At 68.6% G+C, this 57,671-nt stretch carries 52 protein-coding genes and 1 pseudogene (2 of these 53 cut by a window edge); 25 read left to right on the plus strand and 28 right to left on the minus strand.

Annotated elements, in window-relative coordinates:
- The 4 genes from OG407_RS34200 to OG407_RS34215 form a co-directional block, all read right to left on the minus strand.
- A protein-coding gene (locus OG407_RS34200; protein ID WP_405863331.1) for a multifunctional oxoglutarate decarboxylase/oxoglutarate dehydrogenase thiamine pyrophosphate-binding subunit/dihydrolipoyllysine-residue succinyltransferase subunit crosses the window boundary here: on the minus strand, window positions 1–604 show its 5' portion. The gene continues 3,230 nt to the left of window position 1, outside the view; only the first 604 of its 3,834 coding nucleotides appear in the window; its start codon is at window positions 602–604; the stop codon falls past the left edge of the window.
- Window positions 605–885: 281 nt separating this feature from the next.
- A complete protein-coding gene (locus OG407_RS34205) occupies window positions 886–1,992 on the minus strand; it encodes a sensor histidine kinase (RefSeq protein ID WP_403590968.1) in 1,107 nt (368 codons plus the stop codon).
- A complete protein-coding gene (locus tag OG407_RS34210; RefSeq protein WP_033282112.1) occupies window positions 1,989–2,729 on the minus strand; it encodes a response regulator transcription factor in 741 nt (246 codons plus the stop codon). Before OG407_RS34210 ends, OG407_RS34205 begins: the two co-directional genes overlap by 4 nt.
- Before the next feature lie 113 nt (window positions 2,730–2,842).
- A complete protein-coding gene (locus OG407_RS34215; RefSeq protein ID WP_405863332.1) occupies window positions 2,843–3,565 on the minus strand; it encodes a spermidine synthase in 723 nt (240 codons plus the stop codon).
- 171 nt (window positions 3,566–3,736) lie between these two features.
- Between OG407_RS34215 and OG407_RS34220 the strand changes: the two genes are divergently transcribed.
- Window positions 3,737–4,675, plus strand: a complete 939-nt coding sequence (locus tag OG407_RS34220) for a rhomboid-like protein (RefSeq protein WP_405863333.1) — start codon at window positions 3,737–3,739, stop codon at window positions 4,673–4,675.
- A gap of 22 nt (window positions 4,676–4,697) precedes the next feature.
- Here the strand turns inward: OG407_RS34220 and OG407_RS34225 are convergent, their stop codons facing one another.
- The 3 genes from OG407_RS34225 to OG407_RS34235 are packed head-to-tail and all read right to left on the minus strand — an operon-like array spanning window position 4,698 to window position 6,613.
- Complete coding sequence (locus tag OG407_RS34225) at window positions 4,698–5,495, minus strand: GNAT family N-acetyltransferase (RefSeq protein WP_405868764.1); 798 nt, start codon at window positions 5,493–5,495, stop codon at window positions 4,698–4,700.
- 50 nt (window positions 5,496–5,545) lie between these two features.
- Complete coding sequence (locus OG407_RS34230) at window positions 5,546–5,746, minus strand: DUF397 domain-containing protein (RefSeq protein ID WP_405863334.1); 201 nt, start codon at window positions 5,744–5,746, stop codon at window positions 5,546–5,548.
- A gap of 15 nt (window positions 5,747–5,761) precedes the next feature.
- Complete coding sequence (locus OG407_RS34235; RefSeq protein WP_405863335.1) at window positions 5,762–6,613, minus strand: helix-turn-helix domain-containing protein; 852 nt, start codon at window positions 6,611–6,613, stop codon at window positions 5,762–5,764.
- 163 nt (window positions 6,614–6,776) lie between these two features.
- On the opposite strand from OG407_RS34235, the gene OG407_RS34240 reads away from it, so the two are divergent.
- The 3 genes from OG407_RS34240 (at window position 6,777) to OG407_RS34250 (ending at window position 10,602) form a co-directional block, all read left to right on the plus strand.
- Window positions 6,777–7,208 carry an ATP-binding protein gene (locus OG407_RS34240; protein ID WP_405863336.1) on the plus strand — a complete coding sequence of 144 codons (432 nt, stop codon included), beginning with the start codon at window positions 6,777–6,779 and terminating at the stop codon, window positions 7,206–7,208.
- A gap of 247 nt (window positions 7,209–7,455) precedes the next feature.
- Window positions 7,456–9,873, plus strand: coding sequence for an endopeptidase La (gene lon, locus OG407_RS34245; RefSeq protein WP_405863337.1), 2,418 nt, complete (start codon window positions 7,456–7,458; stop codon window positions 9,871–9,873).
- A 183-nt stretch (window positions 9,874–10,056) separates the two neighbouring features.
- Entirely contained in the window at window positions 10,057–10,602 is a 546-nt protein-coding gene (locus OG407_RS34250) for a MarR family winged helix-turn-helix transcriptional regulator (protein ID WP_403590948.1), read from the plus strand.
- A gap of 65 nt (window positions 10,603–10,667) precedes the next feature.
- On the opposite strand, the gene OG407_RS34255 is transcribed toward OG407_RS34250, so the two are convergent.
- Window positions 10,668–11,456 (minus strand): protein phosphatase 2C domain-containing protein, encoded by a 789-nt coding sequence (locus OG407_RS34255; protein WP_405863338.1) that lies wholly within the window; start codon window positions 11,454–11,456, stop codon window positions 10,668–10,670.
- Between the two features lie 341 nt (window positions 11,457–11,797).
- Here OG407_RS34255 and OG407_RS34260 point away from each other — a divergent pair, with 341 nt between their 5' ends.
- From OG407_RS34260 to OG407_RS34280, 5 genes are all read left to right on the plus strand, one after another.
- On the plus strand, window positions 11,798–14,569 hold the full coding sequence (locus tag OG407_RS34260; RefSeq protein WP_405863339.1) for a nitrate- and nitrite sensing domain-containing protein: 2,772 nt from the start codon (window positions 11,798–11,800) through the stop codon (window positions 14,567–14,569).
- Window positions 14,566–15,069, plus strand: a complete 504-nt coding sequence (locus OG407_RS34265; RefSeq protein WP_328679099.1) for a roadblock/LC7 domain-containing protein — start codon at window positions 14,566–14,568, stop codon at window positions 15,067–15,069. Before OG407_RS34260 ends, OG407_RS34265 begins: the two co-directional genes overlap by 4 nt.
- Window positions 15,066–15,476 carry a DUF742 domain-containing protein gene (locus OG407_RS34270; RefSeq protein WP_405863340.1) on the plus strand — a complete coding sequence of 137 codons (411 nt, stop codon included), beginning with the start codon at window positions 15,066–15,068 and terminating at the stop codon, window positions 15,474–15,476. The genes OG407_RS34265 and OG407_RS34270 overlap by 4 nt, the downstream gene beginning before the upstream one ends.
- Window positions 15,457–16,119 (plus strand): GTP-binding protein, encoded by a 663-nt coding sequence (locus OG407_RS34275; RefSeq protein WP_405863341.1) that lies wholly within the window; start codon window positions 15,457–15,459, stop codon window positions 16,117–16,119. The genes OG407_RS34270 and OG407_RS34275 overlap by 20 nt, the downstream gene beginning before the upstream one ends.
- Window positions 16,120–16,186: 67 nt before the next feature.
- On the plus strand, window positions 16,187–17,440 hold the full coding sequence (locus OG407_RS34280; RefSeq protein WP_405863342.1) for a styrene monooxygenase/indole monooxygenase family protein: 1,254 nt from the start codon (window positions 16,187–16,189) through the stop codon (window positions 17,438–17,440).
- Window positions 17,441–17,521: 81 nt separating this feature from the next.
- Here the strand turns inward: OG407_RS34280 and OG407_RS34285 are convergent, their stop codons facing one another.
- The 11 genes from OG407_RS34285 to OG407_RS34335 all read right to left on the minus strand — a co-directional run bounded on the left by OG407_RS34285 (window position 17,522) and on the right by OG407_RS34335 (window position 27,586).
- A complete protein-coding gene (locus OG407_RS34285; protein ID WP_405863343.1) occupies window positions 17,522–18,586 on the minus strand; it encodes a C40 family peptidase in 1,065 nt (354 codons plus the stop codon).
- A gap of 101 nt (window positions 18,587–18,687) precedes the next feature.
- On the minus strand, window positions 18,688–19,008 hold the full coding sequence (locus OG407_RS34290) for a hypothetical protein (protein WP_405863344.1): 321 nt from the start codon (window positions 19,006–19,008) through the stop codon (window positions 18,688–18,690).
- Entirely contained in the window at window positions 19,001–19,648 is a 648-nt protein-coding gene (locus OG407_RS34295) for a TetR/AcrR family transcriptional regulator (RefSeq protein ID WP_405863345.1), read from the minus strand. Before OG407_RS34295 ends, OG407_RS34290 begins: the two co-directional genes overlap by 8 nt.
- Before the next feature lie 164 nt (window positions 19,649–19,812).
- Complete coding sequence (locus tag OG407_RS34300) at window positions 19,813–20,751, minus strand: diiron oxygenase (RefSeq protein WP_405863346.1); 939 nt, start codon at window positions 20,749–20,751, stop codon at window positions 19,813–19,815.
- A gap of 111 nt (window positions 20,752–20,862) precedes the next feature.
- A complete protein-coding gene (locus tag OG407_RS34305) occupies window positions 20,863–21,390 on the minus strand; it encodes a DUF3291 domain-containing protein (RefSeq protein ID WP_405863347.1) in 528 nt (175 codons plus the stop codon).
- Window positions 21,391–21,435: 45 nt separating this feature from the next.
- Entirely contained in the window at window positions 21,436–22,893 is a 1,458-nt protein-coding gene (locus OG407_RS34310) for a penicillin-binding transpeptidase domain-containing protein (protein WP_405868766.1), read from the minus strand.
- A gap of 8 nt (window positions 22,894–22,901) precedes the next feature.
- The gene (locus OG407_RS34315) at window positions 22,902–24,260 is read right to left on the minus strand and encodes an FtsW/RodA/SpoVE family cell cycle protein (protein WP_405863348.1); all 1,359 of its coding nucleotides are present in this window, start codon (window positions 24,258–24,260) and stop codon (window positions 22,902–22,904) included.
- A gap of 61 nt (window positions 24,261–24,321) precedes the next feature.
- Entirely contained in the window at window positions 24,322–24,780 is a 459-nt protein-coding gene (locus OG407_RS34320) for an SH3 domain-containing protein (RefSeq protein WP_405863349.1), read from the minus strand.
- A gap of 159 nt (window positions 24,781–24,939) precedes the next feature.
- Complete coding sequence (locus tag OG407_RS34325; RefSeq protein WP_405863350.1) at window positions 24,940–26,184, minus strand: ATP-binding protein; 1,245 nt, start codon at window positions 26,182–26,184, stop codon at window positions 24,940–24,942.
- On the minus strand, window positions 26,184–26,963 hold the full coding sequence (locus OG407_RS34330; RefSeq protein WP_405863351.1) for a hypothetical protein: 780 nt from the start codon (window positions 26,961–26,963) through the stop codon (window positions 26,184–26,186). Before OG407_RS34330 ends, OG407_RS34325 begins: the two co-directional genes overlap by 1 nt.
- Window positions 26,964–27,079: 116 nt before the next feature.
- The gene (locus OG407_RS34335) at window positions 27,080–27,586 is read right to left on the minus strand and encodes a dual specificity protein phosphatase family protein (protein WP_327401311.1); all 507 of its coding nucleotides are present in this window, start codon (window positions 27,584–27,586) and stop codon (window positions 27,080–27,082) included.
- A 96-nt stretch (window positions 27,587–27,682) separates the two neighbouring features.
- On the opposite strand from OG407_RS34335, the gene OG407_RS34340 reads away from it, so the two are divergent.
- Window positions 27,683–28,486 (plus strand): nuclease-related domain-containing protein, encoded by an 804-nt coding sequence (locus OG407_RS34340; protein WP_405863352.1) that lies wholly within the window; start codon window positions 27,683–27,685, stop codon window positions 28,484–28,486.
- A gap of 1,436 nt (window positions 28,487–29,922) precedes the next feature.
- On the opposite strand, the gene ligD is transcribed toward OG407_RS34340, so the two are convergent.
- Entirely contained in the window at window positions 29,923–30,804 is an 882-nt protein-coding gene (gene ligD / locus OG407_RS34345) for a non-homologous end-joining DNA ligase (protein WP_405863353.1), read from the minus strand.
- Between the two features lie 84 nt (window positions 30,805–30,888).
- Between ligD and OG407_RS34350 the strand changes: the two genes are divergently transcribed.
- Entirely contained in the window at window positions 30,889–31,938 is a 1,050-nt protein-coding gene (locus OG407_RS34350) for a Ku protein (RefSeq protein WP_405863354.1), read from the plus strand.
- A gap of 170 nt (window positions 31,939–32,108) precedes the next feature.
- Here OG407_RS34350 and OG407_RS34355 read toward each other — a convergent pair whose 3' ends face one another.
- Window positions 32,109–34,130, minus strand: coding sequence for a beta-ketoacyl-[acyl-carrier-protein] synthase family protein (locus OG407_RS34355; protein WP_405863355.1), 2,022 nt, complete (start codon window positions 34,128–34,130; stop codon window positions 32,109–32,111).
- A 448-nt stretch (window positions 34,131–34,578) separates the two neighbouring features.
- Between OG407_RS34355 and OG407_RS34360 the strand changes: the two genes are divergently transcribed.
- On the plus strand, window positions 34,579–36,957 hold the full coding sequence (locus OG407_RS34360) for an endonuclease/exonuclease/phosphatase family protein (protein ID WP_405868768.1): 2,379 nt from the start codon (window positions 34,579–34,581) through the stop codon (window positions 36,955–36,957).
- 158 nt (window positions 36,958–37,115) lie between these two features.
- Here the strand turns inward: OG407_RS34360 and OG407_RS34365 are convergent, their stop codons facing one another.
- Complete coding sequence (locus tag OG407_RS34365) at window positions 37,116–38,468, minus strand: acyltransferase (RefSeq protein WP_405863356.1); 1,353 nt, start codon at window positions 38,466–38,468, stop codon at window positions 37,116–37,118.
- A 255-nt stretch (window positions 38,469–38,723) separates the two neighbouring features.
- Here OG407_RS34365 and OG407_RS34370 point away from each other — a divergent pair, with 255 nt between their 5' ends.
- The 11 genes from OG407_RS34370 (at window position 38,724) to OG407_RS34420 (ending at window position 51,163) form a co-directional block, all read left to right on the plus strand.
- Complete coding sequence (locus OG407_RS34370) at window positions 38,724–40,352, plus strand: chitinase (protein WP_405863357.1); 1,629 nt, start codon at window positions 38,724–38,726, stop codon at window positions 40,350–40,352.
- Window positions 40,353–40,470: 118 nt separating this feature from the next.
- A complete protein-coding gene (locus OG407_RS34375; protein WP_405863358.1) occupies window positions 40,471–43,152 on the plus strand; it encodes an MGH1-like glycoside hydrolase domain-containing protein in 2,682 nt (893 codons plus the stop codon).
- A 27-nt stretch (window positions 43,153–43,179) separates the two neighbouring features.
- Entirely contained in the window at window positions 43,180–44,733 is a 1,554-nt protein-coding gene (locus OG407_RS34380; RefSeq protein ID WP_405863359.1) for a glycoside hydrolase family 16 protein, read from the plus strand.
- 329 nt (window positions 44,734–45,062) lie between these two features.
- Window positions 45,063–45,617 (plus strand): lamin tail domain-containing protein, encoded by a 555-nt coding sequence (locus tag OG407_RS34385; protein ID WP_405863360.1) that lies wholly within the window; start codon window positions 45,063–45,065, stop codon window positions 45,615–45,617.
- Between the two features lie 158 nt (window positions 45,618–45,775).
- Window positions 45,776–45,940, plus strand: coding sequence for a hypothetical protein (locus tag OG407_RS34390; RefSeq protein WP_405863361.1), 165 nt, complete (start codon window positions 45,776–45,778; stop codon window positions 45,938–45,940).
- 274 nt (window positions 45,941–46,214) lie between these two features.
- Window positions 46,215–46,379, plus strand: a complete 165-nt coding sequence (locus OG407_RS34395; protein WP_405869004.1) for a hypothetical protein — start codon at window positions 46,215–46,217, stop codon at window positions 46,377–46,379.
- A gap of 166 nt (window positions 46,380–46,545) precedes the next feature.
- The gene (locus OG407_RS34400; RefSeq protein ID WP_405863362.1) at window positions 46,546–46,929 is read left to right on the plus strand and encodes a DUF6083 domain-containing protein; all 384 of its coding nucleotides are present in this window, start codon (window positions 46,546–46,548) and stop codon (window positions 46,927–46,929) included.
- A 721-nt stretch (window positions 46,930–47,650) separates the two neighbouring features.
- Entirely contained in the window at window positions 47,651–47,974 is a 324-nt protein-coding gene (locus OG407_RS34405) for a hypothetical protein (RefSeq protein WP_405863363.1), read from the plus strand.
- 236 nt (window positions 47,975–48,210) lie between these two features.
- A complete protein-coding gene (locus OG407_RS34410; protein ID WP_405863364.1) occupies window positions 48,211–48,837 on the plus strand; it encodes a hypothetical protein in 627 nt (208 codons plus the stop codon).
- 158 nt (window positions 48,838–48,995) lie between these two features.
- Window positions 48,996–50,039, plus strand: a complete 1,044-nt coding sequence (locus OG407_RS34415) for a hypothetical protein (protein WP_405863365.1) — start codon at window positions 48,996–48,998, stop codon at window positions 50,037–50,039.
- Complete coding sequence (locus OG407_RS34420) at window positions 50,036–51,163, plus strand: hypothetical protein (protein ID WP_405863366.1); 1,128 nt, start codon at window positions 50,036–50,038, stop codon at window positions 51,161–51,163. The genes OG407_RS34415 and OG407_RS34420 overlap by 4 nt, the downstream gene beginning before the upstream one ends.
- A 22-nt stretch (window positions 51,164–51,185) precedes the next feature.
- On the opposite strand, the gene OG407_RS34425 is transcribed toward OG407_RS34420, so the two are convergent.
- On the minus strand, window positions 51,186–51,671 hold the full coding sequence (locus tag OG407_RS34425; protein ID WP_405863367.1) for a hypothetical protein: 486 nt from the start codon (window positions 51,669–51,671) through the stop codon (window positions 51,186–51,188).
- Window positions 51,672–52,150: 479 nt separating this feature from the next.
- Between OG407_RS34425 and OG407_RS34430 the strand changes: the two genes are divergently transcribed.
- Window positions 52,151–53,158, plus strand: coding sequence for an LD-carboxypeptidase (locus OG407_RS34430; protein ID WP_405868770.1), 1,008 nt, complete (start codon window positions 52,151–52,153; stop codon window positions 53,156–53,158).
- A gap of 215 nt (window positions 53,159–53,373) precedes the next feature.
- On the opposite strand, the gene OG407_RS34435 is transcribed toward OG407_RS34430, so the two are convergent.
- From OG407_RS34435 to OG407_RS34450, 4 genes and pseudogenes are all read right to left on the minus strand, one after another.
- Window positions 53,374–53,784, minus strand: coding sequence for a type II toxin-antitoxin system VapC family toxin (locus OG407_RS34435; RefSeq protein WP_405863368.1), 411 nt, complete (start codon window positions 53,782–53,784; stop codon window positions 53,374–53,376).
- Window positions 53,781–54,062: a type II toxin-antitoxin system Phd/YefM family antitoxin gene (locus OG407_RS34440; protein ID WP_405863369.1), complete on the minus strand. Its 282-nt coding sequence runs from the start codon at window positions 54,060–54,062 to the stop codon at window positions 53,781–53,783. Before OG407_RS34440 ends, OG407_RS34435 begins: the two co-directional genes overlap by 4 nt.
- 68 nt (window positions 54,063–54,130) lie before the next feature.
- Window positions 54,131–54,542 (minus strand): annotated as a pseudogene (locus OG407_RS34445) (DNA-binding protein).
- Window positions 54,539–54,802 (minus strand): CopG family transcriptional regulator, encoded by a 264-nt coding sequence (locus tag OG407_RS34450; protein WP_405863370.1) that lies wholly within the window; start codon window positions 54,800–54,802, stop codon window positions 54,539–54,541. Before OG407_RS34450 ends, OG407_RS34445 begins: the two are co-directional and overlap by 4 nt.
- Window positions 54,803–55,046: 244 nt before the next feature.
- On the opposite strand from OG407_RS34450, the gene OG407_RS34455 reads away from it, so the two are divergent.
- Complete coding sequence (locus OG407_RS34455) at window positions 55,047–56,345, plus strand: tyrosine-type recombinase/integrase (RefSeq protein WP_405863371.1); 1,299 nt, start codon at window positions 55,047–55,049, stop codon at window positions 56,343–56,345.
- An 80-nt stretch (window positions 56,346–56,425) separates the two neighbouring features.
- On the opposite strand, the gene mads8 is transcribed toward OG407_RS34455, so the two are convergent.
- Window positions 56,426–57,671 carry the end of a methylation-associated defense system ATP-binding protein MAD8 gene (gene mads8, locus OG407_RS34460; protein WP_405863372.1) on the minus strand. It continues 4,355 nt past the right edge of the window, so only the last 1,246 of its 5,601 coding nucleotides appear in the window; its start codon lies beyond the right edge, outside the window; its stop codon occupies window positions 56,426–56,428.

Here is a 57,671-nt window from a genome sequence, read left to right on the forward strand (position 1 = left end):
TGTTGATGACGATGCGGTTGTCGAAGAGCAGCTTGACCGGGACCGCGCGCACCGACGTGGCGGTGGGGACCTCGATCGACGCGTTCATGTTCTTCGCGACCGCGGCGGCGGGACCGCGCAGCGTGACGAACTCCGGGCCACCGACGGCCTCGGCCGCGGGCTCCGCCTTCTTCGGCTGAGCGGCCGGGGCCGCCGCCTTCGCAGGCGCGGGCGCCGGAGCCGGGGCTACGGCCTTCGCCGGCGCCGGAGCCGCGGCTGCGGGCGCCGGCGCGGGGACCGCCGGAGCGGCGGGCGCGGCGGGCGCAGCAGGAGCGGCCGGAGCCGGAGCCTGGGCGGCGGGCGCCGCCGGGGCCGGGGTGGTTCCTACGGCCCCCGCGGCCGCAGTACCCGCCGAAGTCGAGGTCGGGGCGGCAGCCGCGCCCGGCTTGTAGTCGGCGAAGAAGTCCCACCAGGCTCGGTCTACCGAGTTCGGATCCTGGAGGTACTGCTGATAGATCTCGTCGACGAGCCACTCGTTGGGCCCGAACGCCGCCGCGGGATTCTTACCCGCGGCTTGGTCGGACTCGGTCGAGATGGTCGAGTTACTGGGGGACTGTGACGACACGGCGGCAACCGCCCTCTTCCGCTTCACAAGGTGATGGACAGCGGGAATTAAGGCTACGCCCCCATGACCGCCAAGGTCAGGTCGGGCCGGTCCATCGTCGTGTAAGTCACATCGGAAAGTGTGTTTCGAGCGCCGAAATGGCGGGAAACAAGCGTGGTTCCGCTGTGGAAGGGACGCGTCGATGCGGGCCGGACGCGCCGATGGCGCGGGCCTGTGCCTGATCACACGTGTCCGTCAGCGCGGACCGTCGTGGATCTTGGGGCTCCGGTTCGAACTTTACGTCAACTTGGCACGGAAGACAGTCCCGGGAGGGTGACGATGATCCGGCAGCCACGGTCGGATTCGGCCACACCGATCCGGCCGCCGTGCAGATCCACCGCCCAGCGGGCGATCGCCAGCCCGAGGCCCGTACCGCCGTCGCTGCCCGGTCCGTGCGGCGAGCTGACCGCTCCCCGGTTGAACCGCTCGAAGATGTGCGCCCACTGCGCCTTGGGGATGCCGGGCCCCTCGTCCAGGACCTCCAGCTCCAGCGACTCCGGCCGCGCTCCGCGCCGGGCCTTCACCGTCACCCGGCCGTGCGCGGGGCTGTGCTTGACCGCGTTGTCGATCAGGTTGGCGACGACCTGGTGGATGCGCTCCGGGTCGGCGAGCGCGGTCAGCTCCGGCGGGGACACGTCCAGGTGCAGATGGACGTCCGTCCGCGTGTGACTCCCCGAGCCCGACGCGATGCCCGCGCGCGCGGAGGCGACCATGTTGGCCTCCTTGAGCACGCCCGAGAGATACGGCCACACCTCGAACCGGCGCGTCTTCAGCGGTACGACGCCGTTGTCCAGCCGGGAGAGATCGAGCAGCGTCTCGACGAGACGTCCCAAGCGCTCCGTCTGCTTCAACGCCGTCCGCATGGTCTCCGGATCGGCGGCCGAGACGCCGTCGACGACGTTCTCCAGTACGGCGCGCAGGCCCGCGATGGGGGTGCGCAGCTCGTGCGAGACGTTCGCGACGAGTTCCTTGCGCTGGCGCTCCTGCGCCTCCAGCTCGTCGGCCATGACGTTGATCGTCCCGGCCAGGTCGCCCAGTTCGTCACGGCGGTTCTCGCGCACCCGGCGCGTGTAGTCGCCGCGCGAGATCGACCGGGCCACCGTGTTCATCTCGTCCAGCGGCGCGGTGAGCGAATGGGCCACGAACTGCGTTATCAGCAGTGTGGCGATCATCGAGAAGACCGTGATGAAGCGCAGCTCCGTCGCCGTGCGCATGGCGATCATCATCAGCCCGGTGGTGATGAGCACCGCGATGACGACCAGCGCGCCCAGCTTGGTCTTGATCGAGAACGGGCGTACGCCGCCCCAGGGCTCCCCGGGGCTCCTCCGTGACGTCGGCCCGTCGCTCATGGCGTCGGGGTCTCCAGTGCGTAACCGACGCCGTGCACCGTGCGGATCCGCTCGGCGCCGATCTTCCGGCGCAGCGCCTTGATGTGGCTGTCGACGGTCCGGGTGCCGGAGGCGTCCGCCCAGTCCCACACCTCGGCGAGCAGCTGCTCACGCGAGAGCACGGCACGCGGGGTGTTCGCCAGGCACACCAGCAGGTCGAACTCGGTGGGCGTGAGATGCACGTCCTCGCTGCGCACCCGTACCCGGCGCTGCGCGTGGTCGATCTCCAGCTCGCCGAGGCGCAGGATGCCCGAGCGCGGGGTGGACGCGGCCACCACGGCACGCTCCACCCGGCGCAGCAGGACGTGCACGCGCGCCGCCAGCTCCCGCATCGAGAACGGCTTGGTCATGTAGTCGTCGGCGCCGACCCCGAGCCCGACCAGCATGTCGGTCTCGTCGTCGCGCGCGGTGAGCATCAGCACCGGCACCGGGCGGGCGGCCTGCACACGACGGCAGACCTCCAGCCCGTCGAAGCCGGGCAGCATGATGTCGAGGATCAGCAGATCGGGCTGCCAGGCCTCGGCGGTGTCGACGGCCGAAGGCCCGTCGCCCGCGGTCTGCACGAGAAATCCCTCGGCGCGCAGACGGGCCGCGATGGCGTCGACGATCGTCGGATCGTCCTCGACCACGAGCACCCGGCGCTGCGCGCCCGGCGTGGCCGTGGCCGTACCGTTGTGGGAGGTGTGTGTCTGCTCCATCGCCCGCCCCTGAAGTGTGCTTTCCGGAACCAGTGGGGTGATCCCATGACTGCGCTTGACGCTTGAATGATCGGCGCCAGGGAAGCAGAGTACGGGGAGTGACGTCGCCTTTGCTATCCAGGTCGTACGGCGAGATGCACGACGTCGGGAACTCCTCGGGCAACCGGGATCTCTTCGGTACGCACCTGTTGGAACCCGGCATTCCATAAGGTTCGCTCAAATTCCGGAGAGGGCTGCGCCGACCATACGGCGAGTACCCCGCCAGGCCTCAACACCCTTGCGCAGCTTGCCAGTCCGGCCTGCGAGTAGAGGTTGTCGTTGCTGTCGGTGACGGTCCAGCCGGGGCCGTTGTCGATGTCGAGGCAGAGCGCGTCGAAAGTGGCGCAAGTCTCATTGACGAATGCGACTAGGTCCGTTTTCACAATTTCGGTGCGCGGGTCGGCGAGAGCGGCCGCGGAGAGCGCGGACAAGGGCCCCGATCGGTGCCATTCGACGATCGCGGGCTCCCGTTCGACGACGGTGATCCGGCCCCAGCGCGGGTCGGCGGCGGCATGCGCGAGCGAGAACCCGACACCGAGTCCGCCGATCAACACGTCCGGCAGTACGGCGGGTTCGGGGCGCGAGTCGAGGGCATCGCGTGCGGCGTCGACCAGGAGCCGCTCCGACCGCCCGTCCGAGGTGTCCATCAGGAAGCACCCGTTGGCGATGATCTGGAGCAACTCCCCGTGCCGGCGCAGCACCACCTCGCCGTAGGGGCCCTCGCGACGGTCCAGGACGACAGGGGTGTCGTACGCGGAGGTGTTGTCGTACGCGGCGGTGTCGTACGCGGTGGTCATGCGATCCATCCTGGCAGTTTCACCGGATCGTGCGGCCGAATTAACCCAGGGCGAACACGTCCGGGTGCAAGGTACCTGCGGACGCGCAGGAAGGCTTTCAGGTTGCTGTGAATCGGCCCTCGCGTGGCGTCGGTCATAGACAGGGGCAGGTGGGACGGCGAAGGGTGGGGTGTGAACCGGAAGGAGCGCCTCACCGTGGAACGGATCGCGACGGCCGACACCCAGGCCTCCGCCACGCCTCAGGGCGGGCCCCTGGCCGATGAGTCCGGGTCGTTCGCGCCCCTGGATTCCGGGCTGTTGGACGCGATGCCGAGACAGCGGGAAGTGCTGGACGGGGCTGGGGAGTTGAGGTCCGCCACTCCGACCCCGGCGGCGGTGTCCGTCTCGGCGTCCACCCCTGCCGTCCCCGGAGAATCGCGCGTCCTGCTCGCACTCCGCGGCCTCCACCCCTGGCGGCTGCTGCCCACGCCCACCGGGACGCCGTTCACCTTCTGTTACGGGTTGCTGCTCGTCGTGACGTCACTCGTGGCGCAGTACGCCGATCCGACCTTCGTGAACCAACTCCACCAGGCGTCCAGCACCGACGTCACCCACCTCCTCCGCGACCCGTTCCTCGTGCTGGTCGCCAGCGCGCTGTGGATCGTGGGCGGGATGGTGTCGCCGTACGCGTTCCTGTTCCTGCTGGTGCTGACCGCGCTGGAACGCCGGATCGGCGGGGTACGGGCGGCCGGTGTCTTCCTGTTCGGGCACATAGTGGCCACGCTGGCGACCGAAGGCACCGTGGGAATCGCGGTGTTGGTGGGCCACCTCCCCGACAGCTCCCTCCACCGCCTCGACTACGGCATCAGCTTCGGCGTGGCGACGAGCATAGGAGCGCTGGCCGGCCTCCTCCGACCGTGGCTCGGCCTCCCGCTGATCACCCTGTTCGGCTGGTCGCTGGTCACGGACCTGATCGCGTTCACCGACCCCATGACGAACTGGGGCCACCTGATCTCGCTGACGATAGGCGTCGCGACGTGGCCGTTGATACGGCGGTGGGCGCGGGCGGCACGGGTGAATCGAGCGGTAGGGGTGGCTGGGGCGGCCCGGGTTGAGGTCGCGGGGGTCTAACTCCCCGCTTGCGTGACCGCGTTCAGCTTCTTCTCCGGTCCCGGGATGCCAAGTCGGCGCTCTTACTGGTCGGTTGCTCCGGTGACCACACGTACGGCGTGGTCGTCGTGATCGCCCGGAACCCCAGTCGGCGCAGGATCGGTGCGCTGTCCTCCGAGGCGTCCACCTGCAGATACCGCACTCCCCGGGCGACGGCGAGAGCGGCTCGGGTGGCCACGAGGGCGCGGTAGATGCCCTTGCCGCGCCACTCGGCGCGGGTCGAGCCGCCCAGCATGTTGGCGAACTCCGTCCCCGGCCGGAAGGCGAGCCAGGCCGCGGAGACCATCTCGCCCTCCGCCTCGACGGCGTAGACGGCCATCTCGTCCGGAGCGGCGGCGATCCGGCCGAGCAGGTCGGTGGCCAGCCAGTTCAGGTCCATGTCCCAGACGGCCGACTGCAGGGCGCCGATCCGCCGCAGGTCCGCCACGGCGCTGACCCGGCGGATCGTGACCCCGTCCGGCAGCACGGGCTCTCCTACGGCCATCTCCTCGGCCAGCCCGATCAGCACGGTCTCCTGTTCCTCGGGCACGAACCCCGCCGCGCGCAGCCGGTCGGTGAGGTCGGCGGGTACGTCGTGGGAGCGGGTCTTCCACTCCACGCTCTCTCCGCGCGCGGCGAAGAAGTCCCGCTGCCGGACGATCAGTTCGTCCAGTTCCTGTCCCTGTACGCCCAGGTCATGCGGCCCGCTCACGAACCCCCGGAACTGGCCGACGATCCGTAGCAGCGGCCCGTCCTTCTCGTACGTCACTCCGACGGGCGGGATGGGTGGGGTGCCGCGCATCTGGTTGTCGTAGGCGGAGAGGAGGGGCTGGGTCTCGGTTTCCGGTTCTGTCACGGGGTGACGGTACGGGGGGTGGTGGTCTTGATGTGCCTTAGGAGGGCGGTGAGTTGGGGGTGGTCGGTGTGGAGTACGACGGTGGGGGCGTCGCTCTCGCGGAGGGCGAGGGTGTCTTGGTCGGTGGCGAGTTCGACGCAGTTCGTGCCGTCTCCGGACCCCGAGTAGGACGACTTCTGCCAGACGATCTCGGACATGTCCCCTCCTTGTCTTCAGTTGCTCTGCGCGAGGGTTCGGATGAACTCCCTCGACTCCTTCACCGGAAGCGCGGCCTTCGTGATGCACTCCATCAGCACACGGTAGTTCGACAGTTGAGTGTGCGCATCGAGGAATTCCGAGCTGCTCGCGGTGTCGATCTGCACCGTGTCGAGCTGCGGAACAGGTCCTGACGCGTACATCGCGGTCAGCCCCGGCAGCGGAAAGCCCCCGGCGCTGAAGGGGATGACGCGAACGGTGATGTTGCGGCGCTGCGAGGACTCGATGAGGACGTTGAGCTGCGTGCGCATGATGTCTGGAGTGCCGAACCGCAGTCGTAGAGCCGCCTCGTGGATGACGAACGTGCAGGCAGGCGGATCCTCGCGGTCCAGGATGTCGCGGCGCCTCAGGCGGTGCGAGAGCCGGCGCCGCACCTCCGCCGAGGGCCACGCGGGCACCGTCTCGGTGATGACGGCGCGGGCGTAGTCCTCGGTCTGGAGCAGGCCGGGCACATGCATGGCCACGAAGACGCGCAGGCTGGTCGCGTGGAACTCCAACTCGGCGAGGTCAAGTCCGCCGCTCGCGATGTGGCCCCGGTACTCCTCCCACCAACCGCGGTTCCTTTCCCCTGCCATCGCGGCCAGGGCTTCCACGTACGCCGTGTTGGGACAGGAGTAGTGGGCGGCAAGCGTATGCACGCGGTCCGGACTGATCCCGAAGCGCGCCAACTCGGTGTTCGTGATGTGAGAACGGTTCGTTCCCATGAGGTCGGCGGCCTCCTGGATCGACATCCCGGAGTCCTCGCGCATGCGGCGCAGTTCGGTGCCCAGTCGCCGCTGCCGTTCCGTGCTGAAGCTCCGAGTGGCCATGGCTGCCCTCCTGTTGGTCGCGGTGCGGTCCGTTCACCCGATCGAGTTAAGGGGATTCCAGTATCGCCATTGTGGTGGCACTTGTTATCTCCTGGGCTCTACGGTGAGTAGCGAACCGGTTACACCGTACCGGTCAACTTCCTCGCGCCCTGGGAGAGTTGCCATGGATGAACGCCTGCCCGAGCCGCCCGCCGAGTGGGAGTACACGCTGCATGTCCCCCACGATCCGCTCGCTCCCGGCATCGCTCGTGCCGCCGTCGGGCTCGTCCTGGACCGGCACGGACTCCCGGAACTCGTCGACACCGCCGTCCTGCTGACCTCCGAACTGCTCTCGAACTCCTGCCGCTACGCGCCGGGCCCGGCCTCCGTGTGCCTCAAGTGGGCGGACAAGCGGCTCCGCGGCAGCGTGTGGGACACCGGGCCGGTGCTGCCGCGCCCCGCCGACTGTCCCGGGCCGGAGTCCGACGGGGGCCGCGGGCTAGCCCTCGTGGAACTGTGCGCCGACGCCTGGGGGAGCTTCGGGATGGGGCCCGCCCAGGGCAAGGTCGTGTGGTTCGAGCTGCTGCGGGACTCGCTGCGCCCTGTGACGGCGTGACGGTGATCGTGCTCCCGGACGCAAGGGAACCCCTTCGCCAGAAATGTGACACGTGAGCCCCGAGTGTCACATTTCCGCGCCCCACCCTCCCCGAGTGCAGGGAAGACCGTGCTGTGAATCCGCGTTGACCTGGGGCGAGGCGGCCGGGAGATGTCTGATCGCTCACGGCGAACACGAGGTGGGGAACAATCGAAGACGCCCAAGCATTGAGTCGGCATAGCTCAACTTGACTGCCTAAGGGGAGATCATGGCTTCGACGTCCACACCGCTCACCCTGCCCGTGCTGCCGCTCGACGACGAGGTCGTGCTGCCCGGAATGGTGGTTCCGCTGGACCTGAACGACACCGATGTACGCGCCGCCGTGGAGGCCGCACAGGCCGCCGCGCGGTCCGAGCCCGGAAAGCCCAAGGTCCTGCTGGTGCCACGGATCGACGGGACCTACGCGAGCACGGGTGTGCTCGGCACCATCGAGCAGGTCGGCCGGCTGGCCGACGGCGACCCGGGTGCGCTGATCCGCGGCCGTAGCCGCGTGAAGATCGGGGCCGGGACCACCGGGCCCGGTGCCGCGCTCTGGGTCGAGGGCACCGCGCTCGACGAGAGCCTGCCCGAACCCTTGCCCGGCTCCGTTTCCGAGCTGGTGAAGGAATACAAGGCGCTGGCCACCGCCTGGCTGCGCAAGCGCGGGGCCTGGCAGGTCGTCGACCGCGTGCAGGCCATTGATGATGTGTCCACGCTTGCCGACAACTCCGGGTACTCGCCCTTCCTCACCACTGAACAGAAGATCGAGCTGCTGGAGACCGCCGATCCGGTGGCCCGGCTGAAGCTCGCCACCCAGCACCTGCGCGACCACCTCGCCGAGCAGGACGTTGCCGAGACCATCGCCAAGGACGTGCAGGAAGGCGTCGACAAGCAGCAGCGTGAGTTCCTGCTGCGGCGCCAGCTCGAAGCCGTCCGCAAGGAGCTGCGCGAGCTCAACGGTGACTCGGCCGAGGGCGAAGAGTCCGATGACTACCGGGCCCGTGTCGAGGCCGCCGATCTTCCCGAGAAGGTCCGCGAGGCCGCGCTCAAGGAGGTCGAGAAGCTGGAGCGGTCCTCCGACCAGTCGCCCGAGGGGTCGTGGATCCGCACCTGGCTGGACACCGTTCTTGAACTGCCTTGGAACGAAAGGACCCAGGACGAGTACGACATCCAGGGCGCCAAGGCGATCCTCGACGCCGAGCACGCCGGTCTGAACGACGTGAAGGAGCGCATCACCGAGTACCTGGCCGTGCGCAAGCGGCGCGCGGCGCGGGGGCTGGGTGTTGTCGGAGGCAGGCGCGGTGGTGCCGTGCTCGCGCTCGTCGGTCCGCCCGGTGTCGGCAAGACCTCGCTCGGTGAGTCCGTCGCGCACGCGATGGGGCGGAAGTTCGTCCGGGTCGCGCTGGGCGGGGTTCGGGACGAGGCCGAGATCCGCGGTCACCGGCGTACGTACGTCGGCGCGCTGCCCGGTCGTATCGTCCGGGCCATCAAGGAGGCCGGGTCCATGAACCCGGTGGTCCTGCTCGACGAGATCGACAAGGTGGGGTCCGACTACCGGGGCGACCCGGCGGCGGCGCTCCTCGAAGTGCTCGACCCCGCGCAGAACCACACCTTCCGCGACCACTACCTGGAGGTCGAACTCGACCTGAGCGATGTGGTGTTCCTCGCGACGGCCAACGTGCTCGAAGCCATCCCGGAGGCACTGCTCGACCGTATGGAACTGGTACGGCTGGACGGTTACACCGAGGACGAGAAGGTCGTCATCGCCCGTGACCACCTGCTCCCGCGCCAGCTGGAGCGGGCGGGGCTCAAGGACGACGAGGTCGTCATCGACGAGAGCGCGCTGCGCAAGCTCGCCGGTGAGTACACCCGTGAGGCGGGTGTCCGCACCCTGGAGCGGTCCGTCGCCCGGCTGCTGCGCAAGATCGCGGCCCAGCACGAACTGGGCCAGCGCGAGCTGCCGTTCACGGTGACCGACGCCGACCTGCGCGCTCTGATCGGACGGCCGCACCACGTGCCCGAGTCCGCCCAGGACCCGGCCGAGCGCCGCACGGCCGTACCCGGTGTCGCCACCGGCCTCGCGGTCACCGGCGCGGGCGGTGACGTCCTCTACGTCGAGGCGTCGCTGGCCGACCCGGAGACGGGCGCGGCGGGCCTGACCCTGACCGGTCAGCTCGGTGACGTGATGAAGGAGAGCGCGCAGATCGCCCTGTCCTTCCTCCGCTCGCACGGCGCCGAACTGGAGCTGCCGGTGGGCGACCTGAAGGACCGGGGCGTGCACATCCACTTCCCGGCGGGTTCGGTGCCGAAGGACGGCCCGAGCGCGGGTGTCACGATGACGACGGCCCTGGCGTCGCTGCTCAGCGGCCGTCTGGTCCGCACGGACGTGGCGATGACGGGTGAGGTCTCCCTGACCGGTCGGGTCCTCCCGATCGGCGGCGTGAAGCAGAAGCTGCTCGCCGCGCACCAGGCCGGGGTCACCACCGTGATCATCCCGAAGCGCAACGAGCCCGACCTGGACGACGTTCCGGCCGAGGTCCTGGACAAGCTCGACGTCCACGCGGTGACGGACGTCCGCCAGGTCCTGGAGCTGGCGCTGGCGCCGGCCACGAACGGCGCGACGTCGGAGGTTCCGGTGGCGGCGTGACGGACGCGACCGGTAGATGAAGGCCCGGGTCCCCTTTCGCGAGGGGGCCCGGGCCTTTGTCGCACGTCTGTGTCCTGGGAAGGGGGTCCGGACGACGCCGTCGGTCCGGGCCTGCGAAATACTGGCGGAGCTGCGGCGATGACGGTGTTTGGCGGAAACTTTCACGATCGGGAAAGCGGACCAATGGGTGCTGACGTGCACAAGGGCGAGGACAGGAACGGCGGCGGGCTTCCCGCGGACGGCGGCGGCCTCTCCGGAGACGGCGGCGCGCTGCCCGTGGGGCCCGACGGGCTCGCCGTCGACCACGAATACCTGTCCCTGGAGCGCGAGTTGACGTTCCTCTTCCGCCGGGCCCGGGCCAACCAGGGCGAGATGGCCCGCGAGGTCCACCCCGACCTGGAGTCCGCCGCGTACGGCCTGCTGGTCCGGCTGGACGAGTACGGGAGGCAGCGCGCCACGGAGCTGGCCGCCTACATCGGCGTCGGCAAGGCCACGATGTCCCGCCAGCTGCGCGCCCTGGAGGACCTGGGCCTGATCGCCCGCGAGCCCGACCCGGCGGACGGCCGCGCCTGGCTGGTCGACCTCACCGACGAGGGCCGCCGCCGGGTCGCCCACGTCCGCGAGGCCCGGCGGGCGCGCTACGTCAGCCAGCTCTCCCACTGGGACCGCCACGAGGTCGCCGAACTGGCCCGCCTGATCCACCAGTTGAACGGCGTCATGGAGAAGTGACACCGGCGTAGGGGCAGTTCACGGTTCGGCGTGCACGGGAGCCGTGACACCGGCGTAGCGGCCGGTCACAGCTCGACGTACACGACCGTCGCGTCGTCGTGCGTCTTGCTCCGCCGCAGATACGTCCGTTCCTCCGCGTCGGCCCGCTCCAGCGCCCGCACCCGGGTCACCAACTCCGGTGCCCCTTCCTTCCGTACGAGGGCGAAGCAGTCCGCCCAGTCGCCCTGGCCGAACTTCTCCACCCACCGCGTCGCCCCGTCCGTGAGGGCGGTGAGGGCCCGGACGTCGGTGCGGGGGAGTGACCCCGTCACCGCGCGGGCCGCGACCGAGGGATCGGCGGCGGCCGTGAAGAAGCCGCCCTCCTTGTTACGGAGCGTGGTGTCGATCATGGCGTCCGTCGCGAGGGCGCTGCGGGGAAGGCGGGAGAGGCGGTCGTCCAGTACGGCGGTCACCTCGCCGGCCGGGGATTCGGCCAGCAGAGCGGAGTCCGAGAGGACCAGGTATTCGACCTCGTGGGGGGACCAGCGGGCCAGCACCACCGTTGTCTGCGGGGTGCGTGGGTGAGAAAGGTCACAGGTGGTGGCGTGGGCCTCAGCTGTTCGGAGGATCGCCCGGGAGAGAATCTCCGAGAGGGTCAGATCCCGGTAGGAAACGGTCAGTTCGGTCAGCGCGCCGCCCAGGCGCGCGGTGTACCAGGGGACCGAATGCAGACAGCCCGTCTCCCCTCTCGGGGGCGTCACACCGTCCAGGACGATCAGCGAACCGCCCTGTCCCGAGGCCGGAAGGCCGACGCTCGCGAAGTCCTCGTTGGGGCGGTCCGGGTCGCCCGGTTCCGACACAAGTTCCGTACGCATACGGCCAGTCTGCACGACCTCTTCACAGGCTCCGCAAAAGCTTGGCACTCATGGTCGAATGGGCGCAGTCGTGCAGGTCAGGCGCCTGGTTTGGGCTGTAATGGATCACTCCGGAAATGCGTGGCGGCGAATCCTGCCAAAGCCCGCCGCTCACGTCCAACCGGCACACGCCGCGCGGGCCTTGGACCGGCCGCCGGAACTTGCCCGCCAACTCCCGTCCGGGGTTCACTCCTTCGGGTGGCGGGCCGGACGATGCGCGGCCACTGCCTACCGGCACTGGGAGGGTCGCCGTACCGGGATGACGGAGCGTCACCCGGGCCCATGGGTATCACGAGTCAGGAATGCGAGCACCGGTGCAGAAGAAGCGGCCGCGGCGCACAGGCAAGCAGACGGCCCCTCAGGGGGGCGCCACCGGTGCCGCCGTGCCCGACCCCGCGGGCAGCGGGCGCCGTACCCACGTACGCAACCGGCTCATCATCGCCGTGGCTGTCGTGGCCGCCGCCATCGCCGCGGCCGGTGTCCCCTCCCTCATCACCGCCTCGGGCCGACTGAGCGACTCCCAGGACCTGGTGACCCTCGCCGGACAGACCCAGGACGCCCTGTCGCTGGCCCACTCCCTCGCCGACGAGCGGGACGCGGTCACCTCCTACATCGCCGCCGGACGCCCCAAGTCCCAGGCGCCCGACGAGGACCACAGCGCCCGCGTCGACCGCCAGGTCGAGGAACTCCGCGCCGACACCGACATCTCCGCCACGCTCCGCTCGGACCTCGACGACGTCGCCGCCGTACGACGGGCCGCGCTCACCGGCAAGAGCAGCGCGCTGGAGGCGCATGCCGCGTACTCCGGTGCCATCACCGAACTGCACCGGCTCGCCGAGCAGTTGGCGGAGAAGATGCCGCCGCGCGCCGGTTCCGGCGCCTACGCGCTCGCCGAACTCGACGCCGCCGTCCAGCAGGCCGCCGCCACCAGGGGACTGCTCCTCGCCGCCCTGAACGTGCCGTCGACCACCGAGACGGTCACCAGCGCCATCACGGGCCTCCCGGTCACCGAGACCACCTCGACCAAGGCCCAGACGAAGGAACGCGACGCCCTCAGCGCCGCCGCCCAGCAGGCCCGGCTGCGCTCCGACGCCGCCCTCGCCGACTTCCGCGACGGTGCGACGAAGGACGCCGTCGCGGGCTACGACTCCACGGTCACCGGGTCCGAGGTCAACTCCGCCGAGAAGTACCTCAGCTCCCTCACCGCCCAACCCACGCTGTCCGACGACCAGTTGGACACCAGCACGAAGAAGCTCGACGCGGCGCTCTCCGCCCGCGTCGACCTGATGCGCGGCGAGGAGTCCGCGCTCTACGTGGACCGCGGCAAGGACCTCGCCCAGCTCCGCGACGACGACGTCAAGGCGCTGGAACTCCGCGTCGCGATCCTCGGCGCCCTCATGCTGCTCGCCGTAGGCATCGCCACCGCGATGGCCCGCACCCTCACCCGCCCCCTCTCCGTCCTGCGCCGCGGCTCGACGCGGCTGGCCGAGGCGGAGGACCCGGGCGCCGAGGAGCCCATCAAGTTCACCGGCCGCAACGACGAGTTCGCCCAGGTCGTCCGCTCGGTCAACGCCCTGCACGCGCACGCCGCCGCCCTCCACGAGCGCATCGCCACCCTGGAGGCCGACCGCAAGCACCTGGTCGGCCAGCGCCAGAAGATGGCCGACGCCCGCGAGGAACTCCGCGCCGAAGTCACCGGCTCCGCCACCCAGCTGGAGCGCCTGCGCACCAGCATCGGCGGCACCTTCGTCAACCTCGCGCTGCGCACCCTGGGCCTCGTCGAGCGCCAACTCGCCGTCATCGAGGGCCTGGAGGAGCGCGAGCAGGACCCCGAGCGCCTCGCCACCCTCTTCAAACTCGACCACTTCGCCACGGTCATGCGCCGCCACAGCGAGAACCTCCTCGTCCTCGCCGGCACCGAACACGTCCAACAGCACGCGGGACCCGTCCCGTTGGTCGACGTGGTCCGCGCGGCGGTCAGCGAGATCGAGCGCTACGAACGCGTCCGCATCTCGGCGCTCCCCCCGCACGCGCACGTGGCGGGCTTCGCGGCCGACGACCTCAGCCACCTGCTGGCCGAACTGATGGAGAACGCCAGCTCGTTCTCCCCGCCGGACGCCCCCGTCGAGATCTCCGGCTGGCTCCTGGAGAACGGCGAGGTCATGCTCTCCGTCCAGGACGAGGGCATCGGCATGACCGACGACCGCATGGCCCGCCTCAACCTCCGCCTCACCGAGTTCGACCCGGAGTCCCCCTACGACCAGGAGGGCGAGGAGGGCCTGGGCCTCGGCCTGTACGTCGTCGCCCGCCTGGCCCACCGCCACGGCGTCCGCGTCCAGCTCCGCGACCAGAAGCAGGGCGGCATCGCGGCGGTCGTGGTCATCCCGAGCGCACTGCTGGCAGGGGCCCCCACCTCGGCGGTCCCGTCCTCCGCCACCCCGGCCCTCGGCGACACCCACTCCTACTCCCTCCCCGGCGCCACCGCAGAGGCCAACTCCAACGTCCTGCACGGCCGTTCGGACCACATGGACCCGTTGGTCGCCCTGGCGGAACAGGCGGTACGCGAGACCCCGTCGGCAACCCCCGCGGAATCCCCGGCGGAGATGACGATGGAGCTTCTGCTGCCGCTGACGGCGGAGGACCGAGCGGCCCCGTCGAGGGACGAACGGCTGGCCGCCGACGGCGAGTTCGCCCCACAGGGGCCACCCGCACCCGACAACGATGCCCGCACGGGCGGTGCGGGTGGGAACAAATTCACGGCTGACGGCGAAGCCGAAGCCGTAGAACACGAACGAGCCCAGGACGAGGACCCGGTAACGGACAAGGGCCTCCCCAAACGCACCCCCAAGATCACCCAACCCGCCCAAGCCCCGCGCCAGCGGACCGGCACCGTGGACGCCGACGCCCTACGCCGCAGACTGGGCGGCTTCCGCTCAGGAGCCTCCGCCGGCTACCGCGACGTAGAAGCGGAGATCGCCGAACAGACCGGCCAGAACCCGGTCCCGGCCCCGCGCAGCGCGACCGCACGATCCGAAGAACCCACGGGGGGCACCGTCGAGGAGGCAAGCAGTTGACCGCGCCCAGTACCTTCGGACTGAGCAGTGAAGCCCGCAACCTGCACTGGCTGCTGAGCAACCTCGTCGAGGAGGTGCCCGGCATCCAGTCGGTCGCGGTCGTCTCCTCCGACGGCCTGCTGCTCCTCTCCTCCGATCCGGGGAGGAACGCCGAGGCCAAGGAAGCCCTCGAAGCCAAGCGCACCGGCCCGCGAGGCTCCGCCGCGGACCTCGCCACCATCGTCTCCGGCATCGGCAGCCTCACCGTCGGCGCCGCGAAGCTGATGGACTCGGGACCGGTGAAGCACACCATGGTCGCGATGGAGGACGGCAGCCTCTTCGTGATGTCGATCAGCGACGGTTCGCTGCTCGGCGTGCACGGCTCCGCGGACTGCGACATGAGCGTCGTGGCGTACCACATGGCACTCTTCGTCGGCCGCGCCGGCCACGTGCTGACGCCCGAACTCCGCAGCGAGCTACGGAAATCCCTCGAAGACGCGACCTCGGGGAGTGCGCGATGAGCCGTACGCCCAACAAGCTCCCGGTGCGCGGCGGCGACCGCAAACCCGCCCGGGTACGCCCCTACTCGCTCACCGGCGGCCGTACCCGATTCGGCCATGTCCTCCTCGTGGAGACCTTCGTGGCGGCGCTCGAAGCCCCGGAGGAACGCAAGGAGTTGACGAACGGTTCCCTCAACACCCGGGTCATGCCGGAGATGCTGGCCATCGTCGAACTCTGCCGCCGTATGCGCACGGTGGCCGAGATCGCCGCGCTGCTGAAGATGCCGCTCGGCGTGGTCCGCGTGCTCCTGAGCGATCTCGCGGACCAGGGAAAGATCCGTGTGTACGGAACCGGAACCGCTCACGGTACGGGCCGTCCTGACCGCGCTCTGCTGGAAAAGGTGCTGAGTGGACTCCGTCGTCTCTGACGCCGCCGCCTACGGCGTCGCCCCGCTCCTCAAGGACGAGAAGCAACTCCTCGACGACGAGGAGCAGTTGCGGCCCTGGCAGAAGGACCGCACGCGCGCGCCCGTCGCCACGAAGATCGTGGTGGCCGGCGGCTTCGGCGTCGGCAAGACCACCATGGTCGGCGCCGTCTCCGAGATCCAGCCCCTCCAGACGGAGGCGCTGATGACCGAGGCCAGCGAGGAGACCGACGACCTCACGGGCACCCCGGACAAGATGACCACGACGGTCGCCATGGACTACGGCCGTCTCACGCTCGACGACGACCTGGTGCTCTACCTGTTCGGTACGCCGGGGCAGCAGCGGTTCTGGTTCATGTGGGACGACCTGGTGCGCGGCGCGATAGGGGCGGTCGTGCTGGCCGACACCCGCCGCCTGAAGGACTGTTTCCCCGCGCTGGACTACTTCGAGAGCTGCGGGCTGCCGTACGTCGTCGCTGTCAACCACTTCGTCGGCAGCGAGCGGTTCGAACCCGACGACGTGCGGGAGGCGTTGACGATCCCCGCGCACGTACCTGTCATGATCATGGATGCGCGGCGGCGGATTTCGGCCATCGAGACCCTGCTCGCGCTCGTCGCCCACGCGCTGGACGTCACCCCCGAGTAGTCCCCGAGCAGCAGTCCCCGAGCAGTCCTCGACCACGACCGGTCGCGACAAAGGAGCCAGCACCCGTATGCGGAAGATACTCGTCGTCGGAGCCGGCCAGTCCGGGCTCCAACTCGCCCTGGGACTCCAGTCGCACGGGTACGAGGTCACCCTGATGTCCAACCGGACGGCGGACGAGATCCGCTCCGGACGCGTCATGTCGACGCAGTGCATGTTCACCACGGCACTGCGGCACGAGCGCGATCTCCAGCTGAACTTCTGGGAGTCCCAGGCCCCGAAGATCGAAGGACTCGGCGTCTCGGTCGCCGCCCCCGGCTCGCACGACCCGGGGCCGACACAGCGCGCGATCGACTGGGTGGGCAAGCTCGACGGGTACGCGCAGTCGGTCGACCAGCGGGTCAAGATGGCCGGCTGGATGGAGACGTTCGCCCAGCGCGGCGGCCAACTGGTCATCCACGGCGCGGCAGTCGGCGACCTCGACTACTTCTCCCGTACGTACGACCTCGTCCTGGTCTCGGCGGGCAAGGGCGAGCTGGTCTCCATGTTCGCCCGCGACCCGGAGCGGTCCCCGTACACGGAGCCGCAGCGCGCCCTGGCCGTCTCCTACGTCCACGGTCTCGGACCGCGCCCGGAGCACCCGGAGTTCGACGCGGTCCGCTGCAACCTGGTGCCCGGCGTGGGCGAGTTGTTCGTGATGCCGACGCTCACCACGTCGGGCCGTGCGGACATCCTGTTCTGGGAGGGCATACCCGGCGGGCCGTTGGACGTCTTCAACGGCGTCAAGGACCCGGCTCAGCACCTCTCCCTGACCCTGGAACTCATGGAGAAGTTCACGCCGTGGGAGTACGAGCGGGCGCGGGGCGTCGAACTGACGGACGCGGGTGGGACGTTGGCCGGGCGGTACGCGCCCACCGTCCGTAACCCCGTCGGCCAACTGCCGGGCGGTGGGCTGGTGTTGGGTGTCGCGGATGTCGTCGTCGCGAACGACCCGATCACCGGGCAGGGGTCCAACTCCGCGTCCAAGTGCGCCGCTTCGTATCTCGCGTCGATTCTTGAGCGCGGGGAGAAGGAGTTCGACGGGGACTGGATGACGGCCACGTTCGAGCGGTACTGGGAGACTGCGCGGCACGTCACCAAGTGGACCAACGCGATGTTGGCTCCGCCGCCGGAGCATATTCTCAACCTCATCGGGGCGGCTGGGCAGTTGCAGCCGGTGGCGGATCGGTTCGCCAACGCGTTTGATGATCCGGCCGATTTTGAGAACTTCTTCTATGAGCCGGAGAAGACCGGGGCGTACCTGGCTTCTGTTGCCGGGGCCTAGTCGCCGTTGGGGTTGTGGGGAGTTGGCGGCTGCGAGTTCGTTGTGGCTGGGCGCGCCCACGCGGCGGAGCCGCACAATGTCTCAGCCCCGCGCCCCTTTAGGTGGGGAATCTGGACGTACTGCTCCGAGGATGGGGTAGGACGCCACGGGTGACACCTGGACCTTCTCGCCTGTGCGGGGGGCTTGCACCACCTGGCCCGCGCCCAAGTACAGCGCCACGTGTGTCGCCTCGGGGAAGTAGATGACCAGGTCGCCGGGGCGGAGTTCGTCGAGCGGGACTCTGGGCAGCTCGGCCCACTGCTCTTGGCTGGTCCTCGGGATTGGCGTCCCCGCGTAGCCCCAGGCCTCGGACGTCAGGCCCGAGCAGTCGTACGTCTTCGGGCCCTCCGCTCCCCACTCGTAGGGCTTGCCCACCTGCTGTACCGCGTAGCGCAACGCCCGGTCGCCCTCTCGGGAGGGTTCGCGGGAGTCGTCGCCCAGGGCGCCTGAAGTGACCAGTTTCTGCTGGGCCTTGTCGATGTCGGTCTTCTCGAAGGCGGCCAGCGCGGTGAGTTGGTCGGGGGTGAGGGACGTGAGGAGCTTCTCGACGTCGGCGAGGCGCTTGCGGACGTCGTCCTGGTCCTTCTTCTGGCGGGCGGCCAGGGTGAGTTGGGTGTCCAGGGCCTTGCGGGCCGCCCGGGCCAGGCCGTCGCTCTTCTTCTCGCTGCCGACCAAACGGCCCACCGTCTCGGCGCGCTCCCGCGCCAACTGGCCGATGACATGGCCCTCGTCGAGCGCGTGCTGGGGATCGTGGGCGAGGAGGAGGCGGACGTACGGGGAGATGGCCGTGCTGTTCTGGTACTGCTCGCGGGCCAGGCGGCCGGCGGCGCCTCGGCTGTCGTGCAGGGTGAGGCGGGCGCGGGAGAGTGCGGAGTCGAGGCGGTCGACCTCGGTGCGCTGCTTCTTCAGCTTCTCCTCGGTGGCGTTGTACGTCTCCGTGGCCTGTTCGGCGTCGCGGTAGAGGGTCTGAAGGTCCGTCAGCAGTTCAGCTACCGGGCGCTGTCCGGGGGCCTGTGGTTCGGGTACGGCCGCGGCGGGCAGCGGGGCGAGGACGGTGCCGGCCGCCACCGTTGCCGTACAGACCAGACGCAGAAGCCTTCCTGACACGTCATCACCTCCGGTGCGCGGCGGGCCTTCCGCCCCGCACCGTGAGCATCAGTCGGGGACGGCGGGTCCGCGCGCCGGGTGTGCGGTTCGGCGTAACCGCGTCACCCGTGGGTGTCGTCCGGCTTGCCGCCCGGCGTGGCGTCTGGCTTGGACCACGGCCACTTGAGTGCACCGCTTCGCTTCCCCTCCGGGTCGTATTCGTACTTCCAGCCCTTGGGGAGGCCGAGCCGTTTGCTGTGGGCGCGGGGGACGCGGCGGTACACGAGGACCGTGGGCGGGCCGCCGGCGTCGTCGGGGACCGGGATGCGGTAGGTCTTCGGCGGGGTGCCGGTGGGGCCGAGCAGGATGGGCAGGGAGCGACCGTCCATCGGGCCGCCCTCGAACGGGGTCTCTTCGCTCTTCACGCCACCAGTGTCAGCCATCCGCCGCGAGGCCCTGGACCAGCGCGGCCGTCTGCGGGTCCCGCCGCGCCGTCACCGACAGCACCGCCCCGAACTGCTCGACCAGCCAGTCCCGCAACTCGTCCAGCGGCGGCTGCTTGTCCTCGTCGAGCCAGATGAGCGACGCGGCTTCTACGGCGGTGATCCACATCCGTACGGTCATGCGGAGGCGGGGTCCGGGGTCGGCTACGCCGAGATGGCTGAGGATGTGCGTGGCCGCGGCCCTGCGGACGCCGTCCACGATGGCCGTAGTGCGAGAGGTCTCTACGACGCTGCCGCCCTGGAGGAGTGCGCTGAAACCGGCGTCGTGCTGGTCGACGAAGCCGAGGTAGCGGTCCAGGGCGCGGGCGAGGCGGGGGAGGAGCGGGCCCTCGCGGGGCTCGTCGAAGCACTGCTGGAGTTCGTCGGCGGCGGAGCGCAGGGCGGCTTCGTAGAGCTGCTGCTTGCCGCCAGGGAAGTACCGGTACACCAGGGGGCGCGAGACTCCGGCCGCCTCCGCCACGTCGTCCAGGGAGATCTCTTCGGGGGCGCGGTGCGCGAAGAGGCTGAGGGCGGCGTCGAGAAGCTGGCTGCGCCGCTCCTCGACGTTCAGGCGACGGTAGGCGGGCGCGGCTGGGGGCATGGGTGCAGGGTAGTCGGCGGCCGCGGGTGCGTCGTGGCTGGTCGCGCCCCGCGGCGGAGCCGCCGATGTCACAGCCCCGCGCCCCTAAAAGACACCGGCCGGCCCGTGTCTTTTAGGGGCGCGGGGAACTGCGCGACCAGCCCCCACCGGCCCGCACTGTGAAATCAAGCCAGCAGCCCGGACGCCTTCCACAGCCGCCGCCCCACACCCCGCAGCACACCAATGTCGTCGAGGAAGTCCGTCAGCTTCTTGGAACCGTTCTGCATGACTTCCCGCCGATGCCCACTCGCCCGCACCTGAGCCACCGCCTCCGCCCGATCAAGCCCCACGTTCGTGTACACCTCGGGATTGACGAAGGCGATCGAGAAGATACGCGCGAACTCCCCGGAGGTGACCCGCGTGAACTCCTGCGACCACCGAGGTGCGGTCACCATCTGCCGCCTCAACTCCTCCCGCGCGTAACGGACATGACGCGCCTCCTCGACGACGTGGATCCGAGTGACCCCCCGGACCAGCGTCTGCACCCGCTCATCCGGAAACGTCAACCGCTGCATCCAGTCGAGGACTTCCTCTCCAAGCAGCGTGGCCGTGAACGAACCAGGCGTGGTGGAGATGGTCTTGAAGAGCCGCCCCAGGTTCTGATGAGCCCGGCTCACCGGATACCAGGGGGTCTCGCCCCGCGATATCAGCCGCGCGAACATCTTCGAGTGCCGGCACTCGTCCTCGATCTCGGTCAGCGCGTAGCGCACATGCGCACTGGTCGCCGCCTTGTCGTAGATGTGCCGGACAAGCAGCTGCATCAGGATCAACTCGAACCAGATACCCAGCGAGGCGAGCGCGGCGGCCTCGTGCTGGGAGAGCAGGACGCGCTGCTCCTCGCCCATCCGTTTCCACAGCGGGGTGCCGTACAGGGACACCAACTCCGGCGGCCAGAACCACTTCCCGTCCTCGAAGGGCGCGTCCCAGTCCAGCTCCTTGTCGGGATCGAAGGAGTGCTTGGCGGACGACGCGAGCAACCGCTCGGCCACCTGCTCACGGTCCTTGAGCAGCCCGAGCGCGTCACGCAGCCCGTCGACCGCGTCGGCTTCGGTCATGGTCGTCATGGTTCTCCCACCTCGCGGATCAGCGTGTTACCCGGGGTCACATCCTCCGACGTCTTATGAGACTGCTTGTCAGCAAGCTCGTCAATCCCTTGGGCGGGACTTGTTGGTCCGCTAGACGGAACAGCCCAGCCCCTCCGGGATGTCCACCGGTGTCACCGACTTCACCGGCCCCGCCCCCTGTGCCGGGAACGACGTCCGCAACGTGAACGCGTACGGCGTCGGACCATGCGCCCGCAGATGCAGCAGCCGTTCCTCCGCCTCGGCCACCGTGGGGCGGTGGCCCGCCGGGACCCACCACAGGACCGCCATCGCCTCCCGCACCCGCTCGAACCACTCGCGGCGGCGGGCCAGCAACTCCCGGTGCCGGCCTTGGTACATGAACGCGGTGAGGGCGTCCGGGTCGCGCCACACCGACATGTTGATGATCAGCCAGTCGTCGCCGAGGACGGGGACGTCGGTCGCGTTGCCGGTGTCGGACTGGAGGCGCCAGACGAAGCCGTCGGCCGAGTCCGCGACGGCGTTCACCGGGTCGAGGGCGGCCACGAAGTCCCTCAACTCCGGGGAGTCCAGGGGGAATGAGAGTCTGCCGACGTTGGCCTGGGCGAGTTCGTACGCGGGTGTCCTTAAGGGGTTGGTCATGGCCGAACGGTAGGTCGGGGCGGGTGCCGCCCGATAGCCCCCGTCTCAGGAACCGAGCACCGCCTCCATCACCGCCTTCGCGATCGGTGCCGCGTCCCCGCCGCCGCTGATGTCGGACCGGTCCGCCGACGCGTCCTCCACCACCACCGCGACCGCCACCTTCGGCTCGATGTCCCGCTCGCCCTGCGCCCAGGACACGAACCAGGCATACGGCGTACCGGAGTTGCCGATGCCGTGCTGCGCGGTGCCGGTCTTGCCACCGACGGTCGCGCCGGGGATGGCCGCGTTGGTGCCGGTGCCTTCGGTGACCACGTCCTCCATGAGTTCCTTCATCTGTACGGCTGTTGCCGGGTGCATCGCCTGGCGGACGGGGCGGGAGCCCGGCGTCGACACCGTCTCGCCGCCCCGCCTTGTCGTCCGTTCCACCAGGTACGGCTCCCGCACCTGCCCGCCGTTCGCGACCGCCGCCGCGACCATCGCCATCTGCAACGGCGTGGCCCGCGTGTTGTACTGCCCGATCGACGACAGCGCCAACTGGGCCTTGTCCAGCGTCGTGTCGAAGGTGCTGGGGGAGACCGAGAAGGGGATCCGCGCGTCGGTGTCGTTGAAGCCGAAGGCCTCCGCCGTGGTGCTCATGTTCCGCACGCCGACATCCACCCCCAGCTTCGCGAACACCGTGTTGCACGACCACTTGAAGGCGGAGCGCAGGGGTGCGTCCGCGCAGCCGTCGCCCTCGTTCGTGAGGGTCGTCGACGTGCCGGGGAGGGTGTAAGGGTCGGGGGACTTGGTCGCCGCGTCCAGGTCCGTCACCACCCCCGCGTCGAGCGCCGCCGCCGCCGTGACCACCTTGAACGTCGAACCCGGCGGATAGGTCTGCCGTACCGCCCGGTTGAGCATCGGCTTGTTCGGGTCGGCGTTCAGGCGGGCCCAACTGCGGTTCGCGGAACGGCTGTTGCCCGACAGGGCGCCGGGGTCGTAGGACGGGGTGGAGACCAGTGCGAGGATGCGGCCGGTCGACGGTTCGATCGCGGCCACCGCGCCCGTGCGCGTGCCGAGTCCGGCGAACGCCGCCTGCTGTGCGGCCGGGTCGAGGGTGGTGACGACGTTGCCGCCGGGGTTCTGGGCGCGGGTCAGGTCGTTCCACAGGGGGAACGGCGAGAGCATCGAATCGGTGCCGGCGAGGATGCCGTCCTCGGAGTGCTCCAGGAACGTCGTGCCGTACTCCTGCGAGGCGAAGCCGGTGACCGGAGCGTACAACGGGCCGTTCCTGTACGTCCGTTCGTAGCGGAGCTGCTCGCCGGAGTCGCGGGAGCCGGTGATCGGCTTGCCGCCGACGAGGATGCCGCCGCGCGGCTGGTCGTAACGGGCGATGGTGTGGCGGCGGTTGGCGATGTTGTCGTCGTAGGAGCGGGACTGGAAGATCTGGATGCGGGTGGCGTTCACCAGCAGGGCGAGCAGGAGCAGGGTGCAGAAGGCCGCGGCGAGGCGGATGTGGCGGGTCATGGAGTCGGTCACGCGGCCACCTCGATGTCGTACTGGCCGCGGGACGAGTCGCTCAGCCGGATCAGCAGGGCCACGATCGCCCAGTTGGTGACGACCGAGGAGCCGCCCTGGGCGAGGAACGGCATCGCCATGCCGGTCAGCGGGATCAGGCCCGTCACCCCGCCCGCGATCACGAACACCTGGAGCGCGAGAATCGAGGCGAGCCCGACCGCGAGCAGCCGGCCGAAGGGGTCGCGGAGGGCCAGGCCCGCCCGGTAGCCGCGCTCCACGAGAAGGCCGTAGAGGATGAAGATCGCGGAGAGGCCGGCCAGGCCGAGTTCCTCGCCGGCCGTGGCCAGGATGAAGTCCGACTTGGCGGCGAAGCCGATCAGGATCGAGTGGCCGAGGCCGAGGCCCGTGCCGAGCATGCCGCCGGCCGCGAACGCGAAGAGGGACTGGGCGAGTTGGTTGGGGCCGTGGCCCGCGTCGATCGAGGCGAAGGGATGCAGCCAGTCCTGGACGCGGCTGTGGACGTGCGGTTCGAGCCGGCCGACCGCGACCGCGCCGAGGGCCGCGAGCAGCAGGCCGACCGCGATCCAGCCGGTGCGGCCGGTGGCGACGTAGAGGAGGGTCACGAACAGGCCGAAGAAGAGGAGTGAGGTGCCGAGGTCGCGTTCCAGGATCAGGACGCCCACGCTCAGCAGCCAGATCGCGACGATCGGGCCCAGCACGCGGCCGGTGGGGAGCTGGAGGCGCCAGACGCGGCGGCCCGCGTAGGCGAGCGCGTTGCGGTTGGCCGCGAGGTAGGCGGCGAAGAAGACGGCGAGGAGCACCTTCGCGAACTCGCCCGGCTGGATGGAGAATCCGCCGATCCGGATCCAGATCCGGGCCCCGTTCACGGCCGGGAAGAGGACCGGGAGGGTGAGGAGGGCGAGGGCGGCGGCCACGCACACGTAGGCGTAGCGCTGGAGGACGCGGTGGTCGCGCAGGGCCACGACTACGACGATGAAGAGGGTCACGCCCAGGGTGGACCACACGAGTTGGGTGGGCGCCGCGCGGTCGCCGGGGGTCTCCAGGTCGAGCCGGTAGATGAGGACGAGCCCGAGGCCGTTGAGGAGGACCCCGATGGGGAGGAGGAGCGGGTCGGCGTACGGGGCCCGCAGCCGTACCGCGATGTGCGCGAGCAGGGCGAGCACGCCGAGCCCGGCGCCGTAGCCGGCGGCGCCGGGCGGGACCGTGCCGTTCTTGGCGAGACCGACAGCGCAGTAGCCGTACACGGAGAGGAGTACGGCTACGACGATGAGGGTGAGTTCGATGCCACGGCGCCGGGGGAGGCGTACAGCGGGTGTGGGAAGGTCCGCTGTGACGGTGGTTCCGGCGTTGGTCATGTCCGGAACTTACCCAAATGGTGCGGGTTGTGTGCCTTGGGTGGTGCGTGTGTCTCGTCCGTCAGCACCAGCGGGGGGCGGGGCCGATGTTGTCGATGTAGCGCGCCGAGCCCCAGGCCCAGGTGCCGTCCGTGAGCAGGTACCAGAGCGGGTTGCCCTGGACGTTCGAGCCGCCGGTCTTGCAGAAGATCGAGACGTGCTCGCCGCGGTAGGCGTACCGGATGATCCTGCTGCCGCGGTCCGGGCGGGAACGCAGGGCGAGTTGGCCGGCCGTGACGACACCGCGGTAGAGGCGCGGGTTGTCGTGGTCGCCGTGGTCGCCCTGGTTGTCGTGGTCGCCGCGACCGCCGAAGTCCTCGTCGCCCTGCTGGTTCCACCCGCCGTCGTCCTGACGGCTGACGCCCGGGTCTTCGTCGCCCCACTCGTCGTCGGCCACGGCGGGCGCGACGGCGGCGGCGGTGACAAGCGCACCGGCGGCAACCGCTATGCCGATCCGGCGGAGGGAGAGGCTGAGGGACATGGGGGAACCTCCAGGGGTGGGGCGAACCTGACTATTCGCCACATTAGGAGGAGGGGAGGGGGCGCGCTCGTCACACTGGTCCACACGAGCGCGCTCCGAAGGGGCGCGGGGAACTGCGCGCTCAGCCCCCACCGGCCCGCAGCCGACGAACGACCGCTCTCAACGGAGCGTCAACGTCGCCAACGCCCCACCACCATCCCCGGCGTCCACATTGCCGAACTCCAGCCGAGCCCCCAAAACCTCCGCCTGCCCCAACGCGATGGTCAACCCGAGCCCATGCCCCGTCGCACCCCCCTCCGTCCGGAACCGCTGCGGCCCGTGCTCGACGAGGTACTCCGGATACCCGTCCCCGTGATCCCGCACAGCCACCACCGCCCCGTCGACGGTCACGACAACCGGCCCCCGCCCATGCCGGTGCGCGTTGGCGACGAGATTCCCCAGCACCCGCTCAAGCCGCCGCCGATCCGTCTCCACCCACTCGTCCCGCACGACGACGACCTCCGCGTCCGCCCCCGACGCCCGCACCACCCGCTCGGCCACCGCCCCCAACCGCTCGGCGTCCAACTCCACCTTCTCCCGCCGCGTATCGAGCCGGGAGATCTCCAGCAGGTCCTCCGTGAGCGTGCGCAACGCGGCGACCCGATCCCGCACCAGCTCGGTCGGCCGCCCCGGAGGCAACAACTCGGCCGCGGCGTGCAACCCGGTCAGCGGCGTCCGCAACTCGTGCGCCACGTCCGCCGTGAACCGCTGCTCGCTCAGCAGCTTCCCCTGCAACGACGAGGCCATCGTGTCGAGCGCGGCGGCCACCGCGGCGACCTCGTCCTGAGGCAGGGTCGCGTCCTTCGTACGGGGATCGTCGACCCGCGCGTCCAGGTCACCGGCGCTGATCCGCCGGGCGACCTGCGCCGTCCCGTGCAACCGCCGGGTCACCCGGGTCACCGCGAACGCGCCGACCAGCAGCGTGGCCCCGATCGCCAGCGCCGAGGACCAGACGATCGCCTGGTCGAGTCCGGCGATGGTGTCGGCGCCCTGCGAGTAGTCGACCGCGACGGCCAGCACGCGGTCGCCGGAGGCCGGTCCCGCCGCCCACATCGTCGGGTGCCCCCGGCGTTTGCCGACCATCGTGCCGCGCTCCCCGGCCGTCGCCAACTCCCTTAGCGGCAGGGGCATTTCCTCGGGATCGACGCCGGCGCCGTGCACGAGGGAGTCCCCGGCCTCGTACTGGCTCGTCGCCTCCTTCAGCCGCGACAGCGCGAGGTCGCGGGCCTGGCCCACGGTCCGGTCGGTCACCGAGACATGCACGAGTACGCCGAGCAGGGCGGCCAGCGCGCAGCACATCACGGTGATGAACACGGCCGCCTTGAAGGCGAGGGTCCCGGCCCACCGGGGCAGCGCGAGCCTCATCACGGGGTCGCCGAGGGGGACGTAGCCGAGGAGGACGTAGGAGAGGCGGGGGAACCGGGCGGTGCGGGGGTCGCGCGGCGGACTCCGTGCTTACGGCCGCCCGTGCGCAGGAACTCGTCGTGGGTCAGCAGCATCGCCTTCTGGTCCGCGTCCCAGGTCCACTGCACGCGGTACTCGTACCCCGCGAGCTCCGACGGCGAGCGGATGATCACCGAATGCCCGGCCAGTTCGACCCCGCTCACGGCATCGTCGTTGGCCATGACCTGCACGAGCCGGTGCTTCTCGACGGTGTAGACGCGCACGGCGGTCATCCTGGTCGGCAGCAGCCGGAACCCGAGCGTCAGGTCGTCGCGTCCGTCGCCGGTGAGGTCGCGGTAGTAGGGCTTGAGAACGGGACAAGCGCTACGGTCCCCGCCCTTCCCGCAGTCGCCGATCCGCTCGGCGGTCCCCCGATACGGCGCCTTGGACCCGTCGTAGTCACTCGGGTTCGCGGCGATCTCGGCGCGCACGACGGCGATCGGGTCCACCTTGTGGATGTCGTCGCCGGGGACGGTGATGCCCTTCACGGTCTCCGTGTCCGCCTCGTCGAAGTCGTAGGCGGGGGAGGCGGCGGGCGACAGATTCGGCCAGAGCTTGGCGGGGCTGGTCGCCGTCGGGGTCGCCCCAGCGGCCCGCAGCGCGCCGGTGTCGCCGCAGGCCACCGCGGTCGCGAGCAGCAGGGCGACGGCGGCGGTGGTGCGGGCGGCACGGGTGGCACGCGCGGGGCGACTGGGTGGCACTGCTCTCCTGCGGGGCGCGGGTGTGGGACCCGTACACCCTATTCGTAGGGAAGTCCTTTTTGTTCATATGTGCGGGTGGGTTGAGGGAACGATTACTCGGCTCCTCGCCTACTCGCCTACTCGGCCAGCTCCTCCAGCAGCCGGGCCGTGGACAGTCCGGTCCGCAGATACGCGACGAACAGTTCGTTGTGCAGCGCCCACGGGGACCGGCGGGACCGGATCAGCCGTATCGCCTCCTCCGTGGAGTACCCGCGGCGGACCAGCGCGTGGGCGACGACCAGGCCCGACCTGTTGTAACCGGAGTAGCAGCGGACGAGGACCTTCCGCCCCTCGTCCAGCGCGTCGCAGGCGGCGACGGCCAGCCGCATCACGCCGGCCAGCTGCGTCCCGTCGAGCGGCCCGTCGGGAATCGGCCACACATGGTGCTCGACGCCGGTGTCGGGCCCGTGCCCGGGCAGCCGTAGCAGCGTCTGTACGAGATCGAACTCGTCCCGCACCACCGCGAACTCCAACTGCCCCGACCGTCCCCGGAACTCGTGCCCGCCCATCCACAGACCGGGCGTGATCTCGCTCCACGGACTGTCCGGAGCGGGTACGTCGGGTTGCTTCCTGCGCGTCCGCAACGGCGCCTCCCCAAGCCCCAGCGACTGACCCAAAGGTAACCGGGTTCTTGCCCCTTGAGCACCCCGCCTGTTCCCATGGTCGAGGGGTGATGGTGCATGAGCGGACTGCGCGTGATACCGACCTGGCGTCATGGTCAGGAACGGCTGTACGTCTGTCACACCGACGGAAGGAACGTCGCCTGGTACGACAGGGAGGCGGCCAGGATCAACCTGCTGAGCGAGGACCGCAGAGAGGACGTCCTGCACGCCCTCGGTCCCTTCCTCACCGGCCCGGTCACAGTGGGCCCACCTCCGGTGCCGACCCCCGCGGAACTGGCCCGCCTGACCCTCCACCCCGACGACGACCTGGCCCCCAACCGCCCCGGCGAGGCCCTCCACGTGGCCCTCGACCGCGACCCGGGTCCCCCGCACCGCCTTCGCCCGGACCCCCGCCGCCGAGCCCTGACAGCGGAACAAGTGGTGGGCGAAGCCCTGGACGCCCTGGACGGCGCGGGCTGGCACGCCCTCCACTCCATCCCCCTCCCCGGCGGCGACCGTCTCCACCACCTGCTGATCGGACCCGGCGGCCTCTACGCCCTCCACACGCTCTACGCCCGCAAACAACGCGTCCACATCACCGACCCCATGATCACCCTGGGCCGCCGGGACCCCCTCCCCCTACTCCGCCGAGCCCGCTCCGACGCGGCCCGAGCGTCGTACGCACTGACGGCCGAGGTCCACCCGGTCCTCGCCCTGGCCGGCCCGGCGGACGTCAGGATGACGACTCCACTGCGCGAGGTCCGCGTACTCCAGGACACGGAACTGTCCGGACTGGCAAGGACGGGCGGGGTGTTGAAGCCGGCGGATGTGGAGGCGCTGCACGCGATGGCGAGGGACCGGCATACGTGGGGGAGGGTTTGAGGGTTGCTTCTCCGGTGAGGGTGCGCACCATCGGCTCGTGCGGCGGAGTTGTCCGCACCCTCTTGGGGCGAGTTTGTCGCGCGTGTTTTCAAGTGGACGTCGGGCCGCCCGCTTCTTGGCCAGTGTCGGGCTTCCACGTCCCGAGTAAAGGGCGCTCCGCGTCGCCTTCGGCGATTCCGCTTCGCTCCACCCTTGACTAGGGCCGCTCCAGCCCGTTGGAGAAGCGAGCGGGCGGCCCCGAAAGACGGTTGCCCAGGTACGTAAGCCCTCGGGCCTGCTACGCCCTCACCCGGCGCCGGGGGCGCGCTCGCGTCTCGCCAGCACGCCACGTCGGCTCAGCGGCCAACGCCGGGTGGGGTGGGGCGTGCTGGCCGGGTCGGGTGGAGTGTCCTGGCCGGGTGGGGTGGAGTGTGCTGATGGAGCAGGGCGGAGCGGGGTGGAGTATGGAGTTGGGCTCGGCGGAACGGGGCGGGATGGGGTGAGTGGTGTCAGGAAGCTGTCCCCAAAACTAACCACCTATCTGCTACTTGACCGGTTAGAAAAACACCCAGCTTCCCGGACCCCCTCACACCCCCGACCTCCGACCTCCGACCTCCGACCTCCGACCTCCGACCCCCGACCCCCGACCTCTGGCACAAGCCGCCAGCCCACCCGACGGCATCCCGGGCCCGGCCGAACGCGCCCCCGTCACTAGGAGTCAGCCGCCGAGCCGACCCGGCGTGCCGCCATCTCCGGTCTGACGCGCCCGCCCCCCACTCGGTGTCAGCCGCTGAGCCGACGTGGCGTGCTGCCGACTCGTCGACGCGCCACCCCACCCGGCGCTGGCCGCTAAGCCGGCCCGACGTGCCATCTCCGGTCTGACGCGCCCGCCCCCCCCACTCGGTGTCAGCCGCTGAGCCGACGTGGCGTGCTGCCGACTCGTCGACGCGCCACCCCACCCGGCGCTGGCCGCTAAGCCGGCCCGACGTGCCATCTCCGGTCTGACGCGCCCGCCCCCCCCCACTCGGTGTCAGCCGCTAAGCCGACGCGGCATGCCGCCGACCCGTCGACGGCGCCACCTCCACTCGGCGTTGGCCGCCGAGCCGACCCGGCGTGCCCCCAACCAGTTGTCGCGTCACCCCCCCACTCGGCGTTGGCCGCTGAGCCGGCCCGGCGTGCTGGCGAGGCGCGAGCGCGTTCCTCAACACCGGCCGGCCACGTAACCGCCGTAAGGGGCCCTCTCCCTAGGCCACCCGTTCCTCCGGGGCCGCCCGCTCGCTTCTCCAACGGGCTGGAGCGGCCCGAGTCAAGGGTGGAGCGAAGCGGAATCGCCGCAGGCGACGCGTAGCGCAGCGGAGCGCCCTTTACTCGGGACGCGGAAGCCCGACACTGACCAAGAAGCGGGCGGCCCAACGGTCACTTGAAGGGAGCCATGTGTATCCCCACGTACCCCCTCGTCAAGGCAGGGCTCCCGCTAGTCCGGCGTCGAGCAACGGTTCCAGCAGATCGCCGTACTCAAGCAGCCGTACCTCCAACTCCCCTGCTGTGAAAGCAAGTTGATCCGGGTCCTCGCACGTCGACACCTCCTCCCACGTCACCGGTGCCGACACGCACTCCGCCGCCCGAGCCCGCAACGTATAGGGCGCCGCCGTGGTCTTCCGCGCAGCGTTCTGACTCCAGTCGACGAACACCTTCCCCACCCGCAGACTCCGCGTCATCCGATGCACGACAAGCCGAGGCAGAGCCGCCTCCGCCTCCACGGCCAACGCCTTCGCGTACTCAACGGCCCGCTCCGAAGGCACCGGCGCCACCCCCGCCAACAGATGCAGCCCCTTCGCCCCGGACGTCTTGACGTACGCCTCGATCCCGTCCACCGCCAGCCGCTCCCGCAGCCACACCGCAACCTCACAACACTCCACGACAGTCGCGGGCGCCCCCGGATCGAGGTCGAAGACGAGCCGGTCGGCGACGCCCGGCGCCCCGATCACCCACTGCGGCGTATGGAACTCGGTGACGAGATTCGCCGCCCACATCAACGACGCCAGATCCTGCACGAGCACCATCCGCGCCGGCCCCTCAGACCGGGGCACTGCCGCGGTGGTGACCCAGTCGGGCGTACCCGGAGGCACGTTCTTGGTGAAGAACACCTGACCCTCGGGCCCGTCCGGATACCGCAGAAAGGACACGGGCCGGTCGCGCAGATGGGGCAGCAGAACCTCGGCGGTGGTCGCGTAGTAGTGCAGGACCTCCCCCTTGGTGAACCCGGTCGCCGGGTACAGCACCTTGTCCAGATTGCTGAGCGCGACCCTTCGCCCCTCCACCTCTGTGATCGGCGTCATACGATGAGAATCCCACGGAAACGTGACGAACCGGACGTGAGTCGGAATCGTAAGTCGAAATCGCGAGCCGGAATCGGAAGGCGGGTGCGGCAGGTGCGATCCATATGGAACGGCGCCATATCCTTCGGCCTGGTCAGCATCCCGATCAAGCTGGTGAACGCGACCGAGAACCACTCCATCTCGTTCCGCCAGATCCACACGGAGGACGGCGGCCGGATCCGCTACCGCAAGGTCTGCGAACTGGAGGACCGCGAGGTCGCCCAGGCCGAGATCGGCAAGGCGTACGAGGACGCGGACGGCACGATGATCCCGATCACGGACGAGGATCTGGCGCAGTTGCCGATCCCGACAGCGAAGACGATCGAGATCGTGGCGTTCGTGCCGGCCGACCGGATCGACCCGCTCCAGATGGACGCCGCGTACTACCTCTCCGCGAACGGCGTCCCCGCGGCCAAGCCGTACACCCTGCTGCGCGAGGCGCTGAAGCGCAGCCAGAAGGTGGCCATCGCGAAGTACGCGCTACGAGGCCGCGAACGCCTCGGCATGCTGCGCGTCGTCGACGACGTGATCGCCATGCACGGCCTGCTCTGGCCGGACGAGATCCGCGTCCCCGAGGGCGTCGCCCCCGACACGAACGTCACCGTCCGCGACAAGGAACTCGACCTCGCGGACGCCCTGATGGACACGCTGGGCGAGGTCGACCTCGCGGACCTCCACGACGACTACCGCGAGGCGGTAGAGGAGATGATCACCGCGAAGGCCTCCGGTGAACAGCCCGCGACGACCCCGTCCCCGGCCCCCGGCGCGAAGGTCCTCGACCTGATGGCGGCCCTGGAGAAGAGCGTCCGAGAGGCGAAGGAATCACGCGGCGAGGAACCGGACACCAAGCAAACGGGAACAAAGGCCGAGGTCAGACGTATCTCCCCCCGAGCAACCCCCAAACAGACCCCCGGCAAGAAGTCGACCTCCACGGCAACGAAAAAGACGACAACGACGAAGAAGTCCCAGTCCGAGTCACCGCTACCGGCGAAGAAGTCAACGCGCACAACCAAAAAGACGACGGCGACCAAGTCCACCACGACGGCGAAGAAGACCCCGGCAAAGAAGGCAACCCCCCGCAAACGAACGGCCTGAGCCACAGCCTCCTGGCCGGTCCCCGTGTAGCGGTGCCCCTTATGAACACCGGATGGGGCAGGCACCCCAGGGGCGCGGGGCTGTATCAATTTGCGGCTCCGCCGCGTGGGCGTGCCCAGCCACAACGAGCCCGCACCCGCCCCAAAACCGAACCCGGTCCCCGCGCAGCGCTACCCCACCCGCCGCAACGCCAACACCGCGTTATGCCCCCCGAACCCGAACGAGTTGCTCAACGCGAGATCCCCGGCCCCGTCCTCGCCCCAAGGCAACTCCCGCGCCACCCCCGTCACCACATCCAGCCCGATCGAGTCATCCAGCTCACCCACCGCCCCCACGGTCGCCGGCACCACCCCGTGATACAACGCCAGCACCGTCGCCACAGCCTCAACCCCACCCGCAGCCCCCTGCAGATGCCCGAGATGCCCCTTGATCGCGGTGACAGGAACGTTTCTGTGGCCGAACACCGCCCGCAACGCTCCCGCCTCCGCAAGATCCCCCTCCACCGTCGCCGTCGCATGCGCGTTCACATGGACGACGTCAGCGACATGCCCGCCCGCATCCCGCACCGCCCGCCGCACGGCGAGCGCGACCCCGGCCCCCGACGGATCCGGCGCCGCCATGTGATGCGCGTCGGCGGACAGCCCCCACCCCGCCGCCTCGCAGTAGATCCTCGCCCCCCGCGCGCGTGCGTGTTCCTCGGCCTCCAGGACGAGCACCCCGGCACCCTCCCCGTTCACGAACCCGTCCCGGTCCTTCCCGAACGGCCGTGACGGCGACGAACCATCGGCCAACCCCCGCGTGGACAACGCCCGCATCGCCGCGAACGACGCCATGATCGCCGGCGTCACGACCGCCTCGGCCCCGCCCGCGAGGGCGATGTCGACGCGGCCGTACCGTATGCGGTCGATGGCCGCCCCGATCGCCTCCGTGCCGGAGGCACACGCCGCGGTGACCGTGCGGGCCTCGCCGGTGATGTGCAGGTCGAGGGAGACTTGCGACGCGGCCTGCGACGGCACGGTCATGGGCGTGGTGAGCGGCGAGACGCCGCGCGGCCCCTTGTCCCGCAGCTTGCGGTCGCCGCCGACGAGCACGGACGCGTCCCCGAGGATCGCCCCGAGACTGACCCCGACCCGTTCGGGATCGAGCCCGCTCTCCCGCGTGCCGCCCGCCACGAACCCGGCGTCACCCCACGCCTCCCGCGCGGCCAGCACCGCGAACTGCGCGGCCCGGTTCATCCGCCGCGCCGCCTGTCGCGGCAGCAGCTCCGCCGGGTCGACGGGCACGGTCCCGGCCACCCGCACGGGCAGCTCCGCGAACTCCTCCCCGTCCAGTTCCCGTATCCCGTGCCGCCCGTCGAGCAGCCCCCGCCACAACTCGTCGACCCCGACCCCGAGCGGCGTCACGGCCCCCAGCCCGGTGACCACGACCCGCCGCGGCCCACCCACGGCCGCCACCCGCTCCGGCCGCGAATGATGCCGTACGACGAACTCGCCACCACCCCCCGCACCGGCACCCGGCGTCCCCACACCAGCACCCGAACCCTCCCCGCCAGCACCTGGCGTCCCCGCACCGACACCCGGACCCTCCCCACCGGCACCCGGCGTCCCCACACCAGCACCCGAACCCTCCGCACCAGCACCCGGCGTCCCCCCACCGGCACCCCGCATCCCCCCACCAGCACCCGGACCCTCCCCACCAGCACCCGGCGTCCCCGCACCAACCCCCGCATCAGCCCCCGAGCTCTCCGAGCCGCCCCCCACACCAGCCCCCGTAACCCCGGAACCACCCCACGCCCGAACCTCCGCATCGCTCAGAACGTCATCCCCCGACCCCCCGTCCAGATCCCGATGCCACACCCCCCACCGCCGCACGTACGACACCTCGCCCGCCCCCGGATCCACCACCCGCAACGAACTCACCCGGTCGCCCTCCCGGAACTCGACGGACGCGAGGTCGTCGGAGACGAGTCGCGGTACCGCCCCGACGTCCAGTCGCCGGCACCCGCTGATCACCCGGCGGTCGCGGCCGAGCAGCTCGTCGCGGTCCGTCCCGCCGAGCGGCGGCCGCAGGGTGACGCGGATCGTCTCGGGCGTCTCGGGGAGGGTGTGGGTGACGACGTACCAGCAGGCGCGTTCGGCGTCGGCCGGGGTCAGGGCGATCAGATCACCGGGGATGACCTCGGCGGCGGACACCGGGTGCGGAGCGAACGGGACTTGTGACGAATCGGATGAATTGGACATATCGATACACGCTTCCTGAGGGACGGAACGGGCTTATGCCCTACGGCAAACCATCCCGAGTGAACTGGACGAAACCGGAAAAAGCCACGGTTGAAGAATGAACCTGTTGCACCCCGGGAGCTTTCAAGGTCCGCTGAAATAGGGCGAGTTGTCCAGTTGATCACCGGGGTTATGTGTGGAACATCACTTTCATGGCCGTAACACCCGTCCCCGCACTCACTTGTTCCCTGGATTTAACGCGAGGCCCTCTGGCAACTCCCTTTCTACGCGCGTAACTTGAGCCGACTCCCCACAGGCACCCCGTATCGGCAGCTACACGAAGTACGAGGAGACCGCCAGCGTGTCCAGACCTGAAGGGCGCAGACCCCGCGCCCGCCGCACCGCCCAAGCGATCGTCTCGGTGGGCGCGGCGGGAGCGTTCGCCTTCACCGCCCTGCCCGCCGCGTCCGCAACTCCCTCCGCCTCGGCGGTCGTTGCGGAGGTGTACGGCGGCGGGGGCAACTCGGGAGCCACCCTGACCCGGGACTTCGTCGAACTCGGCAACGCCGGTTCGACGGCCTACGACCTGTCGGGCTACAGCGTCCAGTACCTCCCCGGTACGCCTTCCTCCGGCTCCACTTGGCAGGTCACCGCCCTCACCGGCGCGATCGCCCCCGGCGCCCGCTACCTCGTCGGCGAGGGCACCGGCAGCGGCGGCACCACCGCGCTGCCGACCACCGACGCCACCGGCTCGATCGCCATGAGCGCGACCTCCGGCACGATCGCCCTGGTCTCCGGCACCACCGCGCTCACCTGCAAGACCGCCGCGGACTGCGCGGCCGACCCGAGCATCGTCGACCTCACGGGCTACGGCACCGCGGTCGTCCGCGAGGGCAGCGGCCCGGCCACCGGCGCCTCCAACACGGCCGCGGTCGCCCGCGCCGACTCGCTCGCCGACACCGACGACAACGCGGCGGACTTCACCGCCGGCACCCCGTCACCGGTCAACTCGGCGGGCCAGACGCCTGGTTCGGGCGACGGCGGTGGCGACGGCGGCTCGCCCACCGACCCCGGTACTGTCCGCGTCCACGACATCCAGGGCACGACCCGCCTCTCGCCGTACGCAGGCCAGACGGTCACCCGCGTCCCCGGCATCGTCACCGGCGTCCGCTCCAGCGGCTCCCTCGGCTACTGGATCCAGGACCCGACGCCCGACACCGACCCGCGCACCAGCGAGGCCGTCTTCGTCTACACCGGTTCCACCAAGCCCACGGTGGCGGCGGGTGATTCGGTCCTGGTCACCGGCAAGGTCAGCGAGTACTACCCGAGCAGCACCAGCCAGTCGAACACCGAGATCACCGGCCCGACCACCACGGTCCTCTCCAGCGGCAACGCGCTCCCGGACGCCGTGACACTCGACGCGACCTCGGTCCCCGACGCCTACATCCCGACCGCGTCCGGCGGCAGCATCGAGTCCCTCGCGCTCCAACCCACCGTCTACGCCCAGGACTTCTACGAGTCCCTGGAGGGCATGCGGGTCACCTTCGCCGACGCCCGCGTGGTCGGCGCGAGCGACGCGTACGGCGAGCTGTGGGTCACGGTCAAGCCGAACGAGAACGCCACCGCCCGCGGCGGCACCCTGTACTCCTCGTACGACCAGCCCAACACCGGCCGTATCGAGGTGATGTCGCTCGACACCACCTCAACCTTCCCTTCCGCCAACGTCGGTGACGAACTGTCAGGATTCACGACCGGCCCCCTCGACTACTCCACCTACGGCGGCTACAACGTCCAGGCCACCCAGCTCGGCACCCTCGTCGACAAGGGCCTGAAGCAGGAAGTGACCCGCCGTCAGAAGAAGGACGAGCTGGCGGTCGCCACGTACAACGTCGAGAACCTGGACGCGCTGGACACCCAGGAGAAGTTCGACCGGCTCGCCGAGGGCGTCGCGGTCAACCTCAACTCGCCCGACATCGTGGCCCTGGAGGAGATCCAGGACGACAACGGCGCGACGAACGACGGCACGGTGACGGCCGAGGGCACCCTGAAGCGCTTCACGGACGCGGTCCGCGCGGCCGGCGGCCCGGCGTACAAGTGGCGTTACATCTCGCCGACGAACAACCAGGACGGCGGCGAGCCCGGCGGCAACATCCGCCAGGTCTTCCTCTTCAACCCGAAGCGGGTCTCCTTCACCGACCACAAGGGCGGCGACGCGACCACCGCCACGAGCGTGGTGAAGACCCGCAAGGGCGTCGAACTCACCTACTCCCCGGGCCGTATCGACCCGACCAACGCGGCCTGGGAGGACAGCCGCAAGCCGCTGGTCGGCGAGTTCACCTTCCAGGGCGAGCAGGTCTTCGTGATCGCCAACCACTTCATCTCCAAGGGCGGCGACCAGCCGATCCACGGCCGCTACCAGCCCCCGGCCCGCAGCTCCGAGACCCAGCGCGCGGCCCAGGCGGCGGAGGTCAACGCCTTCGTCAAGTCCCTGCTCGCGGCGGACAAGAACGCCAAGGCGGTCGTCCTCGGCGACCTGAACGACTACGAGTTCTCCCAGACGGTGACCACCCTGACGGCCGACAAGGTCCTCAAGCCCCTGATCACCACCCTCCCCGCCGCCGAGCGCTACACCTACGTCTACGACGGCAACTCCCAGACCCTGGACCACATCCTCACCAGCCCCGCGGTGACGTCCTTCAACTACGACGTAGTCCACATCAACGCGGAGTTCGCGAACCAGGCAAGCGACCACGACCCCCAGATCGTCCGCATCGACCTCTCGAAGTGCCGTAGGCGATAGGGCTGTTGAAGGGTGACGGGCCGGAACGGCGCGAGCCGTGTCGCCCCGTCACCCTGACCGGCCGCCTCCCAGTCCCGGGCAGGGCAACCCCCTAAGGGGCGCGGGGAACTGCGCGACCAGCCACAACGCCCCCGCACGCGCAAGACAGCACAAGCCACTCAGACGCTAAGGCGCACACCCCGGTCCGCCCCACTCCGCCCCGTCACCATGACCAGCCCGACCCCCACCACCAGCCCCACCGCAGGCACCACCGGGAACCGCCCGCCATAGGCGAACCCATGCCCGGCGAACCAGATCAGCGCACTCACACTCGCCGCCAGCCCGCCCCACAACGCCCAAGGCCAACGCGGGAGTTCAGACGGCAGATCACCCGGCCGCGTCCGCTCATACACCACCGCGAGCCCTCGCTCCAACGGCCCCAGCACCCCTACGACCCCCACCAGCACCACCCCGAGCACGACCAGCCACGGCACCCGCAGCACCCACCAACTCCCCGACCCGTAGGCCGGTTCGGGAGCCAGCCCGGTGAGATAGAAGGCGGCGGCGACGACCAGCACCGGCAGCATGTGCCACAGGTAGAGCGTCATACTGGCGCCGCCCAACGGCCCTACCAGCCGCCAGAGTTGCTCGCGCTCCAGCGACCGCCGAAACACCGGCGCGAGCAGCAGCGCCACCCCGACCTGCCCAACGGCCCACGCCAGCATGGCCGCCGACGGGGGATTGGTGTTACTGGGACTCTGCCCGGTCACCAGGATCAGACTCACCGGGAACGGCCCGAACGCGACCAGCCCGGTGAAGGCGACCGCACCGCCCACCGCCATGCAGGCGGGCAAGGCGGACCGTTCGACGAGCGGCATGTCCCGCCAGCAGAAACCCAGTTGATAGGCGACGCCCCACACGAGCACGTAGTTGAGCAGCCCGACGAAGGGCGCGTGCACGGTAACCACCAGCGCGTCCGCGCCGACCGCGACCACCCCCATCACCACCGGCACCCGCAGCCCCCACCGCCGATGTGCCGCGTGCAGAACGGGAGTTGCCGCGCTGAGCAGCAGATACACCGGCAGGAACCAGAACTGCATGGCCATCGCCCACCCGACGAGCGCGAGGATGCCGGGGTCCACCCCGACCGCCGAGCAGATCGCGACGGCGGCCAGCACCAGCCCGCTGTACACCCCGGCCGGCAGCAGCAGCCGCAGCGCCCGCTGCCCGACCCAACCGGTCGCCGTACGGCCCTCGTTGCGGGCCCGCGCCCAGGAACCGCCGGCGGCATGCCCGCCGGCCAGGAAGAACAGCGGCATGATCTGGAACCCCAGGGTGAGCCACTGGGTCCAGGGCACGGTCGCGAGCAACTCCGGTGCGGAGATTACCCCGTTGGGGTCCCGCACCAGCCCGGTGATCAGCCAGTGCCCGAACACCACCAGCACGATCGCCCACGCCCGCAGGAAGTCGACGTAGCGATCCCGGCCCGTGCTGCCCGCACTGCCCGCGCTGCCCACACTCAAGTCCCCCATGGGATGCCATGGTGCCGCCGGTGGAGGGCAGTTGTGAGGGAGCGGCGCCGTCCCGCAACCAATCCGTGCCCGTCACGACACCCGTCGCCGATCCGCGGCGGGTCCGCCGTCGCTCCCCGAATCCCTTGACCCGCCCTTGCCTTGACTCGCCCCTGTCAACGCTGCTTCCCTGAGCCCACACAGCGAATTGGTCTGCACCAATATCGCGCAGGGATTGAATCGATTCACCCCCATCCCCCTCTGTGGAGGTCGCGCATGCGCACCCGACCGAGATCCCGCTCCCTCTTCTCCGCCCTCTCCACCGCCCTGCTGACCGGAGCCCTCGCGGCGGCCGGCCTCACCTCGGCGGCGGCCTCCGCCCCGAACGCCTGGCCCGCCCACGTCTTCGCGCCGTACTTCGACGCGGGCTCGGGAAACGTTTCCCTCACCGACGTGGCCAACAACTACGGCACCAAGTTCTTCACCGCAGCGTTCGTCGACGGCCCCGGCTGTCAGTGGCAGGTGCCGGGCCAGTCCGCCCTCCAGTCGCAGATCGACGGCATCCGGGGCCTCGGCGGCGACGTCTCCGTGTCCTTCGGCGGCTACACCTCCGACACCGCGCTCACCGAGATCGGCGACTCCTGTTCCAGCCCGGAGGCGGCGGCAGCGCAGATCGAGAACGTCATCACCACCTTCAACCTCTCCCACGTCGACTTCGACATCGAGTCGGCGTCCCTCACCAACTCCTCGGGCATCGACCGCCGCGACAAGGCCCTTGCCCAGGTGCGCACTTGGGCCGCCAACAACGGCCGCGCGCTGTCGATCTCCGTCACCCTCCCCGCCCTCCCCAGCGGCCTCTCGGGCGACGGCCTGAACGTCCTCAACAACGCCCGCTCCAACGGCTTCACCCCGGACGTCGTCAACCTGATGACCATGGACTACGGCTCCTCGGGCACCGATATGGGCAACGCGGCCAACACGTCCGTGGACGCGGCGGCCGGCCAGGTCGCGAGCGCGTTCGGCATCTCCACCTCCGCCGCGTACGCCAAGCTCGGCAACACCCCGATGATCGGCCAGAACGACAGCGCCGGCGAGGTCTTCACCCTCGACAACGCCCGCAGCGTCGAGGTCTTCGACGCCTCGCGGGGGATCGCCCTGACGTCGTACTGGTCGCAGAACCGCGACAACGGCGGCTGCGCGGGCTCGACTTCGGCCCAGAGCACGTGCAGCGGCGTCAGTCAGAACTCCGGCGACTTCGCCCGGATCTTCCAGGCGTTCACTTCGGGCAGCAGCAGTGGTGGCGGGGGAACCGGCTCAACTGTCCAGTCCCTGCCCGGGACTTGGGCCCAGTGCGCGAGCGAGAACGGCACCTGCGCGGTCAGCGGCACGACCGCCGTCGCCTACGGCGCGAGCGGCAGGTTCAACTACGCGACGGAGACCGGCTCCACCTCGTGCACCAACGCGGTCTTCGGCGACCCGATCTCCGGCACCGCCAAGTCCTGCTACGGCCAGGCGGCCCCGCCCGCGACCAACGTCTGGACCTTCTGCGCCGCCGAGGGCGGCACCTGCGCCTTCTCCGGCGTGATGACGGTGGCCTACGGCGCGGGCAGTTCCTTCAACTACGCGACCCTGCCCGGCGGTACGGCGTGCTCCAACGCCGTGTTCGGCGACCCGGCCTCCGGCACCGCGAAGTCCTGCTACCTGATCGGCGCACCGCCGTCCTTCGCCACGTGGACCAACTGCGCGGCGGAAGACGGCACTTGCACCTTCTCCGGCACCCACGAGGTGGCGTACGGCGCGGCCGGACGGTACGTGTACCGGTCCGTCTCCGGGTCCATCGGATGCGGCAACGGAGTCTTCGGCGACCCGGTGTCGGGTACGGCGAAGTCCTGCTACGTGCAGTAACTCCCGCGCAGCGTCGGCTCCTTCGGGCCGACGGATTGAACGTTTCAATCCGCCGGCCGTCGGACCCCGCCGGTTCCGCCCACCCCGCACCGCCGCTCGAACGAGGAGAAGCAGCCTCATGAAACGCACGTTCCGCATCGCGCTCGTCGTCGCGCTGGGCCTGGCGTTCGGCGGCGCGGTATCGCTCGAATCCCCACCGCCCGCAGTCGCCGCATCAACGACGGCCGCATCAACGACAGCGGTCTCTACGGCAGTTGCCGCCACCCCCGGCGACCCCTACAACCTCTCCCCGACCTCCCGGACCCTCGCCCCCACCGCCGTCTACGGCACGAGTGGCTCCGTCACCAACCCGACCAACGTGCTGTCCCATCAGTCAACTCGCCTGAACGGCAACGGTTCCGCCGTCACCCTCGACTTCGGCAAGGAGGTCGGCGGGATCGTCACCCTGAACTTCTCCGGTGCCAGCGGCGCGGGCCAGAGCGTGGGCCTGGCGTTCAGCGAGTCGTCGCTCTACACCGGCACCAGCAGCGACAACTCGGCCGGCGGCACGGACGGCGCGATCTACGCCACCGTGGGCGGCGCGGGCAGCTGGACGATGCCCACCGACAAACTGCGCGGCGGCTTCCGCTACTTGACGCTGTTCCTCAACTCCGGCGGCTGGGTGGACGTCAACGGCGTCTCCCTCGCCTTCACCGCCGCGCCCGGTGCGTCGAACCCGGCCGCGTACCCCGACTACTTCTACTCCAACGACGATGAGCTGAACCGCATTTGGTACGCGGGCGCGTACACCGTGCAGCTGAACACCATCGATCCGACCCAGGGCCGCGTGTACCCGCCGGTGTCCTCCGGCTGGGAGAACAACGCCACGGTGGGTGTGGGCAGCGAGGTCCTGGTCGACGGCGCCAAGCGCGACCGCTCCGTATGGCCGGGCGACCTGGGCATCTCCCTCCCCACCGCCTACGTCAGCACGGACGACCTGACCGCCGCCCGCAACTCCCTCACCACGCTCTACCAGATCCAGAAGTCGACCGGCGAACTCCCTTGGGGCGGCCCGGAGTTCAACTTCTTCGGCTCCGACACGTACCACATGTGGACACTGATCGGCACGTCCACGTACTACCTCGACACCGCCGACAAGGCCTGGCTGGACGGCATTTGGGCGAACTACAAGCGGGGCGTCGACTTCATCACCGCGAAGATCGACAGCAACGGTCTCCTCAACGTCACCGGCACCCTCGACTGGGCCCGCAGCGGCCAGGGCGGCGAGAACATCGCGGCCAACGCCATGCTCTACCGCGTCCTGACCACCGGCGCGACCCTGGCCCAGGCGGAGGGCGACAGCACCCTGGCCGCGACCTACAGCGGCAAGGCCGCGTCCCTCAAGTCCCAGATAAACAGCCGCCTTTGGGACGTGTCGACCGGCGCCTACAAGGACAACCCCACCAGCTCGCTCCACCCGCAGGACGGCAACTCCCTGGCCGTCTGGTACGGAGTCGTCCCTGCCACCACCCAAGCCCGCAGCGTGGCCGCCTACTTGCGCACCAACTGGGGCAGCCGAGGCGCCCAGACCCCGGAGTTCAGCAACAACATCTCGCCGTTCACCGGCTCCATGGAGGTGTACGCGCACTTCGCCGCGGGTGACGACACCAACGCGCTGAACCTCATCAGGACCGAGTGGGGCTTCATGCTCGACTCGCCGATCGGCACCAGGAGCACGTTCTGGGAGGGCTATTCACCGCAGGGCGACCTCACCGCGTACCCCGGCTCGTTCACGAGCATGGCCCACGGCTGGTCCACCGGCCCGACCGGCGCCCTCACCTCGGACGTTCTGGGCATCGCCCCGACGGCTGCGGGCGGCGCCGCCTATCAGGTCGTACCGCACCCCGGAAACCTCACCCATGTCGAGGGCACCCTGACGGTCGCGGCAGGCAAGACCGTCCACGCGAGCTACGACCACCCGGCCGACGGCAGCTTCACCCTCCAGGTGGACACGGGCACCAACTCCGGTTCCACAGGCGTGATCGCGGTCCCCCGCTTCGGCCAGAACCACACCGTCACCATCAACGGCGGCACCGCCTGGAACGGCACCTCGTTCACCGGCGCGACCGGCGTGACGAGCGCCGACCAGGACGCCGACTACATCTACTTCCGCGGCGTCCAACCGGGCTCGTACACCGTGGGCTACCCCGCCACCGGCACGGTCTCCCCGACCGAAAACCCCGCCCTGCCCGGCACTTGGACCCAGTGCGCGCTGGAGGGCGGCACCTGCGCGGTCTCCGGCACGAAGACCGTCGCGTTCGGCGCACAGGGCAAGTTCGCCTATTCCACGGCGAGTTCAAGCACGGCCTGCACCACCGCGACCTTCGGCGACCCGGCCAGCGGCATCGCGAAGGCCTGTTACGTCCAGCCCGCACCGCCGACCACGAACGTCTGGTCCCAGTGCGCCTCCGAGAACACCACCTGCGCCTTCACCGGCGAGATGACGGTCGCGTACGGCGCCGCGGGTTCGTACCGCTACGCGACCCTGTCCGGCGGCACCCCCTGCACCAACGGGGTCTTCGGCGACCCGATCTCAGGCACGGCCAAGTCCTGCCACCTCACCGGCCCACCACCGACCACCACGACCTGGACGACCTGCGCCGCGGAGTCCGGCACCTGCACCTTCACCGGCACCCACGAGGTCGCCTTCGGCGCCAACGGCCAGTACTTCTACGGCAGTTACACGGGCGGCACCCCGTGCACGAACACGGTCTTCGGAGACCCGGTCTCCGGAACGAGCAAGTCCTGTTACGTCCAGTAACGCACTCCTCACGAGGAAGGCCGGACGATGTTCAGATCGAAGTTGAGAGGAAAGGCCGCGCACACCACCGGACGCAGGTGGAGGTCAGGGTCGAGGCCGAGACGCCTGATCTGGCTGGCGGCCCTGGCCCCGATGGTCGCCCTGCTCTACGGCACCACGACCACCCAGCCCGCGCTGGCCGCCGCCCCCGGAGCCCCCTCCGGCTGGTCCACCGTCTTCACCGACGACTTCAACGGCTCGGCGGGATCGGCCCCTTCGGCGGCCAACTGGAAATTCGACACCGGCCCGGGTTCCAGTTTCGGGACCGGTGAGATCGAGACGATGACCGACTCCACCGCCAACACCCACCTCGACGGCAACGGCAACCTCGACATCACCGCGCTGGGCTCCGGCAGTTCGTGGACCTCGGGCCGGATCCAGACCCCGACCGCGAACGTGGGCGCACCGGCCGGCGGCAGGCTGGAGGTCGCCGCGTCCATCCAACAGCCCAGCCCCGCAAGCGGGTTGGGATACTGGCCCGCATTCTGGATGCTCGGCCCGGGTCAGTGGCCGGAGAACGGCGAGATCGACATCATGGAGGACGTCAACGCCCTCTCCGACGTGGCCGGCACGATCCACTGCGGCACCTCCCCGGGCGGCCCCTGCAACGAGGGCACCGGAATCAGCAGCGGCCTGCGCGCCTGCTCCGGCTGCCAGAGCGGCTTCCACACGTACGCGATGATCCTCGACCGCACCAACACCTCGGCGGAGACGATCACGTTCTACCTGGACGGCAACGCCTACTACTCGGTCTCCGAGTCCCAAGTGGGCACGGCCACTTGGCAGGCGGCCTTCGACCACAACCAGTCGATCATCCTGGACCTGGCGATGGGCGGCACGTTCCCGGACGCGGCCTGCGGCTGCACAACGCCGTCCGGCTCGACGACATCGGGCGGCACCCTGAGCGTCGACTACGTAGCGGCGTACACCACAACGGGAAGCACCACAGGCTCCACCACCCAAACCCTGCCCGGCACTTGGCCCCAGTGCGCGAGCGAGAACGGCACCTGCGCACTCAACGGCACCTCGGCGGTGGCCTTCGGAGCGAACGGCCGCTTCAACTACACGACGGCGACCGGCTCAACTCCCTGCACCACGGCGGTATTCGGCGACCCGTCCTCCGGAGTGGTGAAGTCCTGCTACGCGGAAGCAGCACCCCCGGCAACCAACATCTGGTCCCCGTGCGCGTCCGAGAACAACACCTGTTCCTTCTCCGGCGTGATGACGGTCGCGTACGGCGCCGCGGGTTCGTACCGCTACGCGACCCTGCCGGGCGGCACCCCCTGCACCAACACAGTCTTCGGTGACCCGATCTCAGGCACGGCGAAGAGTTGCTACGTCGTATCGCCACCCCCGACGTTCGCGACCTGGACGAATTGCGCGGCGGAGAACGGCGCCTGCTCCATCTCCGGCACCCACGAGGTGGCGTACGGGGCGAACGGCCAGTACTTCTACGGCTCGTTCAACGGGGGCACCCCCTGCACCAACGGGGTGTTCGGTGACCCGGCATCAGGAACGGCGAAGTACTGTTACTACCAGTAACAAAGCGCAGGTGGGCGGCCCGCCGTTACTCACTTTCGGGTGACGCTCCCGGCGGGCCTGGGGTGGCGCACCGTGGCGAAAGCGGAACCCGGTCCAGTGCCCGCAAGGCCCGTCGCCCCGCCGGGGCGTCAACCTGGTGCATCACGCACATAAATGGACGGTACAGCCGAGAGTCACGGAAATACGACCGACTCGTAACACGATTCACGTATCGCTCATATCCCGTCCGCCCGGTGGAGAAGGTGTGGGTGTGCGGCCAACAGGCCGCCACCCGCACACCGCACAGCCCGGGGTCCGGCCGTAGCCGTATCCAGGGAAGTGCCCGCACCATGCTGGGGGAACCCGTGACCTCTTCACCTTCCGTGTCCGTCCGCCGTCTGGCCGCAGCCGCTCTGGCCGCCGGCGCTCTCGTCGGCGCGGCGGCACTGCCGGCGACCGCTGCCGACCACCACGCGGTCCGGGCGAACGTGGAGATCAGCCGCGTGCAGTACGACTCTCCGGGACCGGAGGACCGCTCCAACCGCTCCCTGAACAACGAGTGGGTGGAGATCACCAACCACACCCGCAGCGCCGTCAACCTCGACGGCTGGAAGCTCTCGAACAAGGACGGCCAGACCTACACCTTCCACCACTACCGCCTGGACGGCCACGCCACCGTCCGCGTCCACACCGGCGTCGGCCGCGACACCAACCGCGACCTCTACCAGGACCGCCACAACTACACCTGGGACAACCGCTCCGACACCGCCACCCTCCGCAACGACCACCGCCGCCTCGTGGACGACAAGTCCTGGGGCAACCAAGGGGGCGGTCACGGGGGTGGCGGCCACAACGGCGGCGGTCACAACGGTGGCGGCGGTCACGGCGGCGGCGGCCACCACTGATCACCTGCGCTACGGCGTCATGATGCCGAGGCGGTGACGTAATTCCGGCGGCGCGCTTCCCCCGACCAGGGGTGGCGCGCCGCTTGGTTTTGCGCCGGGGCAGGTGTGAGTAGCTAGCTTCATCCCGACCACACGGCAGGGACGCGGGCGTTCACACGATGGCGAAGAAACCGGTACGCGCAGCGGTGGGAGACATCTGGCTCAAGTGCCAGGTCTGCCAAGGAGATCTGTTCCGCGACCGGGGCGTCCTCCTCAACAGCACCGGCATGGAATTCATGAAACTGGCCTGGGCCGACGAGAACGCCACCGGCCTGATCTGCTGACGCTGCGGGTACATCCACCTGTTCGTGAACAAGGAGATCAAGCTGTATCGGGCGGACGAGTAGGTGAGACCGCGGCGCCAAGTGGCCTGCCCGGCTGGCCTGTTGGGCCCGGCGGCCCGGGCGACTGGTCCGCAGACCGGGGCGGACGGAAGCTCCGGACTGCCGGAAGCCCGGGCTTGCAAATGCCTAACCCAAAGAGGTGGATCGCCTCTAAAGGCCATGCCTGGAGCGGGAGTTGAGCGTCCGATAGGGCGCGGGAACGTCGCCGTGGCCCGTGTCGGACGAGCGCTGGGACCGCGTGAAGCTGTTGCTGGCGCAGGCGCTGGGGCTCGACCTGGGCATGACGTGCCGGCGTCGGTTGCGGGACCGGAACGAGGCGGGAGTCTGGCAGCGACTGCGCGAGTTCCTGCTTGCCGAGCTCAATGTCGCAACCTCCTAGCCCAAACGCGTCGGGGGTTTCGTGGTGTCTCGGCCGCGTGTCGACGGTCGTCAGTTGCGGGATACACCTTCTGTGTTGTGTGTAGTGGCAGCAATAGATGCACGCATCACGTGTCCCGTCCGATTTCCCTCTTAGCGCGAGGACCTGAGCTGTCGACCCTCGCGGTATGGGGGCTTTGGAGGAAGGACCGCGCAGGTTAAAGGGCGGGCAGTCACGCTGCCTGCACTGTGGCCTGCCGACCGAACGTGTGGCGACGCTGGACTACGACTGGGTGCAGCTTGAGCCGGACATGGAGCCGTTGGCTCATACCGTGCCGGCGGAGCATCGGTGGATCGCGCTGTCCGATGGGCGGGTGACGGTCTACGGCGTGTGTCCGCCGGATCCGTTCCAGCGGTGTCGTATTGCGCACCGGCTTGCATGCTCGGCACAACCGCTGCCCGATCTCTGGCCATGGTTGACAAGCCTGCGGATCGAGAACGGGCGTCAGGTTGAGCGTCAGAAGGACCCGGAGTCACAACAGGCCCCGGAGACGTGGCCGGATACGGGGTAAGAGTGCCTCGATCGGAGTGCATACGGCCCTTGCGTATACGCCTCAACACACGCGAAGACCCCGTCCTCAGCTGACGCGCTGACGGCGGGGTCTTTGGGCACCTCATTCAAGGTGCCCCCGGCAGGATTCGAACCTGCGCACACGGCTCCGGAGGCCGTCGGCTTCCCGCATGTTTTCGCAGGTCAGCGGCTTACCTGATGGGTTGTCAGGCCAGCCGTCCCGTGCATGTCCCGCGAGAATGAAATGACCTATTTGCTCGCCTTATCCCGATCATTCCCTGTCGTGACCGGTCCATGCCTCATGACGTAGATCACGATTTCCTCGGGCAAGCGTAGGGGTAGACGGCGCGCCCCTCAATTGAACAGGGAGACTGTCCGGAGCGCGCGGGCAAGCTAAGCGAGCCGCTTGTGCACCGGGTTCTGTGGGGGCGCTCCCGCGCGGTGCCGGGTGAACGGTGGCTGGCGGTGTGTCCCGCCGCTTCTCGTCCGTATGCCCTGGGGGCATCTGTCCGTGCTGAGTTTCCGGCTTCCGGCGGGCCAACTGGGAGGCCCTTCGCCGACGTGCTTCCGTAGTGGGCACTGCACGCCGACCTGCGCGGTAATTCGACGTTGGCCGGAAGGGTAGGAAGTTCTCGATGCCCCAGTGGCCTCCGATCCAGGTGGCGAGTTCAGTGCGGGTGGCGTTGAAGACGCTCAGGCTGGTGAACAGGTAGACGTGCTCGATGGCCAGCTTCCCGGTGCTCAAGTCGCGCCGCCACTGCACCACTTGGATCGACTGCCGGGGCGCCGGGGTAGTCCAGGTGGTTGAACGCGGCGACTTTGAGCCGGTGGATCTCTTTGCGGTGGTGGGCGTGGTCGTGGGTGCGGTGCCCGAGCGGGATGTACCACCAGGACAGCTTCCTGACCTGGGCGTACACGCCGGGTTGGCTCTTATTCACGACGGCCATGCAGCGAGCGCCGCGGCCGATCAGGTAGGCCCCTTGATCATGCTGGGTATGCAGAGAGTCGGAGAGTCGATGGCGTCCCGCCGAGTTCTTCAGATCTGAGCCGTCCAGCAGGGGTGCGAAGGAGTGGACCGTCGCTGGCAGTGTTCTCCACAGAGTTTCAGGGAAACAGAAGGGTTGGTGGACGCCTGGGTGGTTAAGTATCGGTGCGTAATACTCGAAACGACGGCCGATGCTACACCGCCGCCCCGAGCCTTACGGAGGTCGCCATCGGCGAGAGCATGCGCGGCACGTTCGTCAAGGGGTGCCGAGTGAGGGACTTTGGCACAATCCAGCTGATGGCCGAACTGGGGTATGAGTTCGTCGGTCTACATGCGATCACGTCGCTGGAGATCCCGGACTTGGCGCAAGCCCGGCGGTTCGCCGATCTGACGGCGGAGCACAGCTTGTCGATCAGTCCGGTGCTCCTCACCAAGGTCGTGGACGTCGCACAGATAGCTCAAGCGCTCGCGTATACCAGGATCAATTGGCTGCAGCTGCATCACCTGTGGTCGATGAACGACCTGGTGGCGCTGCACAACGAGTTGTGCAGGCATGGATCCCCGGCCGAGATCATCCTGCTGGTCGACCCAACGACAGCTCTGGACCGGCGACTTGTCGATGAACTCCTGCACCTGGTGGACTTTGTGATCCTCGACCACAGCGCGGGTGGCACTGGGCGATTGCTTCCGCCCGACTCCGTCCGGCGAACTCTGGAGGTGATTGACCCTGGCCGGGTGTTCATGGCCGGAGGGCTCGACGCGGGCAATGTTGCCGAGATCGTGAATCGATATCAGCCGTACGCAGTCGACACGCAGAGCGGAATACTGAACTCAATCGGAAAGCAAGACCCCGAAAAGTTGGCAGCATTCATCTGCGCAGTTCGCGGTGCTTCAGCGGGCGAGCTTCTACCGGAAAAGCGGTAAATTCGGTGCGACACGATGATTCATATGGTCCATTCTCGGACTATTCCGCTCCCTTTTGGGAGAGCCTTAATATATCTGCTATTTCTGATGAGCACGTGGTATCGAAACTGCACCTGTTGGACAACTTAGAGGTTTCGTCCCCGTATCGGGGAACTTCCGTGCCTGTATGGCGTCGCATCTGGAAGTCCCTTGATTGCCTGGATCGCTTCAGTGATGTACCTCAGGAATGGAAGCATGCGGCACTTTTTCTTTTCGCTAACACGGTATACCTCCCACAGGTTTTGCTGAATGACGCTTGGAGGGCATTGTTTCTAGAACTCTGCGAAAGGGAACTCGGCTGCGACTCTGTCGAAGCCCGTCAACGAATACTTGGTAGCATCCATCTCTTTGAGAATGACCCCAGCGCTATGACTGGAACGTTCTGTCACGTCAACGGGCTGGAGGGGCGGTTGGACAACCAGCGGCTGCAGCGGGTTGAGGGCGTCGACAAGCTGGCCGATGTGCTCCTTGATCTGCTCAATCCGGCTAAACGGGACCGGGCGAGGGCGATGCTGGTTCCGTTGTTCGCCAAACCGTATTGGGTTATGCTGGTTGACAAGTCATTGAGTGGCCATTCCCTTGAAACGGATTTGCGGCGGTTGGTCATTGCGCGGAGTATTGCCGAAAAAGTGGGATTCAAACCGCCGAAGATAGTGGTGCTATGCCAGGTTCTCACCAGCAAGGCTGTCGATGCGATCCAGGCGCTTATTCAGGATCTTCCGGTCGGCGCGATAGCATGGTACTGCGCTGTGCTGTTCGATGGCCGGCACAGTATTACTCACCCCGACTCGACTCTGATAGCTGATTCTGTGATACGAGAAAATGCGCTTGAGTTGTGCCACTGGTTTTCGGCCCGCTTCATTAAGTCGGATAGCAGACTGGCGCGGATGCGTGATAGAAGTGGCGATGATCTGGAGTTCGGTTACCGCGCCTGCGGGCTTACCCTCGTTGACTACTCCAACTGCCCAACTGACTCCTTGCCAATCTTCTGGTACGCGACGGAGCCGACCGCCGAGGATATATACGTGGGCCCATACGTGCGAGTGCATTCCAGAATTGGAAATCAGAGCGCAGAGCCCTCCTCGAACAAGTGGATCGACTTGGAATCTAACCGCAATATTGTGGACGCTTTACGCCACTCGGCCCAAGGCGGAGACTCATGACGCATCTCCGTGTCGGCGACCTGAGTGCTGTCCGGTCCATCATCCGGGAACGTTCTCGTAAACAATTGGTGGTGATCCTGGCACCCAATTTTGAGGAACGGTCTACCTTATGTTGTGAAGCGTTGCTTGAAATGATTCGAGCCGAGTGCCAGGTCCATCCGGATGCCGTGCGTATCAGCTGGATTATTTTCACCCTTCAGGGCAGGCACAGTCCCACGTTCCTGGATGCCATCAAAGCAGTGAACGTTCGTAAGGTGATTCGATCGCTGCATGTCTCAGAGCAGCGGGAAAAAGTCGTACACAAGATTCTTGAGTACCCGATAGACCAGGGCAGGTTCGTTAGCGAACTGGCGCTGTTGATGCGTGGAATACCGACGATAGGTGAACTGATAGTTGACTACTCGGCTTTTCCTCGAAACCTCCTCTCGGCGTTGATAGAAGAAGTCGAAAAGTCTGGAGAGCTGAGCAGTAAGTTTCCTCTGGTAGAGAACGTCACATTGCTTTACGCGTGGTCGGAAAGCTATCCGAAAGCAGCTGGTCCAGAGCTTCTGGGGGAAGTGGTCGGCCACTTCAGTCGCTTGCCCCTTCGTAGTTTGCTTGAGGGGCGTAACCATGCTGAGGTGGTTATCTTCGCGGCAGGTACTACGCATGACACGTTTTCCCTGCTTGAATCAGTCCGAGATAACGGAATGGGGAATCAGATCGGAATTCATCTGGTCAACTTCGTGCATACGGACAACTTGCTGGAATCGCGACTCAAGCTGCGTAATCACTACACGATACTCCGGGATGCACCATTGCATGGTGTGCAGGTTCGCTACGTCTTTACCGTGCGCCATGCGCTGGCATACATGCGCGATGTGGCGCGGATTTGTGTGCAGGCTACCGAGGAGGGTTCGCGATCGCTTCTAGCGATTGGCTCATTCGGGCCGAAACCAATCGCCGTTGGTGCTCAATTTGTTGTCCAGGAATTTTTGCGAAAATGTAGTTTGGTCGGGGATGCGCGGGCTGACGTACTTAACAGTAGAGGGTCGCAATATCTCTCGCCCTACTCTCTGGGTTCAAGCAAAATCGGAGTATTCGAATATCAACCGAGGGGGAGCTCAACGTCTTTCCTGGAGTAACGCCGAGGGGTGATCACCCCTGCTAACCCGTATCGCCCCTGCTCAGCCTCTGCCTCGCCTCATTGATGAAGGAATCCGTTTCTTCGGCCGAGCGTTGAGCTCTGATGGCAAGATCGTCGGCATCGGTGGCGTCGAGGATCTGGATGGTGAGTTCCACCAACTCGCGCGCACGCCGGGCGAAATCCTCATCGTCTGTGACCAGCTGTACCCGGTACATAGTGCTGCGGGCGGCTGCTCTTAGCCGCCATGAATCGGACCTCGCCCGCGCGTACTCGTCACTGTCGGCAGGGCTCTCACGGCGGGTCGTCCACCTGATGAGTTGACCTCCGCGGAGATCTGCCACGCTTTCGGCGAGCGCACCGTAGGCGCCGATCCTCTCCACGCGAAGCCGTTCGCGGGCGGTCATCCCATGGATGTAGACCGCCTGGCGCTTTTGGAAGTAGTAGGTGAGCGCCGAACCGAGCAGTGTTCCGAGTACGGCGATGCCTGTTACCACGGCTGGTTCCATTACCGAATCATCCCTCACAGCGCGTTTGGCCGGGGTGCACGTGCAGGAAGAGCCCGGCCATGGCGCTCCTCCCAACTTGTTTTTGGAACAAGTTGGTTGGACCTGACTGAAAGGTCACCTCGTAAAAGATCTTCGTGTCTTCCGTGACCAGTAGTGATGCTGGAGCCAGGGCTGATGCGTTCTCAGTCGGCAAGATGAGCTGATCGCCTGCGTACGCGCCGCCGTGGGCAGTTCGCCCGGTTCAGCAACGAGAGACGCGACCCCTGATGATCAAGGCTGTCGAAGCCTTTGATCACGAACAGGGGGCGTGTCCATCCCCTCGGGAGATGAGTTCAGACGTCAGGCATTCACCTCAACACCCCTGGGGCCTCGCGCGTTCTGCCCCGGCAGTCGCCACCCGCCCTGCTGGGCAGGTGATCGGTAAACAGGTGGCATGTTGCTGAGGGCGTCGAAAGACTGCCTCGGTGATCCCTACTGAGTTGCCTCAACTGCTTCGACCTCGTGCCCTGAGGGCCGGAGATCTCGTGGTTATTGCATCGCTGTCCGGACCGCTCCACGCCGTGTACGAGCCCGCCCTGGAGAAGGCGGTGGTCGTGCTTGAGCGGATGGGGTTCCGCGTGCGTCGGGCGCCGCTGCTCGAAGCCGGGCGGCACCGGTGGTGGACCGCGGCGACGCCGGCGGAGATCGCCAAGGAGTTCAATGCTCTTCTGCGTGATCCTGAGGTGCGCGCGATCATGGCGCATGACGGCGGCCAGACGGCGTTCGGCTACCTCGACTTGATCGACGTCGAGGCGATCAGGGCCGACCCCAAGCCGATCCTCGGCTACAGCGACATCTCGCTGCTGCACCTCGTGCTCTACGCACAAACGGGTCTGGTCGGGTTCCATACCGACTTGGCCACCCCTGGACTCGGCGGACACTGGCAGGCCGCGCCCGCCGCACGCAGAGCGGAACTCGAAAAGCTCTACGCGACGCTGCTGACCAGCACGGAGCCGATCGGTGCGCTGCCGGCCACCCCGTCGTGGGAGTGCTGGCGTTCCGGTCGCACCGAAGGCCGGCTGATCGGCGGGGTGATCAACCGCATCGTGCTGGCGCAGGCCACGCCTTACGCGCTGCCGCTCGAACGGTTCGACGGCGCGGTGTTGTTCTGGGAGGAGTTGGGCGGCCACGCATCGCACGTGTGGAGCTATCTACAGGTACTGCGGCACGCAGGCATCCTCGATCGAATCGCCGGCATGGTCGTGGGCATCCCGACCGCGATCGACGGACTCGACTCGCCCGACGCGTCCCCGACCCTGCGCGAGATAGTTCTCGACGTCCTCGGTGACCGCGACATCCCGGTCTTGGGCAACGTCGAGGTCGGACACGCCGGACCGAATCTGCCGATGCCGGTCGGCACCCGCGTCGCCCTTGACGCGCAGCAGCGGACTCTGTCGCTGCTCGAACCGGCGGTACGCCCGCTCACGGTGACCGGTCCGAGCGGCTGAGCAACGCGGACAGCGCGCTTCTTCATGGGGCCTGCCGATCCTGCTGGTCAAGCGGATGCCGATTGACTGCCGGGTGACCGTCACTCGATCGGTGGCCACTCTGAAAGAGCTCATTCTTCGGCTGCCACTGCGGCTGGTCGCACCCCGCGTTGGTCAAGCCTTCCTGGAGGAGGGGCTTGGCGGGTCCGTTGGGTGGGCGAGTTGCTCGGGCTCCGTCATGCAGGTGCGAGATGCGGCAGTCCGAGTGCGGTGACGGCGTCTGTCAGCTCCTTGTCGTAGGTGACGAAGCCGTCCAGCTCTCGGTGCAGAGGGGCGGTGGTTGCCAGGTGAATGGCGTCTAGAGTGCCGAGTCTTTGCATCTCGAAGCCGGCGGCGCGGGCCAGGACGTCGTCACCGAGAACGATCTGGTCAATCCCGGTTAGCGTGTTGCCGACCAGGAACGGCACTCGCTGCCGGTCGACACCGGCTCGCCGGAACGTGCGTGCGATCTCCACGCCAGCCAGCTGGGAGGTCACGAGACGACCGTCAACGCCCAGCGCTGCCCGCCAGCTGCGAAGCGCCTGCGTCTCCGCCTCCTGCTGTACGAACTTCAGCAGAGCGCAGGTGTCCATGTAGTAGAGGCTCAACCCGTGCGCTCCCGGTCGCGCTCGGCGATCAGCGCATCCGACAGCGAGGGCAGCTCGGCCAGATCGCTGATCAACTCGGGCAATGCGCCTGGATTAACCGCACGGCGCACCTGGCCGGTCGCGATCAGTTGGTCCAGGGTCGATGTGGGTTCTTCGGCGGGGGACATGCGGATGACAGGCTTGCCGTGTTCGGTGACGACGAGCGTCTCACCTGCGCGAACTCTCGCTGTGACTTTCGACGGATGGTGGTTCAGCTCTCCAAGCGGGATGGTCTCCATGCCGCAAAGGTACACAAAAAATGTGTACAACGGGAGGCTGGAGCGAGACAAGTCTTCTGTGGACAGGATCAGACCTTGATCACGGTGGCCCGTCCGCCGTATAGCGTGGTCAGGTCCTCGGGGTGCGAGGTGAGGACGGTGACGGAGCCTGGGCGGCGAGGGCGGTGGCCCGAGTACGGCGTCGATGGCGTACTTATGGCCGTGCAGGCCGGCGTCGGTGAGGAGGGCGGCGGCGTGGCGGGCGAGCGGCTCGGTGACCGGTTCGACTACCAGGCGAGACAACGTCCATTCCAGGGCTGGCCGGTTGATCCGGGAGTGGACCACCGCGACCAGGGTGGCCGCGGATGTGATTACGCGCAGGTCGTCGGCGCGGGCCAGGGCAAGCCATCCTGTGACGGACCGGTCGCGCAGTACAGCTTTGGCGAGCCCCTCGCTGTCCAGGACCGGGGTGCCGCCGGGAAGGGCGGGGGAGCGGGTCACGCGGCGTCGGCCCCGCCTTGCGTCTGTTGTTGTCGGGCCTGGTGGAGCTGGTCGCGCAGGGCCTGGATCTCGTCGTCCGTGACCGGTCCGTGGTCGGCCTCGGCGACCTGGATGAGCTCGTTGAGGTTGTCCCGCTCGATCTGCCGTGCGACGGCCGCAGCGACATAGGTGGACAGTCCGGAGGGGCCACTGCGGGCCTTGGCGGCTTCGGCGATATCGCGCGGCATGGTGATCGAGTACTTGCCGGTAGGCTCACTCATGCTACCTGTCTTCCCTTGCATCCTCCCCTGGTCGAATGAAGTTGGCAGAGACAGTCGCGAGGTGCAGGTCCGATCCGAGCTCGAATCTGGGTTGGGCGCACGTCGGGACTCCAGAGGGTGTTGTTGCTGCCGGGCTTGATCCGGGCATCCGAGACGTTCACGTGTCAGAGAGGTGGTGGACGTCATGAGGAACTCGAAATCTCAGGCGCGCGGCGTCCCCGGCCGTAGACGCGGAGGAAGGGCCGTGGCTGGCCGGCGCACGGCGGGTGCGACGGATGTCAGGGCGCTGGCCGATGACCTGGGCGCCGTGCTCCTCCGTGCCGTTCGGCAGGGCGTTGCGGATGAGTCCCCTGCGGGGATCAGCCGTGGCGTGCCCCAGGGCCGCGCGGCCGGGATCAGCTGGTACGCCTTTGCTCTGGAGTACATGGAGATGAGGTGGCCGCTGATCGCGGCGAAGACCCGGGACGAGACCAACGACGCGCTGTGCGCGATCACCCGGGCGATGCTCCGGGATGTGCGGGGCCGTCCGAGCGATGAGCTGCTGCGGCGGGCGATGCGGGGCTGGGCGTTTGTCGTCCCGCGGCCGGAGCCGCGTCAGATGCCGGCTGACGTCCGGCTGGCCCTGCGCTGGGTGGCGGGAGCCTCGCGTCCGCTGGCTGATCTGATGGATCCGGCCATGATGCGGTCCCTGCTGACAGCACTGCGGCTAAATCAGGGTGGCGCGGTGGCGGCGGCCGAGACGCAGCGACACAAGCACAAGGTCCTGGTCAACGCCGTGCGATACGCCGTCGAGCAGCGCAAGTTGCCCGCCGATCCGCTCGCTCCCATCAAGTGGAGCGTGGCTGAGACCGTCGACGAGGTCGACCCGCGGGTGGTTGCCAACCCGAGCCAGGCACGTTCCCTGCTGTGCGCGGTCTCCTATGTCGGCGCTTACCGGCGGGCACGTGGACGGCGGTTGGTCGGGCTGTTCGCCGGGATGTACTACGCCGGGCTGCGCCCCGCCGAAGCGGTCGGGGTGTCTTTGCCCAACTGCGTGCTGCCTGCTGAGGGCTGGGGCCAGGTGACCGTGCACCGCACACTGCCGCAGGCGGGCAAGCGGTGGACCGACACCGGAAGAGCCCACGACGAACGCGGTCTCAAGGGCCGTCCAGCCGACGACACCCGACCTGTACCGCTACCGCCCGAGCTGGTAGCCCTCTGGCGGGAGAGCATCGACACCTTCGGCGTCGCGGACGACGGGCGGCTGTTCTTCAATGAGCGCGGCGGCATCGTCGGGTCCAGTACCTACGACCGTGCCTGGCACGAGGCCCGTGAACTCGGGCTTCCGCCGGATCTGGTGTGCTCTCTGCTCGCGGCCCGCCCTTACGATCTGCGCCACTCGGCACTGTCCACCTGGCTCAACGCCGGCGTCGACCCGACCGAAGTGGCGGAGCGCGCCGGTAACAGCGTCGAGGTGCTCATGACCACGTACGCCAAGTGTCTGTACGGGCGGCAGGAGATCGCCAACCAGCGCATCGACAAACTCCTGCACGAATACGAGTAGAGCTCGCAGGTGTTTGATTCCGGCGAGATGGCCAGCCGCGCACACGATGCATACGTGTCCGGGCGTGAGTAGTTGTATGCCTACTCACCAGATGCCGTCTTCGTGTCCCCGCCGTGCTGCGTTACCCGGGGACGGCACCGGATGCGTACAGCGCCGTAGGTGAAGGCCGGGTCGGTGGCCTTGCTTGACCAGATGTACGCCTCGCCCGGGCGGAGTTGAGCGAGTCTCTCGGCTGTGAGGCCGGACAGGGCGGAATTCGCCTTCTGTAGGTGCTTGAGCCAGGCCGGGGAGGTGAATTTGTGGAGGATGACGTGGTTGGAGAGCTCAATTAGCTGTACTGGTACGGATGGTGGGTCCTGGCTCGCGACCAGAATGCTCATGCCCTTGTGGCGCATTTCGCGGACGGATTCGACCAGGCCGGCCACGAGGTCGGGACTGTCGATGTACTTGTGGGCTTCGTCGAAGACGACCAGTTTGTTGAAGCGGTGGTCGCCGTCGCGGGCGTCGGCGAAGAGCTGCATCAGGACGACGAACAGGCCGAGGGCGTCGTCCTTTTCGATGAGGTCGTCGCGCAGGTCGACGATGATGAGGCGGCCGGGGCGGATCAGGCTGGTGAGCCGGACGTTGTCGTCGATGTACTCGGCGGCCAGGTCTAGGCGGTCTTCAGCGAGGTCTTTGATGTGGTCCGGCATCCGGGAGTCGGCCAGTTCCTGGCGGATCGTGTCGAGGGTCAGGTTGTTACGGTGTTTGCGGATGGCCTTGGCGATTTGCTTGATGTACGTGGATCGGTTCCCTACGGCACCGAGCAGGAACTTCCAGTGCTCAGCCTTGAGTTCGGCGGAGGAGAACGCCAGGGGGTGCACTTCGATCCCCGGGTATTGCTCGCGGCGTTCGTCGACCTGGGCCTCCGGCGCGAGGAGCAGGACGTCGGTCAGGGCGCGCGGTTCGGCGCCGTAGCGTTCTTTGAGGGCGGCGACCTGAGCGTTGTCGTCGTTGGGGTGCACCATCGAGGTGAATTCGGGCGCGTAGTCCTGGGCCTTGCTGTAGTGGAAGACCACCGTGGCTAGCGGGTGCGGCAGGACGTTGACGGGTGGGGCCGGGAGCGAGGCCGCTTCGATGATGCTCCCGAGGGTGTAGCTCTTGCCGCCGCCCTGGACGCCGAAGAGGCTGATGGTGTGGGTCTCGTTGAGGTCGAGGGAGACAGTGCGGCCGGCGACTTCCCCCAGGACGCCGTGCTGGGGTGAGGGACGAGTGACACCGAGGTAGATGTCTGGCTTGGTGCCGGGGGCGGTCGGACCAGGGGGCGGGGTGGCGGGGCTCGGGGCG

This window comes from Streptomyces sp. NBC_01515 (assembly GCF_045040345.1).
Lineage (GTDB): Bacteria > Actinomycetota > Actinomycetes > Streptomycetales > Streptomycetaceae > Streptomyces.

Excerpts from the sequence above, each read along its gene's own strand:
- OG407_RS34205 (WP_403590968.1), bottom strand. The coding sequence starts at position 1,992 with ATGAGCGACGGGCCGACGTCACGGAGGAGCCCCGGGGAGCCCTGGGGC.
- OG407_RS34210 (WP_033282112.1), bottom strand. The coding sequence starts at position 2,729 with ATGGAGCAGACACACACCTCCCACAACGGTACGGCCACGGCCACGCCG.
- OG407_RS34215 (WP_405863332.1), bottom strand. The coding sequence starts at position 3,565 with ATGACCACCGCGTACGACACCGCCGCGTACGACAACACCTCCGCGTAC.
- OG407_RS34225 (WP_405868764.1), bottom strand. The coding sequence starts at position 5,495 with ATGCGCGGCACCCCACCCATCCCGCCCGTCGGAGTGACGTACGAGAAG.
- OG407_RS34230 (WP_405863334.1), bottom strand. The coding sequence starts at position 5,746 with ATGTCCGAGATCGTCTGGCAGAAGTCGTCCTACTCGGGGTCCGGAGAC.
- OG407_RS34235 (WP_405863335.1), bottom strand. The coding sequence starts at position 6,613 with ATGGCCACTCGGAGCTTCAGCACGGAACGGCAGCGGCGACTGGGCACC.
- OG407_RS34240 (WP_405863336.1), top strand. The coding sequence starts at position 6,777 with ATGGATGAACGCCTGCCCGAGCCGCCCGCCGAGTGGGAGTACACGCTG.
- lon (WP_405863337.1), top strand. The coding sequence starts at position 7,456 with ATGGCTTCGACGTCCACACCGCTCACCCTGCCCGTGCTGCCGCTCGAC.
- OG407_RS34250 (WP_403590948.1), top strand. The coding sequence starts at position 10,057 with ATGGGTGCTGACGTGCACAAGGGCGAGGACAGGAACGGCGGCGGGCTT.
- OG407_RS34255 (WP_405863338.1), bottom strand. The coding sequence starts at position 11,456 with ATGCGTACGGAACTTGTGTCGGAACCGGGCGACCCGGACCGCCCCAAC.
- OG407_RS34260 (WP_405863339.1), top strand. The coding sequence starts at position 11,798 with ATGCGAGCACCGGTGCAGAAGAAGCGGCCGCGGCGCACAGGCAAGCAG.
- OG407_RS34270 (WP_405863340.1), top strand. The coding sequence starts at position 15,066 with ATGAGCCGTACGCCCAACAAGCTCCCGGTGCGCGGCGGCGACCGCAAA.
- OG407_RS34280 (WP_405863342.1), top strand. The coding sequence starts at position 16,187 with ATGCGGAAGATACTCGTCGTCGGAGCCGGCCAGTCCGGGCTCCAACTC.
- OG407_RS34290 (WP_405863344.1), bottom strand. The coding sequence starts at position 19,008 with ATGGCTGACACTGGTGGCGTGAAGAGCGAAGAGACCCCGTTCGAGGGC.
- OG407_RS34295 (WP_405863345.1), bottom strand. The coding sequence starts at position 19,648 with ATGCCCCCAGCCGCGCCCGCCTACCGTCGCCTGAACGTCGAGGAGCGG.
- OG407_RS34300 (WP_405863346.1), bottom strand. The coding sequence starts at position 20,751 with ATGACGACCATGACCGAAGCCGACGCGGTCGACGGGCTGCGTGACGCG.
- OG407_RS34305 (WP_405863347.1), bottom strand. The coding sequence starts at position 21,390 with ATGACCAACCCCTTAAGGACACCCGCGTACGAACTCGCCCAGGCCAAC.
- OG407_RS34310 (WP_405868766.1), bottom strand. The coding sequence starts at position 22,893 with ATGACCCGCCACATCCGCCTCGCCGCGGCCTTCTGCACCCTGCTCCTG.
- OG407_RS34315 (WP_405863348.1), bottom strand. The coding sequence starts at position 24,260 with ATGACCAACGCCGGAACCACCGTCACAGCGGACCTTCCCACACCCGCT.
- OG407_RS34320 (WP_405863349.1), bottom strand. The coding sequence starts at position 24,780 with ATGTCCCTCAGCCTCTCCCTCCGCCGGATCGGCATAGCGGTTGCCGCC.
- OG407_RS34325 (WP_405863350.1), bottom strand. The coding sequence starts at position 26,184 with ATGAGGCTCGCGCTGCCCCGGTGGGCCGGGACCCTCGCCTTCAAGGCG.
- OG407_RS34340 (WP_405863352.1), top strand. The coding sequence starts at position 27,683 with ATGAGCGGACTGCGCGTGATACCGACCTGGCGTCATGGTCAGGAACGG.
- ligD (WP_405863353.1), bottom strand. The coding sequence starts at position 30,804 with ATGACGCCGATCACAGAGGTGGAGGGGCGAAGGGTCGCGCTCAGCAAT.
- OG407_RS34365 (WP_405863356.1), bottom strand. The coding sequence starts at position 38,468 with ATGGGGGACTTGAGTGTGGGCAGCGCGGGCAGTGCGGGCAGCACGGGC.
- OG407_RS34370 (WP_405863357.1), top strand. The coding sequence starts at position 38,724 with ATGCGCACCCGACCGAGATCCCGCTCCCTCTTCTCCGCCCTCTCCACC.
- OG407_RS34375 (WP_405863358.1), top strand. The coding sequence starts at position 40,471 with ATGAAACGCACGTTCCGCATCGCGCTCGTCGTCGCGCTGGGCCTGGCG.
- OG407_RS34380 (WP_405863359.1), top strand. The coding sequence starts at position 43,180 with ATGTTCAGATCGAAGTTGAGAGGAAAGGCCGCGCACACCACCGGACGC.
- OG407_RS34385 (WP_405863360.1), top strand. The coding sequence starts at position 45,063 with ATGCTGGGGGAACCCGTGACCTCTTCACCTTCCGTGTCCGTCCGCCGT.
- OG407_RS34390 (WP_405863361.1), top strand. The coding sequence starts at position 45,776 with ATGGCGAAGAAACCGGTACGCGCAGCGGTGGGAGACATCTGGCTCAAG.
- OG407_RS34400 (WP_405863362.1), top strand. The coding sequence starts at position 46,546 with ATGGGGGCTTTGGAGGAAGGACCGCGCAGGTTAAAGGGCGGGCAGTCA.
- OG407_RS34405 (WP_405863363.1), top strand. The coding sequence starts at position 47,651 with ATGGCCAGCTTCCCGGTGCTCAAGTCGCGCCGCCACTGCACCACTTGG.
- OG407_RS34410 (WP_405863364.1), top strand. The coding sequence starts at position 48,211 with ATGGCCGAACTGGGGTATGAGTTCGTCGGTCTACATGCGATCACGTCG.
- OG407_RS34420 (WP_405863366.1), top strand. The coding sequence starts at position 50,036 with ATGACGCATCTCCGTGTCGGCGACCTGAGTGCTGTCCGGTCCATCATC.
- OG407_RS34425 (WP_405863367.1), bottom strand. The coding sequence starts at position 51,671 with ATGGAACCAGCCGTGGTAACAGGCATCGCCGTACTCGGAACACTGCTC.
- OG407_RS34440 (WP_405863369.1), bottom strand. The coding sequence starts at position 54,062 with ATGGAGACCATCCCGCTTGGAGAGCTGAACCACCATCCGTCGAAAGTC.
- OG407_RS34450 (WP_405863370.1), bottom strand. The coding sequence starts at position 54,802 with ATGAGTGAGCCTACCGGCAAGTACTCGATCACCATGCCGCGCGATATC.